We start from the raw sequence: 57,671 nt of genomic DNA, 5'->3' as shown, positions 1-57,671 counted from the left end.
TCGGATCGAGCCATCGGCGCAGCCACAGGAATGTCGTGTGCGGGTTCTCCTCCAGGAAGTCCACGAAGCCCTCCGCGAGGGCCCGCAGCGCCACTGCCAGCGGCGGCCCGCCCGCCGTCGCGGCCCGGCCCAGGTCCTCCACCAGCGGGGCGAGCGCCGCCCTCTCGGCCTCGTGCACCCGCTCGAAGCAGGCGTCGTACAGGGCGTCCTTCGCCGGAAAGTGATGGTGCAGGCTCGACACGTCGATGCCCACCCGGGACGCGATGTCGCGCAGCGAGGTCCCTTCCGGCCCCCGCGCGGCGAACAAGGCCGTCGCCTCCCGCAGGATGAGCTCACGCGTGGAGGGCCCCTTCCGCTCCGTGCGCCGGGGCCGGCCCGGCCCGCGCCGGGCGGGCCGCTCATCGGGTGTCTCGCTGCTCTTCCTCATCCGGCACAGTCTGGCTAGGATCCGCAGACCTCGCAATCAAGCACCTGAGGGATTAATGAACGCCGCCACAGGATCCGAAGCCCCTCCGCCCGGACACGGGGTCCCCACCGCCGCCGGGGACACCGGGGGCACCGGGGACGGCGCGGACGTGCCCCGTCCCGCGCTCCTGCGCTACGCCCTCGGCTCGGCCGGCATGGGCGTCTACGTGACCGTCCCCGGCCTGCTGCTCCTGTACTTCCTCACCGACACCCTCGGTGTGGCCCCCTGGCTGGCCGGACTGGCGCTGCTGCTGCCCAAGGCCGTGGACATCGTCCTCCACCCCTTCGTCGGCTCCCTCTCCGACCGGGAACGCGCCCGGCGGGGCAACAGGCTGCGGCTCCTGACGGCGGGCTGCGCGCTCGCCCCGGCGTTCGTCGCGCTCTTCGCGGTGCCGGCACCCGTGGCCGACCGGCCCTGGGCCGCCGCTCTCTGGGTCGCCGGCTGGTTCGTCGTCGCCAACGCCCTCTTCGCCGCCTACCAGGTGCCGTACCTGGCCACGCCCACCGACATGACGGTCGGCTACCACGGCCGGACCCGTGTGCTCTCCTTCCGCATGGTGGTCCTCACCGTGGGCATCCTGGTCGGCGGCGCACTCGCCCCGCTGCTGGCGGGAGAGGGCGACTCGGTCACCCGGTACACGGTGATGGCCCTCGTCCTCGGCGTCTTCACCGTGGCCTTCCAGATCGTCGGCGTCGGCGGCGTCCGCGACCTCCTGCCCACCGCGCCCCGGCCGGAGGCTCCGGGCCCGGACCCGGAGCGGACGGCACACGGGTCGGCCCTGGGCCAGGTACGGGACGTGCTGCGCGCCAACCCGTCCTTCCGCGTCCTGGTCCTCGGCTACCTCCTCGTCTCCACCACCACCCACCTCGTCCTCGCCGGCCTGCCGTACTACGCACGGCACGAACTGGGCCGCCCGGGCTTCACCACCGTCCTCATGGCGGCGTTCGTGGCACCCGCACTGCTCACCACCCCCCTGTGGTTCCGCCTCTCGCGGAGCTGGGGCAAACAGCGCTGCCTGCTGCTGTGCCAGGCCTTCTTCGCCGCCGGGGCGCTCGGCCTCGCCGCGGGCGACTCGGCCGGAATCGCGGTCCCCGTGCTGTGCACCCTGATCCTCGGCGTGTGCTTCGCGGGCCTCCAGCTCTTCCCGTTCTCGATGGTCCCCGACACCGTCCGCTCGGCGGGCAGCAGCGAGATCGAACGCACCGGCGCCTACACGGGAGTGTGGACCGCCACGGAATCGACGGGCGCCGCGGCGGGCCCCTACCTGTACTCGGCCGCCCTCGCCCTCGGCGGATACGCCGCAGCGCGGGCCGGTGAGGACGTCACCCAGACAGGCGCCGCCCACACCGCCATCCTCCTGGGCTTCACCCTCCTGCCCGCCCTCCTGATGGCAGCCGCCCTCGCCGTGCAGTCCCGCTACCGCCTCGACGCACGGATGACGCGGACCACCGGGTCCTGACGTGGTTCATCTCGTCACGGCAGGATCGCGATGCCGCTCGACCACTGCAGACCGAGCCGGTCCTGCGCCGCCATGTGCAGGAACTGGAATCCCTCCAGCTCCCGGGCCCGCCGCAACGGCCCGACGTCCAGCGGGCGCAGCCCCGCGGAGGTGACGAGACCCGAGACGGTCTGCTTCGCACCCTCGTCGTCGCCCGCGACGAAGACGTCCAGCGGCCGGCCGGCCACCTCACCGGCGGCCAGCGGCCCGGCGAAGGTGGTGTTGAACGCCTTGACCACCCGGGCGTCCGGCACGGCGGCGGCGATCTCCTCGGCGGCGGAGGTACCGGGGGCCACGACGAGCGAGTCGAACGTGGAGAAGTCCACGGGATTACAGATGTCGATCACGACCTTCCCCGCCAGCGCACCCGCCCACGCGGAGGCCACCTCCCGCCCGGCCGGATAGGGCAGCGCGAGCACCACCACGTCGGAAGCGGACACCGAGCCCGAGTCCACCGCCGCGACATCCGCCCCGGAGGCCTCCTGGCTCAGGGCCACGGCCAGCTCGTCCTTTGGGACGGCACCCGCGACTACTACTCCAACGGCTGCATCAAGCCGAAGCCGTCCGACATCAAGGACCTCTTCGCCAAGGCCAACCGGTACGGCTGGCCGAAGACGCTCTACATCGTGAAGTAGGCCGCGCGGGAGTCATCGGTGGCAGGCGGGAGTCCGCGCGTCAGCGCGGGCTCTCCACCAGCGTGAACCGTGCGCCCTCCGGGTCCGTCACCGTGGCGAGACGGCCGTGGTCGGAGTCGTGGGGCCGGGTGAGCACCTGACCGCCGAGGTGGACGACCCGGTCCACCGCGTCATCGGTGTCGGCCACCGTGAAGTACGTCGTCCAGTGCGGCCCCCGGTCGCGGGGCAGGGCGTCTCCCAGGCCGCGGACGGCCGCGACGGGGCGGCCGGCCAGGTGCAGGGTGACCCGGTCGACGTCGGCGGAAACCGTTCGCCGCTCGTCGTAACCGAACACGGTCTCGTAGAACTTGGCCACATGGGTCGACTCGTAGGTCGTCAGCTCGTTCCAGGCGGGGGTGCCGGGCACCCCGGTGACCGCGGTGCCGGTGTGCGCGGCAGGCTGCCAGATCCCGAAGACGGCGCCGCTCGGATCGGATCCGACCGCCAGGCGTCCGGCGTCGCCGGCGTCCAGCGGGCCCACCCCGATCGTGCCTCCGCACGAGCGCACCGCGTGGGCCGTCGCATCGACGTGGTCCGAGGCGAAGTAGGGCGTCCAGGCGATGGGCAGGTGGCGGTCGGGGGGGAGCACACCGATCCCGGCCACCGCATGCCCGTCCAGTAAGGCGCTCACGTACGGGCCCAGTTGCTCGGGACCAGGACGGAACTCCCAGCCGAACAGGGCCCCGTAGAACTCCTCGGTCGCCTCCAGTCCGTGGACCATGAGGCTCACCCAGCAGGGTGTGCCGGGTGGGTGCGGAGCGGGTGCCTCACCGTTCGGGCGGGCGTTCCCCCGTGCGTCGGTCATCGTCGCTGCCTTCCCGGCCGCCCGTGGCGCCGGCCGTGGTCTCCTCGCCCTGCGGGGGCGTGTCCCGTGCGCTCGGCGGATCGTTCCCGCGCCGATGCCGACACAGTATGTGCCCGGTACCGTACGCCTTGTGACCGGACCTGTCCGGCCGAGCAGAGTAGCCGGACCTGGACGACACGGCCACCCCGTACGCGAGGATGGGTGACCATGAACGCCATCATCTCCGCATCCGAACTCGCGAGTGAACTGACGGGTGGGCATCCGCCGGTGCTGCTCGATGTCCGCTGGCAGCTCAGCACGGCCCGGGCGGCCGGTGAACCGCCGTTCGACGGACGGGCCGCGTACCTGGCCGGGCACCTTCCCGGTGCCGTCTTCGTCGACCTGGACGCGGAGTTGGCGTCCGCGCCGGGTGGGCGCGGTCGTCATCCGCTGCCGGACCTCGCGGTGTTCGGCGCCGCGATGCGGCGGGCCGGTGTGTCGTCCGTGACGCCGGTCGTCGTGTACGACGGGGGCATGGGCTGGGGTGCCGCCCGCGCGTGGTGGCTGCTGCGCTGGACGGGTCACCCGGATGTGCGGGTCCTCGACGGCGGGCTGCCGGCCTGGGAGGGGCCGTTGGAGACCTCGGTGCCGGAGCCGGCCGCAGGGGACTTCGTGCCGGAGCCGGGGGAGGCCGGGCTGCTCGACGCCGACGGCGCGGCGGCGCTGGCGCGTTCGGGAGTGCTGCTGGACGCCCGGGCGGGGGAGCGGTACCGCGGGGAGGTGGAGCCGATCGACCGGGTCGGCGGGCACATTCCGGGCGCACTGTCGGCGCCCACCACGGAGAACGTGGGGACCGACGGCCGTTTCCTGCCGGCCGGGGAACTGAACGCGCGGTTCGAGGGCCTGGGCGTGCCGGAGGGCTCGAGGGTCGGCGTGTACTGCGGCTCTGGTGTCTCCGGCGCGCACGAGGTGCTCGCGCTGGCGGTCGCGGGTATCCCCGCGGAGCTGTACGTCGGTTCCTGGTCGGAGTGGTCCTCGGACCCGGAGCGGCCCGTCGCGGTGGGCCCGGACCCGCAGTAGCCGGGTGGGGAATGCTGAGGGGGCGTCCGCCGCGCGGCGGACGCCCCCTCGGGCCATCGGCTTCGCGTCAACCGGCCGAGGACGCGGACGACCCGAAAGGTTTACTCCTGCTTCTTCCGTCGCGTCCCGAACACGATCTCGTCCCAGCTCGGCACCGCCGCGCGGCGGCCCGGCCGGACGCCGTCCGCCTCGGCCTGACGGTCGGTCGAGCCGATGAGACGGTCCCGGTGGCTGCCGACGGAACGCGGCATGAGGACGTCCGCGTAGGCGGAACCGGCGGAGGCCGCGGGAGCCGGCGGCTCCTCCGCCTCGGGCTCGGACTCCGGCTCCTCGGGAGCGGTCTCGGACGTACGCTCCGGAACCACCAGGTCGCCCCGGAAGCTCGGCACCGCCTCCAGGAGGCTGGTCAGCGAGTCCCGTTCGCTCGAGGCGGTGGCTGCCGTGGACTCCTCGGAGGGCTCGGACACCGGCGCGGGCAGGCTCGGCCGCTCGCGGTCGCCGGGGCGGTCCAGCGGACGGTCGCGCGGCAGCCGCGCGATACGCGGGACGAACGGGAAGCTGGGCTCGGGCGCGGCGAGGTCGTCGGACTCACCGATCAGCGAGCGGGCCTCGTCGTCGACGGCCTGGACGAGCCGCCGGGGCGGGTCGTACGTCCAGCTCGCCGAGTGCGGCTCACCCGCGACCACGTAGACCAGCAGCACTTCCCAGGTGCCGTCGTCGCGGCGCCAGGAGTCCCACTGGACGGTGTCCTTGTCCGCGCCGCGCAGCAGCAACCGCTCCTGTACGGCCTCGCCGAGCGGCGGGCCGGAGTTCTCACCGGGCCGGCGGACGGGGGTCTTCCGGGCACGCTCGGCCATGAACGCGCGCTCTGCCAGGACCGGGCCCTCGAAACGGCGTACGCGGTCCACGGGGATGCCGGCCATCTGCGCGACCTCTTCCGCGGTCGCGCCGGCCCTTATGCGTGCCTGGATGTCACGGGGGCGGAGATGGCTCTCCACCTCGATCTCGATCTGGCCGAGACGCGGACGGTCGCCGCGCACCGCGGCGCGGAGCCGCTCGTCGATCGGAAGCGTGTACTCCGTGCTGTCCGCAGCCTTCAGCACCAGCCGTGTGCCGTCATTCGAGACGGCCACGACACGCAGTTCGGGCATGGGGACCTCCCGGGTGGTGCCTGCCGACGTCACGTGCGTCGCTGCTTCCGCTAGTCGAGTGTGGCCTGCCCGGGTGCAGCCTGCCACAACCTTGCCGAGTTGCCCGGCGTGTCGGGCGCGGGCCCTGGAACGCCGTTATGGCACGGTTACCTATTCGCAACGCTAAGTGACCAACCGCGTCACCGTGTGCAACTAGCCCCCTCCCGGCGGTCCTCAAAGGTCCCGAGCACCCTGACGGGAGACCGGACCCAGGGCTCGCAACAGTACTCCATTTGGGCCACGTGCGTGGATTGGCGCGCCGCCCACGGCATCCTCTATGTCCCCAGGATCCTCCGCAAGTAGTCGTTCCTGAAACGGCGTTCCGGATCGAGGCGGTCCCGGAGAGCGGTGAATTCCTCGAAGCGCGGATACACCCGGGAGAAGTATTCGGCGTCCCGAGTGTGGATCTTCCCCCAGTGCGGCCGGCCCCCGTGGGCGGTGAAAATGCGCTCGGCGGCGCTGAAGTACCCCTGATAGGGGGTGCCCTTGAACATGTGGACGGCGATGTACGCGCTGTCGCGGCCGGACGCCGTGGACAGGGTGATGTCGTCGGCCGGCGCGGTGCGCACCTCGACCGGGAAGCTGACCCGCAGCCGCGAGCGGTCGAGCATCGCCTTCAACTCCCGCAGGGTCTCCACCAGGGCCTCGCGCGAAACGGCGTACTCCATCTCCACGAAGCGCACGCGGCGCGGCGAGGTGAACACCTTGTACGGGATGTCGGTGTAGGTCCGCGCGGAGAGGGCCTTGCTGGAGATCTGCGCGATGGCCGGGATGCTCGCGGGCAGCGCGCGGCCGACCCAGTTGGCCGCCTGGAAGACCCCGTTGGAGAGGAATTCGTCCTCGAACCAGCCCCTGAGCTGCGGCACCGGCCGCTCCGGACCCGCGCTGCGGTTGTTCCGCTTGGTGTTGGTGTTGCCGGTGTGCGGAAACCAGTAGAACTCGAAGTGCTCGTTCTCGGCATGCAATTGGTCGAACTCGGCACAGACCCGATCGAAGGGCATCGGCTCCTCGCGGGCCGTGAGGAGGAAGACCGGCTCCACCGCGAACGTGACCGCGGTGATGACGCCGAGGGCGCCGAGGCCGATCCGCGCGGCCGCGAAGACGTCCGGGTTCTCCTTCTCGGAGCAGGTGAGCACCGAACCGTCGGCGGTGACCAGTTCCAGTCCGCGGATCTGCGCGGCGATGGAGGCGGAGTCGCGGCCCGTGCCGTGCGTGCCGGTGCTGGTGGCCCCGGAGACCGTCTGCTCCATGATGTCGCCCATGTTGGCCAGCGACAGGCCCTCCCGCGCGAGGGCCACATTGAGCCTCTTGAGCGGAGTGCCCGCCTCGACCGTGACCGTCCCGGCCGCGCGGTCGATGTCCCGTATGCCCGTCAACAGGTGAGGGCGGATCAGCACCCCGTCGGTGGCGGCTATGGACGTGAAGGAGTGCCCGCTGCCGACCGCCTTGACCGGCAGGCCGTCCTCGGCGGCCCGGCGCACGGCGGTGGCCAGCTCGTCCACGGAGGCGGGCGCGACCTCCCGCGCGGGGCGGGCGGAGACGGTGCCTCCCCAGTTACGCCATGTGCCGTTCCTCGCGCTCGCTGTGCTGCCCAACGGAGCCTCCCCGACCCGGAGCCGGCCGCTTGAGCCGGCGGTACCCGAGGAAACCGACCGCGACCGCGACGGCCCCGGACACCGCCGGAACCCCGTACCCGGCACGCGCCCCGGCCGCGTCGATCACCCAGCCGGCCACGGAGGAGCCGGCCGCGACCCCGACCGCGAGCCCTGTGCTCACCCAGGTCATGCCCTCGGTGAGCTGCGCGCGTGGTACGTGCTCTTCGATGAGGGACATCGTCGTGATCATCGTCGGAGCGATGGACAGACCCGCAACGAAGAGCGCCACGGCCAGAAACGGCAAGTTCCCGACCAGTAGGAGTGGGATCATACTCACGGCCATGGCACAAACGCCCAGCAGCCAACGACGTTCCGGAGCTCCCGCGAAGTGCAGCAGCCCGAACACCGCGCCCGCCACGCACGAGCCCAGCGCGTACACGGCGAGCACCACACTGGCGGCCGTCTTCTGTCCCCGCTCCTCGGCGAAGGCCACGGTGACCACGTCCACGGCGCCGAAGATCGCTCCCGTCGCCACGAACGTCGCGACCAGGACCTGAAGTCCTCCGGAACGCAGCGCCGAACCGCCGCCCCTGTGCTCGCGCGGATGCGGCGCGGGCTCGGTGGCGCGCTGCGAGGTCAGCCAGAAGACACCGGCTGCCAGGAAACACGCCGCGAGCAGCGGACCGGCCTCCGGGAACCACGCCGTGGACAGTCCGATGGAGACGATCGGCCCGAAGACGAAGCAGATCTCGTCCACCACGGACTCGAAGGAGTACGCGGTGTGCAGCTTCGGAGTTCCCCGGTACAGGGCGGCCCAGCGGGCCCGGATCATCGCGCCGACGCTCGGCACACAGCCGATGCCGACACACGCGACGAACAGCACCCACTCCGGCCACGCGTAGTGCGCGGCGAAGAGCAGCACCGCCGCCGCGGTCAGCGAGACCAGGGTCGCCGGGCGCAGCACCCGCCGCTGCCCGTGCCGGTCCACCAGGCGCGAGACCTGCGGGCCCGCCACCGCCGCCGAGAGCGCGATCGTGGCCGACAGGGCCCCGGCCAGCCCGTACCGCCCGGTCAGCTCGGAAACCATCGTCACCACGCCGATGCCCATCATCGACAGCGGCATCCGGCCGAGGAACCCCGCGGCGGAGAAGGCCTTGCTGCCGGGTGCGGCGAACAGGGCGCGATAAGGGCTGGGCACGGGGTCTCCGGAGGTCTCAGTAAGGTGCGACCGCAGTCGGTACAGATTACTGGCGCGGTCACCCCCATGCACCAGGGGCGACCGGGGTGCGGCCGGCGACACCCCCGCCGTGTCCCGGCTGCCGGTGTCGGGTGGCAGGATCGAGACATGCCAGACGTGCTCGATGCCAGTCCCTACGACGCCCTGCTCCTGCTCTCGTTCGGCGGCCCGGAAGGCCCGGACGAGGTGGTCCCGTTCCTGGAGAACGTGACCCGCGGGCGCGGTATCCCCAAGGAACGCCTCAAGGAAGTCGGGCAGCACTACTTCCTCTTCGGCGGGGTCAGCCCCATCAACGACCAGAACCGCGCCCTGCTGGACGCGCTGCGGAAGGACTTCGCCGGGCACGGCCTGGACCTGCCGGTCTACTGGGGCAACCGCAACTGGGCGCCCTACCTCACCGACACCCTGCGCGAGATGGTCCAGGACGGCCGCCGCCGCATCCTGGTCCTCGCCACCAGCGCCTACGCCTCCTACTCCGGCTGCCGCCAGTACCGCGAGAACCTCGCCGACGCCCTCGCGACCCTGGAGGCGGAGGGCCTGGAACTGCCGAAGACCGACAAGCTGCGGCACTACTTCAACCACCCCGGCTTCGTCGAACCCATGATCGACGGAGTGATCCGCTCGCTCGCCGACCTCCCCGAGGACGTCCGGGACGGCGCGCACATCGCCTTCTGCACCCACTCCATCCCGAACACCGCCGCGGACACCTCCGGACCCGTCGAGGGCCACGGCGACGGCGGGGCGTACGTCGCCCAGCACCTGGACGTGGCCCGGCTGATCGCCGACGCCGTCCGGGAGCGCACCGGCGTCGACCACCCCTGGCAGCTCGTCTACCAGTCCCGCTCGGGTGCGCCGCACATCCCCTGGCTGGAGCCCGACATCTGCGATCACCTCGAGGAGCGGCACGCCGCCGGGGCCCCGGCCGTGGTGATGGCGCCCATCGGATTCGTCTCCGACCACATGGAGGTCCTCTACGACCTCGACACGGAGGCCACGGCCAAGGCGGAGGAGCTCGGGCTGCCGGTGCGCCGCTCGGCGACGGTCGGCGACGACCCGCGGTTCGCCGCCGCGATCCGCGAGCTGATCACGGAGCGCGCGGAGACCGAACGCGGACAGGACGTCACACCGTGCGCCCTGGGCGCCCTCGGCGCGAGCCACGATCTCTGCCCGGCGGGCTGCTGTCCGGCCCGCGCCCCGCGTCCCGCCGCGGCGGGCGTCGACAGTCCCTACGCATGAGGAGCCCCGTGACCGATCCCCTGCACGCGGAACTGCTGGAACTGGCCCGGGAAGCGGCCCGCCGCGCGGGTGAGCTGCTGCGGGACGGCCGGCCTGCCGACCTAGCGGTCGCCGCGACCAAGTCCAGCCCGATCGACGTCGTCACCGAGATGGACATCGCGGCGGAGAAGCTGATCACCACGCTGATCGCCGAGCGTCGCCCCAAGGACGGCTTCCTCGGCGAGGAGGGTGCCTCCACCGAGGGCAGCAGCGGCATCCGCTGGGTGATCGACCCCCTCGACGGCACCGTGAACTACCTGTACGGCCTGCCCACCTGGGCCGTGTCCATCGCCGCCGAGCTGGACGGCGAGACCGTCGCCGGGGCCGTGGTGGCCCCCATGCGCGGTGAGGCATACCACGCGGTCCGTGGCGGCGGCGCGCGTGCCACCGGTGCGTGGGAGGGCGAGCGCGAGCTGAGCTGCCGTCCCTCGCCGCCCCTGGACCAGGCCCTGGTCTCGACCGGCTTCAACTACGTCACCGAGGTCCGTGCCCACCAGGCCGACGTGGCGCAGCGGATGATCCCGCTCCTGCGGGACATCCGGCGCGGTGGATCGGCGGCGATCGACCTCTGTGACGTCGCCGCGGGCCGCCTCGACGGCTACTACGAGCGCGGACTGCACCCCTGGGACCTTGCCGCCGGTGACCTCATCGCCCGGGAAGCGGGCGCGCTCACCGGTGGACGCCCCGGAGACGGCCCCTCCCGCGAGCTGACCGTCGCGGCCTCTCCGGGCGTCTTCGGGCCCCTCCAGCGGCTCCTGGAGGACCTGGGCGCCTGGCACGACTGACGGGACCGGTCCGCCCGGGCGTCCGTTCCTCAACCGGGTCCCCCCGTCCTCGGCCTCCGCCCTGCGTCCGTCCCCTTGCCGGGCCGGTGCCGGGCGCCCACGTGTGTCCGTGGGGTGCGGGCGGGCGCCCGGGCGGGGCCGGACCGGTGCCGCGGGCACGGAGCGTGGTCCGCGGAACCTGCCCTGGACGGCCTCGCCCGGCGCGGGTGGAACGACACGAACGGGCCCCGGCGCTGGATTCGCCGGGGCCCGCCCACATACGAGCTGATTCAGACGCTGTACGCGCTGACCTCCACGCCGTGCTCGGCAGCGAGGCGGCGCAGGTCCTCGAGTTCGCCCTGCTCCACGTCGACGAGGAAGTCGTCGCCCTCGTCGCGTGCCCGCGTCAGGTCGGACTCGGTCGCCCTTATGCGCTGCAGAAGTCCTGCGGTGAATGCGTCCATGCTGCGCCCCCTCGTCCTGGGTCGGTGGGTCGGTGGCACGGGGGTGTGCCGTTCGGAAGGGACGATCACGTCCGAAGCGGATGCCCAGCGCCACCCGGCCGGGCGACGACGGTGCCGGACATCCACGCCCGCTCCGCGGAAGCGGACTGCGTCGCACCGCATGGTGGTGCGGTACATGCGGAGCGTGATCGTGGGATGTAAAACCCGTCCTCCCCAAGCTCCCTTCCGCGGAAACCTAACCGCGCGTGAAAATCTCGTATTCCCGCCCCGTTCGCCCGGACGTTCCCCGGTCCCGGGCGGGCCGTCGGCCTCCGTCCGTTCCCCGGCTTACGGCCGACTTACGGCCGAAAAGGGCAGGATGGAGGCAACACACCCACCAGCACCCCACCCGCGTACGCCCTTCGGCGCCGAGCGGGCGCGGGACATGAGGAAGGACAAGCGACGTGCGCGTACTCGTCGTCGAGGACGAGCAGCTGCTCGCCGATGCGGTGGCCACCGGACTGCGCCGGGAGGCCATGGCCGTCGACGTCGTGTACGACGGTGCGGCCGCCCTGGAACGCATCGGCGTCAACGACTACGACGTGGTCGTCCTCGACCGCGACCTCCCGCTCGTGCACGGCGACGACGTCTGCCGCAGGATCGTCGAACTCGGCATGCCCACGCGCGTGCTGATGCTCACCGCGTCCGGCGACGTCAGCGACCGGGTCGAGGGCCTGGAGATCGGCGCCGACGACTATCTGCCCAAGCCCTTCGCGTTCAGCGAGCTCATCGCGCGCGTGCGTGCCCTCGGACGGCGTACGAGCATGCCTCTGCCGCCCGTACTGGAGCGCGCCGGGATCAAGCTCGACCCCAACCGCCGCGAGGTCTTCCGGGACGGCAGGGAGGTCCAGCTGGCGCCGAAGGAGTTCGCCGTGCTGGAGGTACTCATGCGCAGCGAGGGGGCGGTGGTCTCCGCGGAGCAGCTCCTGGAGAAGGCGTGGGACGAGAACACGGACCCGTTCACCAACGTGGTGCGCGTGACCGTGATGACCCTGCGTCGCAAGCTGGGCGAGCCGCCGGTCATCGTGACCGTGCCCGGCTCGGGTTACCGGATCTGATCCCCGTGGCCGCCACCCCCACGCCGGCGTCCCCGCAGGCCCCGCCGAAGCCCACCTGGGACCCCCGCAGACCGGTACCGCCCTTCCCCTGGCTGCGCCCGACCATCCGGATACGGCTGACCCTGCTCTACGGCGGCATGTTCCTGATCGCCGGGATCATGCTGCTGTCGATCATCTACCTGCTCGCCGCCAACGCGCTCAATGTGGGCAGCGACCTGCCCTTCCGGATCCTCTCGGGAGAGGTGTCCAGCGACCTCTGCAACCTGCGCAGCTCCCGGCTGCCCGCGGACGACCTCAACCGTGCGCTGAACGAATGCGTCAACGAGCAGCGCCAGCACGCCCTGGACGATCTGCTCAGCCGCTCGCTGCTCGCCCTGCTCGGTCTCGCGATCATCGCTTTCGCCTTCGGCTACGCCATGGCCGGACGCGTCCTGTCGCCGCTGGGCCGGATCACCCGCACCGCCCGCGCGGTGGCGGGCTCGGACCTGTCCCGCCGCATTGAGCTGGACGGCCCGGACGACGAGCTGAAGGAGCTGGCCGACACCTTCGACGACATGCTGGAGCGGCTCCAGCGGGCGTTCACCGCACAGCAGCGCTTCGTGGGCAACGCCTCGCACGAGCTGCGCACCCCGCTGGCGATCAACCGCACGCTGCTCGAGGTGCATCTCTCCGACCCGGGTGCGCCGGTGGAGCTCCAGCAGCTGGGCAAGACGCTGCTGGCCACCAACGAGCGCAGCGAACAGCTCGTCGAGGGTCTGCTGCTGCTCGCCCGCAGCGACAACCAGATCGTCGAGCGGGGGCCCGTGGACCTCGCGGAGGTCGCGGGCCGGGCCATCGACCAGGTGCATGCCGAGGCGGAGGCCAAGCACGTGGTGATCCGCGGCACCCGCGAGCCCGCGGTCGTCCGGGGCAACGGTGTGCTGCTGGAGCGGATCGCCCTGAACCTGGTGCAGAACGCCGTGCGCTACAACGTGCCCGAGGAGGGCTGGGTCGAGGTCACCACCGAGATCCAGCACGGTCAGGCGGTGCTGGTGGTGTCCAACACGGGCCCCGTCGTGCCGGCGTACGAGATCGACAACCTGTTCGAGCCGTTCCGCCGGCTGCGCACCGAGCGCACCGGCAGCGACAAGGGCGTCGGACTCGGGCTGTCCATTGTGCGGTCGGTCGCCCGGGCGCACGGCGGACACATCTACGCACAGCCGCGGGAGGGAGGCGGGCTCGTGATGCGCGTCACCCTGCCGATCTGACATCATGCCCCCGACCCCACGGAGTGTTCGCTTTGCGCGGAATTTCCGGGGCGGACCTCCGGGATTCGCGTGTGTGATCGATCACAGGGGTGTTCTCCCGACCATCCACTCTCCGTGATCATGTATGGCAGTGAAAGGTCGGGAAAGTCCCAGTTTTCAGGGGCCCTGATCACGGGAAGTACACGGTGAGGCGCCTTTGATGTGCGGCGTAGGGACCGTGTACGGTCCCCATCGCCATCCATGCCGATCACTCATGAGGAGTCCGGTTGGGTGTCGATTGAGTAACAGACCTTGATGTGAGGCAAAATCTCCGCCTCAGGTCGGGCACAAGTCCGGCCTCTCACGCGTTACGTGCGCTGGAGACACCGCATACACCCAGAGGGGGAGAGCGACATGGCAACCGACTATGACACTCCACGCAAGACCGACGACGACGTCGACTCGGACAGCCTTGAAGAACTGAAGGCCCGGCGGAACGACAAGTCGGCCTCGGCCGTGGACGTCGACGAGTTCGAGGCCGCCGAAGGCCTGGAGCTGCCCGGGGCGGACCTCTCGAACGAGGAGTTGGCCGTCCGGGTTCTGCCGAAGCAGCAGGACGAGTTCACCTGCATGAGCTGCTTCCTGGTGCACCACCGCAGCCAGCTGGCCCGCGAGAAGAACGGCCAGCCGATCTGCCGCGACTGCGACTGAGGCGGGGTCGGCCGTGACTGGCTCGACCCCTTCGCGGAAGCGCCGCTTCTTCGGGAAGGGAGCGGACAAAGGGTCCCAGCGGGGACCGCAGCACGACACGCGTGACCCAGAGCGAGGCTCAACCGGTACCGGGGCGGCCTCGCTCGAAGCAGCATCCGGCCGGGGTGACCTCCCGGCATCCCTGGAGGTCACCGCGCCCGCGGCGCACAGGAGGGCCGCCGTGATCCGTGAGAGGGCCCGGGAGGGCGCCCGTAAGGGCGGTGCCCGCGCCCGTGCGGGTCTGGCGCAGCTGGCGGACCGGATCATCGAGATCGCCCCGCGTGTGCCCGTACGGGACCTCGAGACGCTGCGCCGGCACTTCCCCGGCCTCGGCCCCGAGGAGCTCGCGGACAAGCTCGTGGCCGGTGCCGCGAAGGCCACGGCGACGGTCGGGGCCGGAGTCGGTGCGGCCGCGATGATGCCCGTACCGCCCGCGATGCCGGCGGAACTGGCCGCCGAGATCACCGGCGTCGCCGCGATCGAACTCAAGCTGATCGCCGAACTCCACGAGGTCTACGGCGTACGGCCGCCGGGCGGCCTCGCCCAGCGCAGCACCGTGTATCTCAACTCCTGGTCGGAGGAGCGCGGTGTCCAGGCCACCAAGCCCTCCACCGTGAGCGCGGCCCTGAACAGCCGCATGAAGCGCGAACTGCGCCAGCGGATCATGAAGCGCACGGTCCGCAACCTGCCGAACCTGATGCCGTTCCTGGTCGGCGCCGCCGTGGGTGCCGTCATGAACCGCCGGGACACCAGAAAGCTCGCCACACGCATCCGGGACGACCTGCGCGGAATCCAGGTGCCCTGGGACGCGCTGCCGGAGCTGCCCGGCCTGGAGCACCCGGAGAACGCCCTCCCCGAGGACGCCCTCAAGGAACTCGGCGGTCACCCCGGGAAGAGTGACGGGCACCAGACCCCGTGAGAGCCGCCTCCGGGCCGTGACGGCCGCCCCGGTCGGATTCTCCTTGCCCGCCCCGCTCTCCGTACGTCCCTGGGGCCTCTCCGGCGGATCGGGCCGGAGCGAGACCGACGGCAGGGTGCGGCACAGCTGGGCGGGAGCGGCGGGAGGCCCCACGCGACGGCGGGGCAGAAGCCGGGCCGTGAGGCGTGCGGCCACCGATGACAACGCCACTGCGGGGCACCCCACGCGTCCTCCGAGCAGCGGAGGAAGGCCCTGCCGACCCAGCGACCCCGCACACGACCGCGCCGGGCAGAGTCCCTACGTGGCGTCCGCCGCGTCCTTCGCCGCCCGCAGCGCCTGCGCCAGGCGCTCCGGTTCGCGCGTCGAGAGGAAGACGTAGGGAGTCGGGTCCTCGGGGTCGGTGATGTCCACGCGCAGCGCACCGGGGATGTACGCCCGCAGCAGCATGAAGCAGCGCGGGTCGGCCTTGTGGGTACGCCGGGCCCGGGCCTCCTCGGCGTCCAGGATCTCCGCCTCGCCCAGTGCCGACACCGGGATCTTCGCCTCGCCCGCGATCAGATGACCGCCGACGACCCGGATGCGCACCGAGCCGTACGAGCTGGTCACGACCGCCGCGGCGGCGGTGCCGCCGGCCAGGCCGCCGAGCATCGGCAGCGTGCCGAACGGCAGCAGGATCAGCGCCATGGAGACCCCCGCCAGGAAGGAGAGCAGCCACCAGGAGCGGGGGGCGGTGAGGCGTTCCTCGTACGGGGCGGCGGAGAGCTGCATGAGGACAAGCTTGGCACGGGGCCGGGCGAGCACCTCAATCAGGGGCGGCCCGGGAGGAGCGCCGGCCGGGCAGGGCGGTGGCGGGTGGACCGGGGCGGCCCGTGCGAGGTGTGGCCCCGCAGGGCGGCGGGCGGCGGGGGATCGGGAAGGCGGGGCAACGCGCAGTCGGGGCAGGGCGGCGCCGGGTGGCGGGCGGATCGGAGCGGCCCGTGCGGGGTACGGCCGGGCAGGGCGGTGGTGGGTGACGGGTGGGCGGGTAAGGTCTGCGCCTGTGAGTGGTACTTCCGCAGCCCTTCAGCCCCCCGCCGACGCCGTGAAACCGGTGCGTCATCCGGACGCCCCCGCCCCCGGTGAGCTCCTCGGCGCCCACTACGGCCAGTGCTTCGGCTGTGGTGACGAGCAGCCCCACGGGCTGCACCTCCAGGCCCGCGCCGGCGAAGGCGTGTCGATCACCGCCGAGTTCACGGTGCAGGCCGCCCACCAGGGCGCCCCGGGACTCGCGCACGGCGGGGTGCTCGCCTCCGCCCTGGACGAGACGCTCGGCTCCCTCAACTGGCTGCTGCGCACCATCGCGGTGACCGGCAGGCTGGAGACGGACTTCGTCCGGCCCGTGCCGGTCGACACCGTGCTGTACCTGGAGGCCGAGGTGACGGCGGTGGCGGGACGGAAGATCTACTGCACCGCCACCGGACGCATCGCAGGCCCCGAGGGCCCCGTCGCGGTCCGCGCCGACGCCCTGTTCATCGAGGTCAAGGTCGACCACTTCATCGACCACGGCCGCGAGGAGGAGATCCAGGCGGCCATGAGCGACCCCGACCAGGTCCGCCGCGCGCGTGCCTTCGAGGTGAACCCGTGAGCGAGGCCCGTCATGGCGCCCTCGAGGTTCTGATCAGGCGCGTCGACCCCGACGTACCGCTCCCGGCGTACGAGCACCCGGGCGACGCGGGGGCCGATCTGCGGACCACGGAGGCGTGTGAACTGGCCCCCGGTGAGCGGGCCGTGCTGCCGACCGGGGTGTCTGTGGCGCTGCCCGAGGGGTACGCGGCCTTCGTGCACCCGCGATCCGGTCTTGCCGCCCGCTGCGGCGTCGCCCTGGTGAATGCCCCGGGGACGGTTGATGCCGGGTACCGTGGGGAGATCAAGGTGATCGTGGTGAATCTCGACCCGCGCGAGACCGTGCGGTTCGAGCGCTTCGACCGGATTGCCCAACTGGTCGTGCAGCAGGTCGAGAGGGTCCGCTTCGTGTCGGTCGCGGAGCTTCCCCCGTCGACCCGGGCCGAGGGGGGCTTCGGTTCCACCGGCGGCCATGCCGCGGTGGGAGAAGGTAAGAGCGGCACAAGCGTTCAGGCCGCCATGGGCGGTACAGCGGGTGGGAATCGATACGCTTCGGTCGTATCCGACCGGGAAGGACAGTGACGTGTTCGGACGTCGCAAGAAGAAGGATGCCGCCGACGGTGCGGCCGGCGAGGCCGAGCAGGTCGTCGACGGTGTCGACGCTGAGGCGGACGGCGAGAGGGCCGAGAGGCTGAGGCTCGAGCCGGCGCCGCGGCCCGACGGGCCCTGGGACAGCACCGAGGTCCGTGAGCCCGGAGAGGGCCGGGTCGACCTGGGCGGTCTGTTCGTGCCCGGTGTCGACGGCATGGAGCTGCGGGTGGAGGTCGCGGGCGACGCGATCGTCGCGGCCACCGTCGTGCTGCGCGACAGCGCCGTCCAGCTGCAGGCCTTCGCCGCACCCAAGCGTGAGGGCATCTGGGGCGAGGTGCGCGAGGAGATCGCGTCCGGCATCACCCAGCAGGGCGGCATCATCGACGAGGTCGAAGGTCCGCTGGGCTGGGAGCTGCGCGCCCAGGTGCCGGTGCAGCTGCCGGACGGCACCGGCGGCTACCAGGTCGTGCGGTTCGTCGGTGTGGACGGCCCCCGCTGGTTCCTGCGCGGGGTGATTTCGGGGCAGGGCGCGGTGCAGCCGGGTGCCGCCGGGCTGCTCGAGCAGATCTTCCGGGACACGGTCGTCGTACGTGGAGAGGGCCCGATGGCGCCGCGCGACCCGATCGTCCTCCAGCTGCCGAACGACGCCCAGATGGTTCCCGAGAACGTGCAGCAGGAGGAGGGTGGCTCGCGCTTCGCCGGCGGTATGGGCCAGCTCCAGCGCGGACCGGAGATCACCGAGGTCCGCTAGGGCCGTCGGCGACAGCAGCTTCGCAAGGGCCGCATCCCCTCGGGGGATGCGGCCCCTACCCGTGTGCGGCCCCTCGACGCCCTCTTGGTTGACGGACCTGCCGTCTCGGGAGCTGGGAACTGACGATGATGGAGGCCACCGTCGGCATCTCCCTCCTCCTGGAGGACCGCGCCCCCTACGACAGGGCCACCGCGACGTCCCGCACCCGCACCGCCACGTCGTCCGGCACCGGAGCCGCCGTAGTGCGGGGACCGCACCGCGCGGCGTTGCCTTCGAAGTCCCGCGTGGCGAACGCGTCGCCATCGAGGGACGCGCCCATCCGGCAGGGCCACGCCGCTGCACCGTGCCGGCGCCTCGACGGCCGATCGCCGGCGGGCCCACGTCGGTGTCCGCACCGCCGCCCTCGGCGTCCCGCCGCGACCGCGCCGAGCCGACCCGAGCGCGCGCGAGGAGCGGGTCGACTGCTGCCGTCCCTCGTCGGGCTCGCCGACCGGACGCGGCACAGTGCGGACCCGCCGACCTGTCCGGTGGCCGACAGTGGAGGCGCCCCCGGACCGTTCAGGCACCGATCAGGCACCGTTCAGGCACCGGGGGAGGTGCGCCATCGCCCACGCCCCCGCCAACCGCTCCGCCCTCCTCATCCCTCCTCATCGCCGGCGAGCCGGCCGGCTGGACGCCGAAACCGGACACGCCGTCATGGAGCCTCGCCGCGCGGTTGTCCGGGGCGGGCCGGCATCCCCACCCCTCGCCCCTCGACGTCATCCCGCTCGGCCTCGCCCGCCGTGCCCTGGAGCCGAGCGGCCGCGAGACCGTCGAGCACTGACCCGTGTGGGGCCCGGCGCCCGGCCGGATGACACGGCACTGGACAATGTGGCCATGGGACGCGGCAAGCTTCGGATCCACCTCGGCGCGGCACCGGGAGTCGGCAAGACGTACGCGATGCTCTCCGAGGCGCACCGGCGCGCGGAGCGCGGCACCGACTGTGTGATCGCCTTCACTCAGCCGCACGGCCGGCCCCGCACCGAGGCGCTGCTGACCGGCCTGGAGCAGATCCCGTACGTGGAGGCGGAGCACCGGGCAGCGGTCATCGCCGAGATGGACCTCGACGCCGTCCTCGCACGCCGTCCCCAGGTGGCCCTGGTCGACGAGCTCGCCCACACCAACGCGCCCGGCTCGCGCAACGCCAAGCGCTGGCAGGACGTGGAGGAACTGCTGGCCGCCGGGATCGACGTGCTCTCCACCGTCAACATCCAGCACCTGGAGTCGCTGGGCGACGTCGTGGAGTCGATCACCGGGGTACGGGAGCGGGAGACCGTACCGGACGAGGTGGTGCGGCGGGCGGACCAGATCGAGCTGGTCGACATGACACCCGAGGCGCTGCGCCGCCGTATGGCGCACGGCAACATCCACCAGCCCGACAAGGTCGACGCCGCCCTGTCGAACTACTTCCGCCCCGGCAACCTCACCGCGCTCAGGGAACTGGCGCTGCTGTGGGTGGCCGACCGGGTCGACGCCCATCTCCAGCGCTACCGCAGCGAGCACGAGGTCTCCGCGATCTGGGGTTCGCGCGAGCGTATCGTCGTCGGCCTGACCGGCGGGCCCGAGGGCCGCACCCTGATCCGGCGGGCCGCGCGACTGGCGGAGAAGGGCGCCGGCGGCGAGCTGCTCGCTGTCCACATCTCCCGCAGCGGCGGACTCACCGGCCCCTCGCCCAGGGAACTGGCCGAGCAGCGTACCCTCGCCGAGGACCTCGGCGGCAGCTTCCACCATGTCGTCGGCGACGACATTCCGGCCGCCCTGCTCGCCTTCGCCCGCGGCGCCAACGCCACCCAGCTCGTCCTCGGCTCCTCGCGCCGCAGGACCTGGCAGTACGCCTTCGGCCCCGGCGTCGGCGCTACCGTGGCCCGGGACTCGGGACCCGACCTGGACGTCCACATCGTCACCCACGAAGAGGTCGCCAAGGGCCGCGGGCTGCCCGGCACCCGGGGCGCGCGGCTCGGACGCTCCCGGCTGGCCTGGGGCTGGGCGGTCGGCGCGGTCGGCCCGGCGGCGCTGGCGATGCTGCTCAGCGCAGTGGACCTGGGCCTGGCCAACGACATGCTGCTGTTCCTGACGCTGACGGTCGCCGCCGCCCTGCTCGGCGGGCTGTGGCCGGCCCTGGCGTCGGCGGCGGCCGGCTCCGTGCTGCTCAACTACTTCTACACCCCGCCGCTGTACACCTGGAGCATCGCTAACCCGAAGAACATCATCGCCATCGTGATCTTCGTCGCGGTCGGTGCGTCGGTGGCGTCCGTGGTCGATCTCGCGGCCCGGCGCACCCATCAGGCGGCCCGGCTGCGCGCCGAGTCGGAGATCCTCTCCTTCCTCGCCGGCAACGTGCTGCGCGGTGAGACCGGCCTGGAGGACCTGCTGGAGCGGGTCCGGGAGACCTTCGGCATGGAGTCGGCCGCCCTGCTCGAACGCGCGGGCGGGGTCGAGCCGTGGACCTGCGCGGGCCGCGCGGGCCGCGGACGGCCGGTCGGGCGGCCCGAGGACGCGGACGTGGAGGTGCAGGTCGGCGATCACATGGCGCTGGCGCTGACCGGCCGGGTGCTGCCCGCCGACGACCGCAGGGTGCTGGGCGCCTTCGCCGCGCAGGCCGCCGTCGTCCTGGACCGCCGCCGGCTGTGCGAACAGGCCGACCGGGCCCTCGCCCTCGCCGAGGGCAACCGCATCCGCACCGCCCTCCTGGCCGCCGTCAGCCATGACCTGCGCACCCCGCTGGCCGGAATCAAGGCGGCCGTCTCCTCACTGCGCTCCGAGGACGTCGACTGGTCGCCCGAGGACCGGGCCGAACTGCTGGAGGGCATCGAGGACGGCGCCGACCGCCTGGACCACCTGGTGGGCAACCTGCTCGACATGTCCCGGCTGCACACCGGCACGGTCACCCCCCTGATCCGCGAGATCGACCTGGACGAGGTGGCGCCCATGGCGCTCGGCGGGGTGCCCCAGGGCAGCGTCGCCCTGGAGATCCCCGAGGCCCTGCCCATGGTCGCCGTCGATCCGGGGCTGCTGGAGCGGACGATGGCCAACGTGATCGAGAACGCCGTCAAGTACAGTCCCCCCGGCCGAGCCGTCCTGGTGGCCGCCAGCGCCCTCGCCGACCGGGTCGAGGTGCGGGTCGTCGACCGCGGCCCCGGCGTTCCCGACGAGGCCAAGGACCGCATCTTCGAACCCTTCCAGCGGCACGGTGACGCCCCGCGCGGAGCCGGTGTCGGCCTCGGCCTGGCGGTCGCCCGGGGCTTCGCCGAGGCCATGGGCGGAACCCTGAACGCCGAGGACACCCCCGGTGGCGGCCTCACCATGGCGCTCACCCTGCCCGCCGCGGGAGTGTGCCGCGGACCCGCGCCGGCCGTGCGGACCGCGCAGCCGGCAGAACCGGAAAGGCAGCCCTCATGACCCGTGTCCTGGTGGTCGACGACGACCCGGCCATCGTGCGCGCCCTCGTGATCAACCTCAAGGCACGCTCCTACGAGGTCGACTCCGCCCACGACGGCGCCGCAGCGCTCCGCACGGCCGCCGCGCACCGCCCCGACGTGGTTGTCCTCGACCTGGGCCTGCCCGACATGGACGGCGTCGAGGTGATCAGGCGGCTGCGCGGCTGGACCCGCGTGCCGGTCCTGGTGCTCTCCGCGCGGCACGCCTCCGAAGAGAAGGTCCAGGCACTGGACGCGGGGGCCGACGACTACGTCACCAAGCCCTTCGGCATGGACGAACTGCTGGCCCGGCTGCGCGCCGCCGTACGCCGCGCGGAGCCCGTCGGCGCCGGAGGGGACATGGTCGTCGAGACCGCCGGGTTCACCGTCGACCTGGCCGCCAAGAAGGTCAGCCGCGACGGCGGGGACGTACGGCTGACGCCCACCGAATGGCACCTGCTGGAGGTGCTGGTGCGGGCCGGCGGCCGGCTGGTGGCGCAGAAGCAGCTGCTGCGGGAGGTGTGGGGACCGTCGTACGGGACGGAGACCAACTACCTCCGCGTGTACATGGCGCAGCTACGGAGGAAACTGGAGGCGGATCCGTCACATCCGCGGCACCTCATCACCGAGCCGGGCATGGGGTACCGCTTCGAGAAGTGACGCTCGGGGGTGTCCCGCTCCGGATGCTCCCCGGCGCCCGGTTCGGACCGGGGGAGCAGGGGGTACGTAACCGTCAGTGCACCCCGGTACGCTTCAGATATGAGTGCTGTTCCTCGTTCCGAGAAGCCGGCAGGCCGGTTCCGGCGCATGCTCGACCGGCTCTCCTCGTCTCAGGAGGACCTGGAGTCCGAGGAGCTGCGTGAGGACGCCGAGACCGCCGGCTGTACGCGGATAGGCGACTGCCGCGACCGGCAGATCGTCACCGTTACTGGTACCTTGCGCACGGTCACGTTGCGGCCGCGTGCGGGAGTCCCGGCCCTGGAGGCCGAACTGTTCGACGGCTCCGCCGCGCTGGACGTGGTGTGGCTCGGCCGGCGCTCCATCGTCGGGATCGAGCCGGGGCGCAAGCTGATCGCATCGGGCCGGATCTCGATGAGCCGGGGCCGCCGGGTGCTGTTCAATCCGAAATACGAACTGAGACCCCTCGGACGGGAGTAGCCGGTGACGTCGCTCGACAAGCCGACAACCGAAGACACATCCGCGGACGATGCCCGGGCCGTGACGGAGGCCGCCCTGTTCGAGGCGTTCGGCGGGGTGCGGGGCATGGTCGAGACGGTGCTGCCCGGGCTCCTCTTCGTCAGCATCTACACGGTCAACAAGGACCTGCACATGTCGGCGATCGCGGCGCTCGCCGTGGCGCTGGTGATGGTCGTGGTCCGACTGGTGCGCAAGGACACCGTCAAGCACGCCTTCAGCGGCGTCTTCGGCGTGGCCTTCGGTGTGGTCTTCGCGATGATGACCGGCAACGCCAAGGACTTCTACCTGCCGGGCATGCTCTACACGGTGGGCCTGGCGCTGGCGTACATCGTGACGGCGATGGCGGGTGTCCCGCTGATCGGTCTCATGCTGGGCCCCGTCTTCCGGGAGAACCTCTCCTGGCGGACCCGCAACCCCGGACGCAAGAAGGCGTACACCAAGGCCAGCTGGGCCTGGGGGCTGATCCTGCTCGGCAAGAGCGCGATCCTCTTCCCGCTGTACTGGTGGGCGGACACGACCCAGCTGGGCTGGGTGCTGGTCGCGCTGAAGATCCCGCCGTTCCTGCTCGCCGTGTATCTGACCTGGGTGTTCCTGGCGAAGGCGCCGCCGCCGATCGACGTGTTCGCCGAGATGGAGGCTCAGGAGCGCGCGGAGGAGGAGGAGCGAAAGGCCGCCGCCGCGGAGGAGAACGGCGAGACGACGACGGCCGGCCGCCACCGCCGCGAGTCCTAGTCCGTACGGAGAGTGGGGGCGCCCGGAGTTCTCCGGGCGCCCCCACTCTCTTGCTCCTTGCGCACCGAGGGGCTACTTCCCCCGCGCACCGAGTTCTACGACTCCTTGCGGACCGAGAGCAGGTCCTCCAGCTGTTCCTCGCGGGCCTGGGCGGCCACGAAGAGGAGCTCGTCGCCCGCCTCCAGTGAGTCCTCCCGTGTCGGCGTCAGCACGCGCGTGCCGCGGATGATGGTCACCAGCGAGGTGTCCTGCGGCCACTGGACGTCCCCGACCTGGGTGCCGGCCAGCGCCGACTCCTCCGGCAGGGTCAGCTCCACCAGGTTGGCGTCACCGTGGCTGAAGCGCAGCAGCCGGACCAGGTCGCCGACGCTGACCGCCTCCTCCACCAGGGCCGACATCAGACGCGGGGTGGAGACGGCGACGTCCACGCCCCAGGACTCGTTGAACAGCCACTCGTTCTTCGGGTTGTTCACCCGTGCGACGACCCGCGGGACGCCGTACTCGGTCTTCGCGAGCAGCGAGACGACCAGGTTGACCTTGTCGTCGCCGGTCGCGGCGATGACGACGTTGCAGCGCTGGAGCGCCGCCTCGTCCAGGGAGGTGATCTCGCAGGCGTCGGCCAGCAGCCACTCGGCCTGCGGCACACGCTCCACCGAGATGGCGGTCGGTGCCTTGTCGATCAGCAGGACCTCGTGGCCGTTCTCCAGCAGCTCGCCCGCGATCGAGCGGCCGACGGCGCCGGCTCCGGCGATGGCGACCCTCATCAGTGACCGCCCTCCTCTTCGGGACCCTTGGCGAACGCCGCCTCGACCCGGTCGATCTCATCGGTGCGCATCATCACGTGCACCAGGTCCCCCTCCTGCAGCACCGTCTGCGAACCGGGCAGGATCGCCTCGCCGAGCCGGGTCAGGAAGGCCACCCGCACGCCCGTCTCGTCTTGCAGTCTGCTGATCCGGTGCCCCACCCAGGCCGTGGAGGTGTGCACCTCGGCGAGCTGCACGCCGCCGGTGGGGTCGCGCCACAGAGGCTCGGCACCCGAGGGGAGCAGCCGGCGCAGCATCTGGTCGGCCGTCCAGCGCACGGTCGCCACGGTGGGAATGCCCAGCCGCTGGTAGACCTCCGCGCGGCGCGGATCGTAGATGCGTGCGGCGACGTTCTCGATGCCGAACATCTCCCGCGCCACCCGGGCGGCGATGATGTTGGAGTTGTCGCCGCTGGAGACGGCGGCGAAGGCGCCCGCGTCCTCGATGCCGGCTTCCCGCAGGGTGTCCTGGTCGAAGCCGATGCCGGTGACCCGGCGGCCGCCGAACGAGGAGCCCAGACGACGGAAGGCGGTGGGATCCCGGTCGATCACGGCGACCGTGTGCCCCTGTTCCTCCATGTTCTGAGCCAGGGCGGAGCCCACCCTTCCACAGCCCATGATGACAATATGCATCGCGTCACACCGCGCTTCCTGCAGGCCCGTCGACCTTCATGACCTTCGTGCTCATGTCTCTCTTTCGGCTCGCCAGGCAACACATCGCGGCCTGAACCGGGCCGCCAGGCAACATCATGCCGGGGGATCGCGATCCTGACGCTCTCCGGGGGCCGGCCGCCGCGTCCGCGTGCCCGGTCCAACGTATCCGCATCACGGCGGAACGTCCGGTGCCCGGGACATGGGGAGAACCGGCCATGACAGCTGAGATCGACGGCCACGTCCCGGGCGGCGCGCGTGGGTCCCCCGGACGGCCGAGACGCTCAGCGGCGCGTGATGCTGCGCACGCTCGCCACGGTGACGATGCCGAGGCCGACGAGCGCGGCCGCGGCGCCGATCAGTTCTGCGGTCGTGTGCATGGAACCTCCACGTGGCGTGGCGACTGCGGCCGGGCTAGTCATATAAGCATGGAAGTCTTTCGACCTGCGGAATCCGCCCTCCGACCCTCCGGTGATCTCACCCGGAGAGCAGAGGCCGTATGGATCCCGTAGGGAAGTGGGGTGGCGGTCGGGCCGCCTCCTGTGCGACGGCTTACGCTCCTCTCTTGTGTCCAAACTGACCGACGTGCCCAAACGGATCCTCATCGGGCGCGCACTGCGCAGCGACCGGCTCGGGGAGACGCTTCTGCCGAAGCGTGTCGCACTCCCCGTCTTCGCGTCCGACCCGCTGTCCTCCGTGGCGTACGCCCCCGGCGAGGTGCTGCTGGTCCTGTCCGTCGCGGGCCTGTCGGCGTACCACTTCAGTCCCTGGATCGCCGTAGCGGTCGTCGTGCTGATGTTCACCGTGGTCGCCTCCTACCGCCAGAACGTCCGTGAGTACCCGAGCGGCGGTGGCGACTACGAGATCGCCACCACCAACCTCGGTCCCAAGGCCGGCCTGACCGTCGCCGGCGCCCTGCTCGTCGACTACGTCCTCACCGTCGCCGTGTCGATCTCCGCCGGTGTCGAGAACCTGGGCTCGGCGATCCCGTTCGTCGTCGAGAACAAGGTGGCGTGCGCGATCGGCGTGATCGTGCTGCTGACGCTGATGAACCTGCGGGGGGTCAGGGAATCGGGCACACTCTTCGCGATCCCCACGTACGTCTTCGTCACGGGCGTCTTCCTCATGATCGCGTGGGGGAGCTTCCGCGCGGTCGTGCTCGGTGACGACATGCGGGCACCGACCGCGGACTTCGAGATCAAACCCGAGCACCCCGGCCTCGCCGGCTTCGCCCTCCTCTTCCTGCTCCTGCGCGCCTTCTCCTCCGGCTGCGCCGCCCTCACCGGCGTCGAGGCGATCTCCAACGGCGTCCCGGCCTTCCGCAAGCCGAAGTCGCGCAACGCGGCGACCACGCTCGCCATGATGGGCCTGCTCGCCGTCACCATGTTCTGCGGCATCATCGCGCTGGCCATCGCCACCGAGGTCCGCATGGCCGAGAACCCGGCCGAGGACCTGATCCACGACGGCGCCCCGCTCGGCCCGGACTACGTCCAGGACCCGGTCATCTCCCAGGTCGCCGAGGCCGTCTTCGGCCACGGCAGCCTCCTGTTCATGATCCTCGCCGCCGCCACCGCGCTGGTGCTGTTCCTCGCCGCGAACACCGCCTACAACGGCTTCCCGCTGCTCGGCTCGATCCTCGCCCAGGACCGCTACCTCCCCCGCCAGCTCCACACACGCGGCGACCGCCTCGCCTTCTCCAACGGCATCGTGCTGCTCGCGGGCGCCGCGATCCTGCTGGTGTGGATCTACGGCGCCGACTCCACGCGCCTGATCCAGCTCTACATCGTCGGTGTGTTCGTGTCCTTCACACTCAGCCAGACCGGCATGGTCCGGCACTGGAACCGCCTGCTGGCCGCCGAGAGGGGCCAGGCGCAGCGCCGCCGCATGATCCGCTCCCGGGCCGTCAACGCCTTCGGCGCCTTCTTCACCGGCCTGGTCCTGGTCGTCGTACTCGTCACCAAGTTCACCCATGGCGCCTGGGTCGCGCTGCTCGGGATGTGCATCTTCTTCGCGATCATGACGGCGATCCGTAAGCACTACGACCGGGTCGCCGAGGAGATCGCGGCCCCGGACACCCCGGGCGACGACAGCGTACGGCCGTCCCGGGTCCACTCCGTCGTCCTGATCTCCAAGATCCACCGCCCCGCCCTGCGTGCGCTCGCCTACGCCAGGCTGATGCGCTCCGACACCCTGGAGGCGCTCACCGTCAACGTGGATGCGGCCGAGACGAAGGCGCTGCGCGCGGAGTGGGAACGGCGTGGCATGGACGTACCGCTCAAGGTGCTCGACTCGCCGTACCGGGAAGTCACCCGGCCCGTCATCGAATACGTCAAGAGCCTGCGCAACGAGGCACCGCGCGACGTGGTGTCCGTGATCATCCCCGAGTACGTGGTCGGCCACTGGTACGAGCATCTGCTGCACAACCAGAGCGCGCTGCGGCTGAAGGGCCGGCTGCTGTTCACGCCGGGCGTGATGGTGACCTCGGTGCCCTACCAGCTGGAATCCTCCGAGGTCGCCAAGAAGCGGGCGCGCAGGCGCCAGGACTGGGCCGCCCCCGGCTCGGTGCGCCGCGGTCCGGCGGAGCGGGGAAAGGACTCCTCCACACACACGTAGACTGGTGGGCTGTTGTCACGGGCCGCACGGCCCGTCCGCCCGTTCCCGATGTTGTGGAGTCACCCCGCCATGCAGGCAGAACCGAGGAAATCACTGGTGGGGGAGGAGTACGAGGTCGAGATCGGCCCCGTCGCCCACGGCGGCCACTGCATCGCCCGTACCTCCGAGGGGCAGGTCCTCTTCGTCCGGCACGCCCTGCCCGGCGAGCGAGTCGTCGCGCAGGTCACCGAGGGTGAGGAGGGTGCCCGTTTCCTGCGCGCGGACGCGGTGCGGGTGCTGGACCCCTCCAAGGACCGCATCGAGGCGCCCTGCCCGTTCGCGGGCCCCGGCCGCTGCGGCGGCTGCGACTGGCAGCACGCCAAGCCCGGCGCCCAGCGGCGCCTCAAGGGCGAGGTCGTCGCCGAGCAGCTGCGGCACCTCGCCGGACTCACCCCCGAGGAGGCCGGCTGGGACGGCACCGTGATGCCGGCCGAGGGCGACAAGGTCCCCGCCGGTCAGGTCCCGGCATGGCGCACGCGGGTGCAGTACGCCGTCACCGCCGACGGCCGCGCGGGACTGCGCCGGCACCGCTCGCACGAGGTCGAGCCGATCGACCACTGCATGATCGCCGCGGAGGGTGTCAGCGAGCTGGGCATCGAGAAGCGGGACTGGACGGGCATGGACTCCGTCGAGGCGATCGCCGCGACCGGCTCCCAGGACCGCCAGGTCGTCCTCACCCCCAAGCCCGGCGCACGCCTTCCCCTGGTCGAACTCGACCGCCCCGTCTCGGTCATGCGCATCGACGAGCGCTCCGGCCAGCTCCACCGCGTCCACGGCCGCCCCTTCGTCCGCGAACGCGCCGACGGCCGCACCCACAGGGTCGCGGGCGGCGGCTTCTGGCAGGTCCACCCGCAGGCCGCCGACACCCTCGTCACCGCAGTCATGCAGGGCCTGCTGCCACGCAAGGGCGACATGGCCCTCGACCTCTACTGCGGCGTCGGCCTCTTCGCGGGCGCGCTGGCCGACCGGGTCGGCGAGGCGGGCGCGGTCCTCGGTATCGAGTCCGGCAAGCGCGCGGCCGAGGACGCCCGCCACAACCTCACGGACTTCCCCCGCGTCCGCATCGAACAGGGCAAGGTCGAGTCGGTCCTGCCCCGCACCGGCATCACGGAGGTCGACCTCGTCGTCCTCGACCCGCCCCGGGCCGGCGCCGGCCGCAAGACGGTGGAACACCTGTCGTCCCTGGGCGCCCGCCGCATCGCCTACGTCGCCTGCGACCCGGCGGCACTGGCACGGGACCTGGCGTACTTCCGGGACGGGGGGTACCGGGTGCGGACACTGCGGGTGTTCGACCTGTTTCCGATGACCCATCACGTGGAGTGTGTCGCGATCCTTGAACCGGCCGCAAAGGGCTCCGACCTGCAGTCTTTCTAGGCCGCTCACGCGCGGACGGATGCGCTTGACCTGTTTCCCCAAGTGCACGACGTCAGGTGCCTCGCACCCCTCCGAACGCCGTCCGACCTGGCGTTCCAAGGGGTGTGCGGGGAAGTGCCGCCGTTTCCCCCTTTCGGCGCACGAAGTGCGGCCGACCGTCCCGACGCTCAGTTGACGCTCGTTCTGACAGCTCGTCACTGAGCGGACGCCACGTGCAGCCGGCGCCCGATGGTGCCGTCGGCTTCGTCGGGGTTCCGCGCGAGGTCGCCGTCGAGTTCGCCCTGTCGGGATCGGCACGGGGACCAGCGGCGTGCCGCAGGCCGCTGCTCTGCGACACCGACGCACGACGAGGATTCCTGCAACGGCGACGACGGCCGGCGCGGCGAGGGCAGGCATCCGGCAGGGCTCCGATCGCTGAAGGGGCGCGGGCACCGCCGAGCATGGCCAGGACCTGACCCGCGCAGCACATCGCACACGCGTCGCCCACTGCCGTTCCGGTGCCGAGCAGGCCCCAGGGCAGGGACGGGCGGAGAAGGGGGAGTTCATGCCCACTGATCACGACGATCGTCGGTACCGTCGCCTGTCCGGACCTGGCTACGCTGGTCCCGCGGGGCATGTGGCCGACCTCCACAGCCGGCTTGGGCCCCACTCGGTCACTGCCCATCAGGAGGACGTCATTTCCAGCATCAAGATCATCTTGGCCGACGACGAGGCGATGATCCGCGGCGGGATTCGCGCCATCCTGGCCAGCGACCCCAGAATCAGCGTGGTCGCCGAGGCGGCGAATGGGCGTGAGGCCGTTGCTCTGACCCTTGAGCACCGGCCCGACGTCACCCTCATGGACATCAGAATGCCGGTCATGGACGGGCTCGCCGCCACCGCCGAGATCAGGCGTCAGGCCCCCGAGACCTCCGTGCTGGTACTGACCACGTTCTCCGAGGACGAGTACGTGAGCCGTGCGCTGACCAGCGGTGCGAGCGGATTCATGCTCAAGTCCGCGGATCCGTACGAGTTGCTGACCGGAGTGCGGGCCGCCGCGGTCGGGGCAGCCTATCTGTCGGCGGAGGTGGCCAAGCGCGTGCTGACGGAGCTGGGCCGTGCCAACGAGGAGCAGCGCGCCTCCCGTAGTACGCCGTCGATCGCGCAGGTGAACGCGTTGACCGAGCGCGAGCGGCAGGTGCTCGCACTGCTCGGCAGCGGACTGTCCAATGCCGAGATCGGGCAGCGGCTCCACGTCGTGGAGGGGACCGTCAAGAGTTACGTGAGTGCCATCTTCTCGGGACTCGGGGTACGCAACCGGGTCCAGGCGGCGATCGTCGCGCACGAGGCCGGGCTGGTCGAGGAGATGGCCGGCGACCCGGGCCTGTAGCCGGCCGCCCGTACGCGGAGTCCGGCACGAGAAGGGGGCGTCGCGCTCCGGACGGGGGATTACCGGTGCGCGACGCCCCTGTACGTCCCGGCTGCCGCCGGGACGGGCTGTGACGAGGTCAGGCGTCCCGCTTCCGCAGGACCATGTACCCACCGCACTGGGTCGCGGCGGCCCACAGCAGGAGGAAGAGGAGCCCCGCTCCCGCGCCGTAGGGCGAGGTGTCGCCGTTCATGAAGACGGTGCCGGCCGTGTTGGGCATCCGGTCGGCCACGAAGACCAGCGGGTCGATGTCGGAGGCCTGCAGGATGATCGGCAGGACGGACAGGCCCACGAAGACCAGGCTGAGGGCACCGGCGGCACTGCGCACCGCCACGGAGACGGCCACGGTGATCACGCTGGTCATCGCCAGGTACACGCCGATGCGCAGTGCGCAGCCGAACAGCTCAGCCATGCCGCCCGACTCCACTTCGCTGCTCAGCGTCACGGAGACCACGCCGATGCCGATCAGGCCCAGGACGAAGCCCACGACCAGGCTCACGCTGCTCACGACCAGCGTCTTGGCCGCCAGAAGATGGCCGCGGTTGGGGACCGCTTGCAGCGCCGTGCGAATGCTCCCGGAGCTGTATTCGACGGTGACCACCAGCATCGCCAGCGCGATGACGGCGAACTGGGTGACGTAGACCGTCGAGACGGCGATCTCGGTCACGGGAACGGCCTGTCCCGCGGGGCTGTTGTTCGACATCGTGGCACCGATGATCGGCGCGGTCAGCCCGGTCAGCAGGAGGCCGCCGAGCAGGCACCACCACGTGGACCTGACCGACCAGAGTTTGATCCACTCGGCCGCCACGGCCCCCGGGAGACTCCCGCCGGAGGCGCGTACCGGCCGGCTGGGGGCCGCGGTGGGCATGGATGCAGTCATGACGCGAATTCCTGTATCTGTCGGCTTGGGGAGCGAGGGGCGGGTACGAGGCCGGGCCGGGCGCGGGTCACCCACCGTAGGTCGCCGGGCGGGACGTGGAGGAACCGAACTCCACGCTGTCCGCGGTCAGTTCCATGTAGGCCTGCTCCAGTGAGGCATCGACCGTGTGCACCTCGTGCAGCCGCACGCCCATGTCGTACGCGAGGTCGGAGACCTGCTCGACGGCCATGCCCCTGATCATCAGCTCGTTGGGGCTCTTCCAGCGGACCGGTACCGACCACTCGAAGAGCTGGTCGTGGAACTTCTGGAGCTGGGCGACCTCGGGGCCGCGTACCCGCACGGCGCTGAGGGAGCTGCGTTCGATGAGCTCCTGGACCGAGGTCTCGGCGATCAGCTTGCCCTTGCCGATGATCACCAGGTGATCGGCCGTCACCTGCATCTCGTTCATCAGGTGGCTGGAGACGAAGACCGTTCGCCCTTCGGCGGCGAGCCCCCGCATCAGATCGCGGATCCAGCGGACGCCCTCGGGGTCCAGTCCGTTGACCGGTTCGTCGAACATGAGGACAGGAGGGTCACCGAGCAGCGCGCCCGCCACACCGAGGCGCTGGCTCATCCCGAGTGAGAACGACCCGGCCCGGCGCCCGGCCACCGAGGTGAGGCCGACGGACTCCAGGACCTCGTCGACTCGGCGCGCGGGGATGCCGTTGGTCCGGGCGAGCGCCCGCAGATGGGCGCGTGCGCTGCGCCCGGGGTGCACGGCCTTGGCGTCGAGCAGGGCGCCGACCTCCCGCAGCGGATACGCCAGCTCCTCGTAGCGCTTGCCGCCCACGAGGGCGTTGCCGGCGGTCGGGCGGTCAAGGCCCATGATCATGCGCATGGTCGTGGACTTGCCGGCACCGTTCGGGCCGAGGAAGCCGGTGACCCGGCCTGGGGCTACGGTCAGGGACAAGTTGTCCACAGCGGTGTGATCGGCGTACCGCTTCGTCAGCCCTTGAAGGGTGATCATGGTTGAGCTCTCCAGCCAGCCATTCCGAGTTTCTCCGTGTTGCCCCGAACGTACGGGCCGGTGAGGTGGGGACGACATCCCCCTGAGGAAGCCGTGCACCCCCACTTTGGTAAGGAGTTCGGGTCCCGGAACGGTCAACCGTGGTCGATCGGTGCCCGCGACTCCGCGGTGATCACGCTTTTCTCCACCAGCTTCTTGTCGGCGAAGCAGAGCCGGTACACGTCCACGCGGACGAACAGGTCCTCGCTGGCGCGGTAGTACCGGCAGGAGGCGCCCGGCGGCTCGGGCCGGTACTCCGACGGCGGATCCTGCATCTCGTTGTCCGGCAGCAGCCGGTCGACCTTCTCCACGCTGTCGCCGACCGCCAGCTGTTCGTACCGGTGCGGCGGGAGCACCGACGACGTGGACAGATAGGCGTAGTAGCCGAGCATGGCGACCGCGACGCACACGAACAGCCCGGCGGGCAGGGAGACCGCGATGAGGAAACGCCTGCGAAGGTGGTTGGCGGCGTGGGTGAGCCCGTCGGAGGAGGGCGACTCCGGCGGAGCAACCGGCTGGTTTCCGGCCGGCCTCACCGCGTGGGAGTCGCGGGACAGCCGGGCCCGTACTTCGAACCCCCCGTCCGCCAGGGGGGCCGCGTGGAACTCACCGCCCACCAGCCGGGTGCGCTCGTCCAGGCCGATCAGACCGCGTCGCCCCTGGGGGCGGTCTCGCTGCGGAGCCCGACTGGGAGGACCGTTGCGTACGGTCACCCGCACATCCTCCGGCGTGTAGTCGAGGCGGACCGTCACTCGGGACTTGGGAGCGTGCTTGATGGTGTTGGTGAGCGACTCCTGCACCACGCGGTACAGGGCCTTGTCCGTCATGCTCGGCAGCTCGCCGACTTCGCCGGTGCGCTCCAGCGTGACGAGGACACCAGAGGCCCGCGCCCGCTCGACGAGGGCGTCGACATCCATGTGCCACGGGTCCATGGGCGCGGGGGTGTCTTCCTCGCGCAGTACACCGATGATGTCGCGTAGCCGCTGAAGGGCGCCTGCTGCGCCGGCCCGCAGCTCGGCCGCCGTCCGACGGGCGTTGTCGTCGAGGTTCGGCGCCACCTGGAGCGCTCCGGCACGCAGGGCGAGCAGACTCAGCTCGTGCCCCAGGGAGTCGTGCATGTCCTCGGCGATCCGGGTCCGTTCCCTGAGCCTGGCCTGCTCGACGCTGCTGCGCTGCTGCTGCTCCACCTGGCGGGCGTGCTCCCAGCCCGCGTGCTGCAGCTCGTGCCGCTGCCGGGAGTACCGTCCCAGCAGCCAAGGAAGCAGTCCGGCGAAGATGAGCCCGGTGACCAGCACCGCCCACATCGGGGCGGTCAGCCCGACCAGCGCGGTGGCCACCGATTCGGCGAGCACCACCAGCCCCAGTGTGCAGAGCACCGCCCGCGGACTCACCGGCAGCCGCCCCACCGTGTAGCTCATGATGAACACCGCGGGCAGGTACGGCGAGATGATGATGGCGCCGACGTCGTTGTATGCGAGCCCCACGGACCACCACAGTGCCGTGCAGAGCGAGAGGGACACCAGCGGCAGCGAGGAGTAGAGCGCCAGCGCGACGGTGATGACGACGGCACCGGCGAGGAGTTGCCACCCCCGGTACTCGCCCAGCTCCGTTCGCGGGGCGAAGACGAGAGCCGGAAGGTTCAGCGCCACCCAGGCGAGGACCGCCATCAACGGCCAGTACTTCGGCTTCCGCGGCCGCTCCGAGGCGGGATTGGCGCCCAGTAATGCAGCGAAGCGGGTAATGGTGGGTTTCACGGCCGCCACACTAGTCAGAGGGTTCCGGCGACGGTACTGACCCACCCCTTTTGGCCAGGATTATGCCGTGTTGTGTATTGCCTGACGTAAGACTCCCTACTTTGGTCAGGAATCCTGGACGGAGGCAGGACCACCGGTCGGAGGTTCTTGCTCTCGACTATCGGCGCATCGCAGAGTGGTCGAGCCCGTGACTGTTCAAAGAATCGCTGGAGGGGTCATGTCTCTGCCGCCCGACGTACCGGAATTCCATTTAGTCGCAGCCGAAGCGGTGCGCCGTTACTACCAACTCGTCGACCACGGCGACATCGACGGACTGATCGCCCTCTTCGCGCCCACCGCGGAGTACCGGAGGCCGGGGTACGAAACGCTCCGAGGCCATGCCGAACTGGAGCGCTTCTATCGCGAGGAACGAGTGATCGAAGAGGGCCGGCACACCGTCACCTCGCTGCTCGTGGCTGACGCCGACGTCGCTGTCGAGGGAAAGTTCCAGGGCACACTGCGGGACGGAACCGAGACGTCACTGGACTTCGCCGACTTCTTCACGCTGACACCCGACGGAACGTTTGCCCGTCGGAAGACCTTCTTCTATGCGCCCATGGTCTGAATGCTGAATCAGGGGGAATTCCATGACCGAGTTCGGAGAATCCTTCACCGCCCATATGGTCACGTCCCACTGGACGGCCGAGGGCGGCTGGTCGCCCCTGCGACTGGAACCGCACGCACCGATACCGATGCCGCCCACGATGGTCGGACTGCACTACGGCCAGGTGGTCTTCGAAGGGCTCAAGGCCCACCGCCAGATCGATGGCTCCCTGGGGCTTTTCCGGGCACCGGAGCACGCGGCCCGGCTGTCGGATTCCGCACGCAGACTCTCCATCCCGCCGCTCGCGGAGCCCATGTTCCTCGAAGCGGTACACCTGCTGGCGGCCGCGGACCAGGACGCCCTGCCCCATGAGCCCGGACTCAGCCTCTACTTGCGCCCGCTGCTCTTCGCCAGCGATCCAAGCCTGGCGCTCCGGCCCGCCCGGACGTACACCTTCCTCCTCACCGCCTTCGTCACCGGAGGCTTCTTCGCCGACGGACCGGAACCGGTACCGGTGTGGGTGAGTCCGCACCACACCAGGGCCGCCCCCGGTGGCACGGGAGACGTCAAGTTCGCGGGCAACTACGCCCCCACGTACCTCGCCCAGGAGCAGGCCCGGCAGGCGGGCTGCCGCCAGGTGGTATGGCTGGACTCGTCCGAGCGGCGCTGGGTCGAGGAGCTGGGCGGCATGAACATCTTCTTCGTGCGCGGGACGGGCCCGGGAGCCCAGGTGGTGACGCCGCCGCTCGGCGGCACCCTGTTGCCCGGAGTGACCCGGGACGCGCTGCTGACGCTCGCGGCTCGGCTCGGCTACCAGCCGCGGGAGGAACGCGTGGCGGTCGACGAGTGGCAGGAGGAGTGCGCGGCGGGCACCATCAGCGAGACGTTCGCCTCCGGTACGGCGGCGGTGGTCACACCTGTCGGCAGCGTGCGGTACGGGGACGCCGAGTGGAAGGTGGGATCCGGCGGCGCGGGCCCCGTCACGCTGGCGCTGCGCGAGGCCCTGATCGCTGTGCAGACGGGGCGCATGCCGTCCCCGGAGGGCTGGGTCCGGCCGGTGGCGCCCCTGCCTGTGGGCTGACGCGGAACGGGGCGGCCACCACGGGTGGGTGGTGGCCGCCCCGCGTGCGCCGCCGGTCAGAGCCGCTTGGGCCAGCCGGGGTCGTCGCCCTCGTCGAGGATGCGGTTGTTCTCGTCCACGAAGACCACGCGCGGTTTGACGTCCCGGGCCTCCTCGTCGGCGACGAGGCCGTAGCCGATGATGATGACGAGGTCTCCCTCGTGGACAAGGCGTGCCGCGGCACCGTTGATCTTGACGGTCCCCGAACCCCGCTCGCCCTCGATGACGTACGTCTCCAGGCGCGCACCGTTGTTGATGTCGACGATGTGCACCTGCTCGTTCGGCAGCAGGTCGGCGGCTTCCATGAGATCGGGGTCGAGGGTGAGCGAACCCACGTAGTGCAGGTCGGCCTGGGTCACCGTGGCGCGGTGGATCTTGGACTTGAGCATGTTCCGAAACACTGAGGGCGTTCCTCTTTCGTGACAGCCGGGGTGGACGGCCGGAGCGGGTCAGCCGGACATGGCGACCAGGACGCGCCGGTCGCCGGTGAAGGGGCGCCGGCCGTGGCCGACGGCGACGTTGTCCACGACCATCAGGTCGCCCTTGCGCCAGTCGACGTCGACGGCGGCTTCCAGACCGCGGTCGCGCACCTGCAGCACGTACTCGGCCGGAATGGGGCTGCCGTCGGCGAAGGCGACCGACTGCGGCAGTTCCTCGGGTGCCATGATCTGGGCGAGTTCGAGGGCCACCTCATCGCCGAGCGCCGCCGGGTGGAACTGGTCGGACTGGTTGAACCAGACCTCCGTGCCGGTGACGGGATGCTTGATCGTGGCCGGCCGGACGTGGCTGATGATCCGCAGCCCGCCGTCGGGCTGCCACGACCACTCCGCCTCGCCGCCGTCCAGGAAGGCGGCCACCTCGTCCCGGTCCTCGGTCTCGAACGCCTGCTGCCAGCTCCTGCCGAGTCCCAGCCCGCCGTGCAGGTTCTGTATGTAGCGCAGCCCGCCCGAGAACGCCTCCCGGACCTCCGCGTCCAGCGAGTCGAGCCACAGCTCGCCGTCCACGACCGGGGTGGCACCGCCGGTCGCCGCCGCGGTGGCGCAGTAGAAGAAGAGCCGGGAGGGCCACTCGTGGCTGTACGACAGCTCGTTGTGCATGGAGATCGTCTCCTCCGGCGGGTACTCCGTGGAGGTGTAGACGTTGGCGCCCACCTTGGTGCGCGGAGAGGTGCCGTGCCGGTAGGCGAGGCGGTTGGGCAGCAACAGGTCCATCACCGGGTCGAGTTCCTGCTCGGTGACATGGAACCCACGGAAGACCACGACCTTCTCCCGAGTCAGCAGGCCGGCGAAGTCCGGCTGCCCCGTCACGTACTCGATGAGTCCTCGCGCACTGGCCTCGACGCCGTCGGGCGTGACTTCGAGCGGCTTCCAACTGTCAGCTGTGTTCACTGTGCCCATCTCTACTTCCAGTCATGGTCAAAGACTTCTGGTTCCCGGTGGAGGCCACCAGCGCCGGCCGCAGCCGCTCGATCCGCCTCAGCCGGCCCACGAGAGGCTCCCCGACACGAACGAGGAGGACGAGCACCACCGGGGCGATCACCACGCCGAGCAGGAAGCCCGCGACCACGTCGTGCAGGAAGTGCACGCCGAGGAAGACCCGGGAGTACGCCGTCAGCAGCGCGATCGGCACCGCCAGCAGTGCGGCGGTCCGCCAGACCAGGAACAGGGCGGCGAGTGAAGCCGCCACGATCACCGCGTGGTTGCTCGGGAACGACCAGTCCCCGGGCTCCGGGCATGCCGCGATCGTCCGCACGTCGGGAACGGTCCGGCAGGGCCGGTCCTCGCGGACCCATCCCTTGAGCAGCTCGCTGAACAGGTAGGTGACCGCCATGGCGACCGGGGCGAAAAGAGCCAGTGTCATGGCCTTGTCGTCGCTCTTCCGGGCAAGCCAGAAAGCCGCCACGAACAGGGCGAGGAAAACGAGGATTCCCGCTTCCGTGCCGACTTCCGCCAGCCTGTGCACCCAGGAGGGAGAATCGTGTCCGAACGAAGCGATATCGCGGTAGGTGTCCGCTCCGGGAGTGACTTCGCCGTCTGTTGTCACCCGCTCGCTCAACAGCCATCCGGCCGTGAGTAACGCCAGAACGCCGAGGACCGCGGGCCAGAACCACTTCTTCACGCTTCGCTCCATCCTTCCGGGGCGTGACTCCTCCGCCCCGGAAAGAAAATACGGGAAGCGTTCGGTGAATCATATTGGACGAAGGTGCCCGCTTCACCCTGACGAAAGTCAGGGTGAAGCGAAACCTCCGTGACGTCCACCGGCTAGGAGGCGGCCTCCGCCTCCATCGCCCGGATCAGGCTCTTCGGCCGCATGTCGGTCCAGTTCTCGTTGATGTAGTCCATGCAGGTCTGCCGGTCCGTCTCCGGGACCGCCACGTCCCAGCCGGCCGGGACCTCGACGAAGGACGGCCACAGCGAATGCTGGCCCTCTTCGTTCACCAATACCAGGTACGTGCCGTCGGCGTCCTCGAACGGGTTCGTCACCGTTCAACTCCCTTACTGAATTCGTTCGGCTTTCGTGCAGTCACAGACGGGTGGCGAGAATTCTCGCTATGCGGGCGACCGTCGAGGGGTCCGACATCATCTCCTCATGCTCCGCATCAACATCATAGTTTTCGAACTCGCCTTCTGTATAGGGCTTCCAGGGATTGAGGCCCCGCCGTGCTCGGGCTTCCTCGGAGGCTCGGGCGGAAAAGAACAGGACATCGCCGCGGAAATGACCAGGGGTGTGCTTGCGCATCAGACGCACATTGTTGACGTAGACGTCCTTCACCGCGAGGATCTGCCCCTCGTCGAGGTACGCGAGCGACTTGTTCTCGTGCCCGAGGAATTCGCGGTAGCGCTCGATCGGGAAGCTGCCCTCCGTCAGCTCGTCCGCGTCGAAGGAAAAGCCGATGGCCCGCAGGTTCCGGCCCACGATCTCCGCCTCGGTCTCCTCGGGTTCCGCCGGATCACGCCGGGCCGGCGGGAAGGCGTCCAGCAGCGTGAGCAACTCCACGTCCTCACCCGCCCGCTGTAGCTGCTCGGCCATGGCATGCGCGACGTGGCCGCCGAACGACCATCCCAAGAGCCGGTACGGGCCGTGCGGGCGCACCTCACGCACGTGGCGCACGTACACGGCCGCCATCTCCTCGATGGAGCCCGGGAGGGCGTCATCGCCGGCCCACGCGCCGTGCGCCTGCAGGGCGTACACCGGGATGTCCGTGTCCAGATGACTCAGCAGACCGGCGTAGCACCAGCCCAGCCCCGCGGCCGGGTGCACACAGAACAGCGGTGCCCTGTCACCCCGTTCACGCAGAGGCAGCAGGACGGCGAACGAGTCCCGCTGCTCACCGCGCTCGATCTCCGCGGCCAGCCCCGCGACCGTCGGCTCGTCGAAGAGGCTGCGCACCGATAGTTCCACCCCCAGGGCGGAGTTGATCCGGGCGAGCAGCCGCGCCGCCAGCATCGAGTGACCGCCCAGGGCGAAGAAGTCGTCGTCCACGCCCAACTGGGCGACCCCGAGGACTTCGCGGAACAGTTCGTACAGGGTCTCCTCGACCGGACCGTGCGGTCCCCTGCCCGCTGAGCCGAGGTGCTCCGGTGCCGGCAGGGCCCTGCGGTCCAGCTTGCCGTTGGGCGTCAGGGGGAGCGCGTCCAGCGTCAGGAACGCCGACGGGACCATGTAGTCGGGCAGCGACGCCTGGAGGTGGGAGCGGAGCGCCGGGGCCAGCGCGGCACCGGCCCGCGAGCGGCCGGGCTCGTTCGACCAGCGGCGCGGGTCGCTCACCTCCACAGGCGCGTACACACCGGTGAACGCCTCGGCGCCGACCTGCCGTTCGTCGACGAGAACGACGTCCAGCCCGCCGTCTTCGCCAGTGGCCGACCACGTCACGAAAGTCCGGTACCCGAACTCCTGCCCCAGCGCGTGGAACTCCGCCGGGACCGGGGCGCCGACGCCGGGGGCGAGCCGCGCGTTCGGCACGCCGGTGACCCGCAGCGACGGGGTGCGGGAAGACCTCAGGCGCTCGGCCAGCCCGTCGAGGCCGCCCGCCTCCCGGAGCCAGTCCAGCCGCGGCGCGTCGGCGAGCGAGACCGGCTCGCCCGCGCCCCGAGCGGGATCCGGCGCGGGGCGGAGCACCACGTCGTAGCGGTAGCGCGTCAGCTCGTTGTCGTACGTACCCCGCTTGACCTGGAGGTCGGCGCAGTAGGCGGCGATTCCCGACTCAGGCAGGGCGTCGAAGAAGGCGGGCGCCACCAGGAGCTCCTTCTCCAGCGCGACGCTCCGGTCGACAGCCCGGGCCAGCTCCGCCGGGTCGGCGCCTTCGCTCGACCGGGCCAGCTCCACGGAGTGGTGGAACGCGCGGAGCAGCTCGGCATTCCGCACGTCACCGATGTAGATGCTGCCGCCCGGCGCGAGGAGTCCCGTCACCTTGCGCAGTACGTCGGCCAGGTACCCCGCGCTCGGGAAGTACTGGATGACCGAGTTGAGCACGATCGTATCGAAAGAACCCTCCGGCAGCCCGTCGGTGACGTGCGCCGGCTGCGTCCTCAGCCGCACCCGCTCGGCCAGCCCGGGGACCCGGTCGACCTGGGAGCGCAGCTTCCCGATCACTGCCGACGACACGTCGGTGCCCCAGTACTCCGCGCACTGAGGGGCGACCTTGGCCAGGATGAGACCCGTACCGACACCGATCTCCAGTACGCGCCGCGGGCGCAGCGCCAGGATGTCCTCGACCGCTGCCGACCGCCATTCCTCCATCTCCTCCAGCGGGATCGGCTCGCCGGTGTAACTGCTCCTCCAGATGCCGAAGTCCTCCCCGAAGGCGTCGGACGCCGACTCACGGTAGAAGGAGTCATAGGTTGCCTCCCACGCGGCGACCTGTTCCTCCTCCAGGGACCCGTCCCGCTCCACGGCCCCGGCGCGCGGTACCACGTAGCCGACCAGCCGGGTGTCGCCGGGACGGTCCTCCCGCAGCAGGACGACGGCCTGCTCCACGGCCTCGTGGGACGACAGGGCCGCCTCCACCTCGCCGAGCTCGATGCGGTACCCGCGCATCTTCACCTGGTGGTCGACCCGGCCCACGAACTCCAGCTCCCCGGACGCGCGCCAGCGTACGAGGTCACCCGTGCGGTACATGCGGTCACCCGGCGCCCCGAACGGGTCAGCCACGAACCGCTCGGACGTCAGGCCGGGGCGGCGATGGTAGCCCCGCGCCACGCCCTCGCCCGCGATGTAGAGCTCCCCGGCGACCCCGCCGGGCACCGGCTTCAGCGCGGCGTCCAGCACGTACACCTGGGTGTTGTCCAACGGGACACCGATCGGGGGCGCCGCGCAGTTGTGCTCGTCGACCGGCGCCGCCGTGGACCAGATGGTGGTCTCCGTAGGGCCGTACATGTTGGTCAGCTCGCCACCGAGCGCGGTCAGCCGCTGGGCCAGGGCCCCCGGCAGCGCCTCGCCGCCCACCAGCTTCCGCAGTGGCCCGACGCCATCCGGGTGCCCCGCGGCCAGCATCTGCCAGGTCGTCGGTGTGGCCTGCATGACGGTGGCGCCGGAGCCGGTGATGAGCCGGGCGAGCCTGGCCGGGTCCTTGGCGGTGTCCTGACCGGCCAGCACCAGCCGGGCCCCGGTGAGAAGGGGCGCGTACAGCTCCAGGTTGGAGATGTCGAAGCCGATGGTGGTGACCGCCAGCAGCCGGTCCCCGGTGTCCAGCCGCAGCCGGCGCTGCGTCGCCCGCAGCAGGTTGACCACATTGCGGTGGGTCACCATGACGCCCTTGGGACGGCCGGTCGACCCCGAGGTGTAGATGACGTACGCACGGTGCTCCGGCGCAGCCGCGGGCGGCGCGGCGGCCGGCTGGTCGGCGATCGCCGCGGCCGTCTCCGGCTCGTCCAGTACCAGCGGCTCCAGGCCCGAGGCCTCGCCCGCCGCACGAGCCGTGGTCTCGGAGGCGGCGGAGGCGATCAGGACCGCGGCCCGCGAGTCCTCGATCATGTAGGAGAGACGATCGAGCGGGTAGTCCGGGTCCAGGGGCACATACGCGGCACCCGCCTTGAGGACGGCCAGCAGGACGGCGACCATCTCGGCCGTACGCGGCAGGCACACGGCCACCAGGCTCTCCGGGCCGACTCCGCCGTCGCGCAGCAGCCCGGCCAGCCGGTCGGCCCGCTCGTTCAGTTCCCGGTAGGTGAGCCGGGTGTCCTCGTACTCCACCGCCACGAGGTCCGGCGTCCGGACCGCCTGCTCCTGGAAGAGCTCCGCGAGCGTGGCGTCCGGCACCTCCCGCGCGGTGTCGTTCCAGTCACGCAGCATTCGCCGCGACTCGGCCGCTTCGACGACGTCCACCTGCGCCAGCCGGGTGTCGGGAGCGTCGGCCAGCGTCCGCAGCACCTGAAGGAAGCGCCGTGTGACGGCCTCCGCGGTCCCGCGGTCGAACAGGTCCGCGCTGTACTCCAGGACCGCGTTCAGCCCGGCCGGCGTTCCCTCGTCGTCGAAGGCGTCGGCGAACGCGAACATCAGGTCGAACTTGGAGATCGCCGTCCCGACGCGCTGCCCGGTGACGGTGACCCCCGGCAGCCGCTGCACGGACGTACGGGCCGTCTGCTGATCGTTGTTGTTGAACGCCAGCATCACCTGGAACAGCGGGTGCCGGGCCATGGAGCGCTGCGGATTGATGACCTCCACCAGGCGCTCGAACGGGACGTCCTGGTGCGCGTAGGCGTCCAGGGCGGTCTCCCGCACCCTGCCGATCAGCTCCTTGAAGGTGGGGTTGCCGGAGAGGTCGGTGCGCAGCACGAGCGTGTTCACGAAGAACCCGACGAGGTCTTCCAGCGCGTCGTCGGTACGGCCCGCGACAGGGGTGCCGACCGGGATGTCGGTCCCCGCGCCCAGCCGGTGCAGCAGGGTGGTCAGCGCCGCCTGCACCACCATGAAGACCGTGGCGTGGTTCTCCCGGGCCACCGCCGCCAGCCGCTCGTACAGCTCCGGCGGAATCTCGAAGCCGACGTGCTCACCGGTGTACGTCGCCATCTGCGGGCGCGGCCGGTCGGTGGGCAGGGGCAGCTCGTCCGGGATCCCTTCGAGCTTCTCGCGCCAGTGGGCGAGTTGCCGGCCCATCGGGCTGTCCGGGTCGCTCTCGGAGCCGAGCAACTCGCGCTGCCACAGGGTGTAGTCCACGTACTGGACGGCGAGCTCCTGCCACCCGGGCTCCTGCCCGGTGGAGCGCGCGGCGTACGCGGCCGCGATGTCGCGGGCCAGCGGACCCATCGACCAGCCGTCCGCACTGATGTGGTGGACGAGGATCAGCAGGACGTGCTCCTGCGGACCGAGGGCGAACAGCCACGTCCGGAAGGGGATCTCCGCGGACAGGTCGAACCGGTGCCCCGCGGCCTCCCGCAGCCGCTCCTGCAGTCCGGCCTCGTCCGTCTCCACGACGGACAGCTCCGCCCGGACCTCCGCGGCCGGCAGGACGCGCTGGTACGGACCCTGGGCGTCCTCGGCGAGCACGGTGCGCAGGCTCTCGTGGCGCGCCACCACATCGTCGAGCGCGGCCTGGAGCGCCTCGCGGTCCAGCGGCCCCCGAAAGCGGCGGGCCACCGGGATGTTGTACGGGGCGCTCCTGCCCTCGAAGCGGTCCAGGAACCACAGGCGCTGCTGGGCGAAGGACAGGGGCGGCCGCTCGGGCCGAGGCACAGGTGCCAGCGCACGGTGCTCCCCGCCCGCCCCGTCGAGGGCCTTGAGAAGCCCCGCCACGGTGGGGTTCTCGAACACCTGGCGGATGACGAGCCTGGTGTGCAGCAGGCTCTGGATCCGGCTCACCAGCCGGATGGCGAGCAGTGAATGCCCGCCCAGCGCGAAGAAGTCGTCGTCCGGGGCGACGTCGGGAACGCCGAGCAGACCCGAGAAGATGCCACGGAGGATCTCCTCCCGAGGGTCCTGGGAGGCACGCGGCGTACGGCCGTCCTCCCACTGCGGTTGCAGCGGGGTGAAGTCGGGTTCCGGGAGGGCTGTTCGGTCGAGTTTGCCGTTGGGGGTGAGGGGGAGTTCGTCCAGCGGTACGAAGGCCGAAGGCACCATGTACTCGGGGAGGGTGTCTGCCATGTGCTTGCGCAGTTCGTGGGCCTCGGCGGTGCCTACCAGGTAGGCGACGAGTCGTTTGTCGCCGGGTCGGTCCTCGCGGACGATGGCCGCGCATCGTTCGACGGAGGGGTGGGTGGTGAGGACGGTTTCGATTTCGCCGAGTTCGATGCGGTGGCCGCGGAGTTTGATCTGGTGGTCGGTGCGGCCTTGGTATTCGAGTTGGCCGTGGGTGTTCCAGCGGGCGAGGTCGCCGGTGCGGTACATGCGGGTGCCGGGTGTGCCGTGGGGGTTGGCGATGAAGCGTTCGGCGGTGAGGGCGGGGTTGTTGTGGTAGCCGCGGGCGAGGCCGGGGCCTGAGATGTAGAGCTCGCCGGTGGTGCCGGGGGGTACCGGGTTGAGCTGGTTGTCGAGGATGTAGGTGTGGGTGTTCCAGTAGGGGGTGCCGATGGGGATGGTGCCGGGGGGTGTGGGGGTGTCGGGGTGGATGGCGTGTTCGGTGGCGGTGACCGTCGTCTCGGTGGGCCCGTAGGCGTTGATGACCCGGACGTGAGGATGGTCGGCGCGCCAGCGGTCGAGTGCGTCGGAGTGCAGCGGCTCGCCGGCGATGAGGAGGGTGCCGTCGTCGGTGAGGGCGTCGGGGATGGTGTTGAGGAGGGGGAGGTGTGAGGGGGTGAGCTTGAGGAGGGTGGCCGTGGGGCCTTCGGCGGTGAGGTTTTCGTCCAGGTCGGCGATGTGGATGGTGCCGCCGGTGGCGAGGGGGGTCCACAGGGCGGTGACGGTCATGTCGAAGGAGACCGAGGAGTGCAGGAGGCTGATGCCTTGGGCGTCGGGGTAGACGTGGGTGGCCCGGGCGAGATAGGCGGCCAGGGAGCGGTGTTCGATGACGGCGCCCTTGGGGCGGCCGGTGGAGCCGGAGGTGTAGATGAGGTAGGCGGGCCAGGACAGTGACACCGGGGGCAGGTTGTCCGCGGGAATGTTCTCCGTTGTGGCCTGTGCCAGCCAGGTTTCGTCGATGACGAGGGCGGGTGTGGAGTCGTTGAGGATGTAGGCGATGCGGTCGGCGGGGTAGTTGGGGTCCACCGGTACGTATGCGGCGCCTGTCTTGAGCACGGCGAGCAGCACGCACACGAGCTCGGCCGAGCGCGGCAGGACGACCGCGATCCGGGTCTCCGGTCCGGCGCCCAGTCGGGTCAACAGGTGTGCCAGCTGGTTGGCGCGTGTGTTGACCCGGGCGTAGGTGTGATGGGTGCCTTGGTGGATCAGGGCGGTGGCATCGGGCGTCCGAGCCGCCTGCTCCTCGAACAACTGCGGCAACGCCTCGACGGTCACCTCGCGCGCCGTGTCGATCCACTCACCGAGCACCAGCTCACGCTCGGCATCGGAGAGCAGGTCGAGCTCGCCGATCCGGCGGTCCGGGTCGGCGGCGACCGCTTCCAGGACCCGGACCAGCCGGTCCGCCACCGCCTGCGCCGACCCACGATCGAACAGACCGGTCTGGTAGTCGAGACGGAACTTCAGCGTCGCACCCGGCTGCGCGATCAGGCTCATCGGGAAGTGGTTGCCGCCCCGGGTCTCGGCGCTCACGAGGCGTACGTCGTGCCGGGGCGTCCGCCCGGCCCCGCGGCCGGCCTCCGCGGCTGCCGCCTCCAGCGGGTAGTTCTCGTACACCACCGCCGTGTCGAAGAGCTCACCCTGGCCGACCAGCTGCTGGATGCTGGTCAGCCCCAGGTGGTGGTGGTCCAGCAGCGCGGTCTGCTGCCGCTGCAGGCGCGCGAGCATCGCGCCGAGGGACTCCTCGGGGCGGATGACCAGGCGCAGCGGCAGCGTGTTGATGAAGAGCCCCACCATGCTCTCGATCCCGGTCACTTCCGGGGACCGGCCCGAGACGATGATGCCGAAGACCACGTCGTCCCGGTTGAGCTGCCGGGACAGGACCAGTCCCCAGGCGCCCTGGACCACCGAGTTCACCGTCACGCCCATCCGGCGTGCCTGCTCGGAGAGGCGCTCGCTGAGCTCCTTCGACAGCCCGAAGGCCAGCTGTCCGGGCAGCTCCTGTGAGCGCTCGGCACCGGGCGCCACCAGGGTGGGCCCGTCGAGCCCGGCCAGTGCCTCCTGCCAGGCCAGCTCCGCCGCGGCGCGGTCGCGTCCCGCGAGCCATCCGAGGTAGTCCCGGTACGGCCGTATCTTCGGCAGCACCGAAAAGTCGCCGCCGTTCAGGTACAGGGTGAACAGATCGCGCAACAGCACCGGCCGCGACCAGCCGTCCCACAGGATGTGGTGGTTGGTCAGCACGAAACGGTGACGGCCGGGGCCGAACCGGATCAGATTGAACCGCACCAGCGGCGGCTTGGCCACGTCGAAACGGCGGGCGCGGTCGGCCGCGAGGATACGGGAGGCCTCCCGCTCCCGCTCCTCCTCCCGCAGGTCGCCCAGATCCGTCTCCGTCCAGTCGAGCGGCACTTCGCGCAGCACCACCTGGGCCGGCCGGCTCAGTCCCTCGTGGCGGAAGATCGCCCGCAGGTTCGGGTGCCGGGCCAGCAGGGCCGTGGCAGCTGTGCGGAGGGCCTTGGCATCCAGGGCGCCTTCAAGGTCCAGGCTCATCTGGATGGTGTACACATCCAGAGCCTCGTCATCGAAGACGTTGTGGAACAGCAATCCCTCTTGCAACGGAGACAGCGGCAGTATGTCTTCCAACCCGGATCGCTTCATTCCGACGTCCTCCACTCAGCTTCCAGTAGATCGATGTCGCTCTGGCTCAGCCCCGCCCACGACACATCGGACGGTGTGAAGCCGCCCGCGTCCGCTTCTTCGACGTGCTGTGCCAGCGCGCGCAGCGCGGCGAACCACGCATCGGCCAGTTCCTGCACGGCGTCCTCGTCGAGGACACCGCCGGCCCAGGACCAGCTCGCCATGAGCTCGGCTCCGTGCTCGCCGTCACGCGTCATGGCGTTGACTTCCACGACATGCCGCAGCGGCATGCCCGCGTCCCGGCCTCCGCCGATGCCCGCGGCACCGGGAGCAGGCCCCCAGTCACCGGACTCACCCGCGGAGAAGCGGCCGAGATAGTTGAACTTGATCTGCGGCTGGGACAGCCGCGCCAGCACCGCCCCCGTCTTCGGGTTGAGATGGCGCAGCAGCCCGAAGCCCAGACCCCGGCCCGGGACCGCCCGCAGTTGCTCCTTGACCCGCTTCAGGGCGGTGTCCACGGCCGGGCCGCCGTCCCGCAGGACGTCGGGCCGGATCGTGCCCGGGTCGAGCCGCACCGGATAGCTGCTGGTGAACCAACCGACGGTGCGCGACAGGTCCGCTCCCGGTACGGCGTCCTCGTCGCGGCCGTGCGACTCCAGCTCCAGCAGCACGCCGCTGCCCGGCTCGTCGCGGTGACGGGAACGGGCAGCGCGCCAGGCGGCGACGCCGAGGGCGAAACCGGTCAGCAGCACGTCGTTGATCTCCGCGTGGTAGGCCGCGGGCACGGTGGTGAGGAGCGCTTCCGTCACCTCGGGCGGAAGGGAAACGATCAGATGACCGGCCGATCCGGCCACGTCCTCACGGGGATCGAGCTCACGGCTCCCCAGCGGTGTCTCGTCGTGGCGGAGGATCTCGGTCCAGCTGCCGAGTTCCGCGACGGTCTCCGGCTCGACGGCGACGGCACGGAGGCGGTGAGCCCACTGCCGGAGCGAGGTGCCGACCGGATCGAGCGCGACCGGCCGGCCCGCCACGACATCACGCCACGCCTCGGCGAGGTCCGGGGCGATGATCCGCATCGACACGCCGTCCACCACCAGGTGGTGGAGGACCAGCAGCAGCCTGCCCGGGAGGTCTCGGCCCCGGTCGAACCACACGGCCTGCACCATCACACCCGAGCGCGGAGCCAGCCGCCCGCGCGCCTGGATGCCGTGCTCGGTCATGAGCCTGCCGAGGGCGTCGTCGTCGAGCCCCTCGGCCGGCACGTGGGTCAGGCATGCCCCGGCCGAGACGGCCCCCGGTTCTCCGATCTCCAGCGACCAGCCGGCGTCGCCGTCCTCCAGCCGCATGCGGAGAGCCGCGTGATGGTCCAGCACCGCCTGGAGCGATGCCACGAGCGAGTCACGGGTCACCGTCGACGGCACCTGGAGAAGCGTCGACTGGTTGAACTCGTCCAGCGGACCGCCGCGTTCGGCGAGCTGGTGCATGATCGGCGTGAGGGGGACGTCTCCTGCGTCCGCACCCGGCTTCTCCTGGACGATGCCCTCCGTGCCGGTGGCCGCCATCGCGAGCTCCGCGACCGTCTTGCGCTCGAAGACATCGCGCGGAGAGATCTTCAGGCCCGCGCGGCGGGCGGCGCTGACGAGCTGGATGGACATGATGCTGTCGCCGCCGAGATCGAAGAAGCTGTCGTCGACGCCGACCCCCGGAACGCCGAGCACCTCGGAGAACAGCCCGCACAGGATCTCCTCCCGTGCCGAGTTCGGACCCCTGCCTCCGGCCAGCGGGGTGAAGTCGGGCACCGGAAGGGCCGCCCGGTCCAGCTTGCCGTTGGGGGTGAGCGGGAGCTCGTCCAGCGTGACGAACGCCGACGGCACCATGTACTCGGGGAGGGCGCCCGCCACGTGCTCGCGCAGCTCGGACACCTCCGCGGTACCCACGACATAGGCGACCAGCCGCTTCTCGCCCGGTCGGTCTTCGCGGAGGATGACCGCGGTGTGCCGGACGGCGGGGTGGTCCCGCAGGACGATCTCGATCTCGGCGGGTTCGATGCGGTGGCCGCGGAGTTTGATCTGGTGGTCGGTGCGGCCTTGGTGCTGGAGTCGGCCGTCGTGGGTCCAGCGGGCGAGGTCGCCGGTGCGGTACATCCGTGTGCCGGACATGCCGAAGGGATCGGCGACGAAGCGTTCGGCGGTCAGGCTGGGCCGGTCGTGGTAGCCGCGGGCGAGGCCGGGGCCTGAGATGTAGAGCTCGCCGGTGGCGCCGGGGGGCACCGGGTTGAGGTGGCTGTCGAGGACGTAGACGTGGGTGTTCCAGTACGGGGTGCCGATCGGGACGGTGCCGGGGGGTGTGGGGGCATGGGGCGGGAGGGTGTGTTCGGTGGCGGTGACCGTGGTCTCGGTGGGTCCGTAGGCGTTGACGACCCGGACGCCCGGGTGCTGGGCGCGCCAGCGGTCGAGGACGTCGCCACGGAGGGGTTCGCCGGCGATGACGAGCGTGCCGTCGTCGGCGAGGGCGTTGGGGACGGTGTCGAGGAGCGGGAGATGTGAAGGGGTCAGCTTGAGGAGCGTGACGGCGGGCCCCGTGAGGTCTTCGTCGAGGTCGGCGATTTTGAGGGTGCCGCCGGTGGTGAGCGGGGTCCACAAGGCCGTGACCGTCATGTCGAAGGAGACCGAGGAGTGCAGGAGGGCGGTGCCTTGCGCGTCGGGGTAGGTGTGGGCGGCTCGGGCCAGGTAGGCGGCGAGCGAGCGGTGCTCGATGACGACGCCCTTGGGACGGCCGGTCGAGCCGGACGTGTAGATCAGGTAGGCCGGCCACGACAGCGACACCGGGGGAAGGTTCTCGACGGGGGTGTCGTCAGCGGCGTTCTCGGTGAGCCAGGTGTCGTCGAGGACGAGCGCCGGGGTGGAGTCCCGCAGGATGTGGTCGATGCGGTCGGCAGGGTAGTCGGGGTCGACGGGGACGTACGCCGCGCCCGCCTTGAGGACGGCGAGCAGGACGCACACCAGGTCGGCGGAGCGCGGCAGCAGCACCGCCACGCGTGTCTCCGGCCCGGCCCCCCGCCGGGTCAGCAGGTGCGCCAGCCGGTTGGCACGGGCGTTGACCTGAGCGTAGGTGTGGGTGACGCCCTCGTGGATCAGGGCGGTGGCGTCGGGGGTGCGGGCCACCTGGTCCTCGAAGAGCTGCGGCAGCGCCCGGAGGGTGACGTCGCGCGCCGTGTCGATCCACTCACCTAGGAGCAGTCGGCGTTCGGTGTCGGTGAGGATGTCAACATGTCCCACCCGTCGTTGGGGATCGGCCGAGACCATGTCCAGGACCCGCACCAGCCGGACCGCCACCGCCTCTGCCGTCCCACGGTCGAACAGATCGGTGCTGAACTCCACGACACCCGCGATGCCGTCGGGCCGGGCGTCGTCCCCGTAGTGCTCGACCATGCGGAACAGGAGGTCGAACTTGGCGTCACCGGTGGGCAGCGGGTGCTGCCGGCCGGTGAGCCCGGGGAGGCCCTCCACGGCCGCGACCGCCTCCTGCTGATCCACGTTGTTCCAGGTGAGCATCGTCTGGAAGAGGGGGTGACGGGACATCGAACGGGCCGGGTTGAGGACCTCGACGAGCCGTTCGAAGGGCACGTCCTGGTGGGCGTAGGCCGCGAGGTCGAACTCCCTCACCCGCTCGATGAGTTCGCCGAAGGTGGGGTCGCCGGAGAGGTCGGTGCGCAGCACCAGGGTGTTGACGAAGAAACCGACCAGGTCCTCGACGGCGTCGTCGGTACGTCCGGCGATCGGGGTGCCGATCGGCACGTCCTCACCGGCCCCCAGCCGGGACAGCAGCGTCGCCAGCGCAGCCTGCACCACCATGAACACACTCGCGCCGCTCTCCCGGGCCAGCGCGACGACGCGCGCGTGCAGCGCGGCGGGTATCGCGAAGCCGACCCGGTCGCCTTCCCTGGACGCCTGGGCGGGCCGCGGCCGGTCCGTCGGCAGGTCGAGCTCCTCGGGGAGTCCGCCCAGCGCTTTGTGCCAGAAGGCGAGCTGGCGGGCGATGGGGCTGTCCGGGTCGTCCTCGGAGCCCAGTGCCTCGCGCTGCCACAGCGTGTAGTCGGCGTACTGCACCGGAAGTGCGCTCCACTCCGGTGCCCGGCCGGCGCACCGGGCCGCGTACGCCGTGCTGAGGTCGCGCGCCAGCGGTCCCATGGACCAGCCGTCGCCGACGATGTGATGCACGAGGACCAGCAGTACGTACTCCCGCTCACCCAGCTCGAAGAGGTCGGCTCGGAAGGGGAGTTCGGCGGCCAGGTCGAAGGCGTAGCGTGTGGCTCCCGCCAGCTCCTCGTCCAGGTGAGCCGCGTCCGTACGGACGGTCCGCAGCTCGGGGCGGGCCGCCTCGGATGGCAGGACGACCTGGTGGGCGCCCTGTGCGTCCTCCGTGAAGACCGTACGCAGCACCTCATGCCGTACGACGACGTCGTGCAGTGCCGCCGTCAGGGCCGACCGGTCCAGTGTGCCGGTGAGACGGAGGGCCAGCGGCATGTTGTACGTGGCGCTCGGACCCTCCAGCCGGTTCAGGAACCACAGGCGCTGCTGCGCGTAGGAGAGCGGCACGCGCTCGGGGCGCTCCGCCCGGGACAGCGGGGCGCGGACACGGCCCGCCGACTCGTCGAGGACCGCGGAGAGCCGGGCCACCGTGGGGTGCTCGAACAACTGCCGCACGGACAGCTCCCGTCCGAGCGAGGAACGGATCCGTGCCGCGAGCCGGGTGGCCAGCAGCGAGTGCCCGCCGCACTCGAAGAAGTCGTCGTCGACGCCCACCTCGGGCACGCCGAGCACCTCGGCGAACAGCCCGCACAGGATCTCCTCCCGCGGCGAGCGCGGGCCCCGGCCCGCCGGGACCGCCGCGCTCTCCGGCGCGAGCAGCGCCTTGCGGTCCAGCTTGCCGTTCGGAGTCAGCGGCAGCGCGTCCAGCGTCACATACGCCGACGGCACCATGTACTCCGGCAGGCTGCGCGCCACGTGCTCACGCAACTCGCCCGCCTCCGCGGACCCGACCACATAGGCCACCAGCCGCTTGTCTCCCGGCCGGTCCTCGCGGACCACGACCGCGCAGCGCGCCACCGAGGCGTGGGCCGAGAGCACGCTCTCGATCTCGCCCGGCTCGATACGGAAACCCCGGACCTTGACCTGATGGTCGGCCCGCCCCAGGTACTCCAGGTCACCCCGCGCCGACCAGCGCACCAGATCACCGGTGCGGTACATACGCTCCCCCGGCGGTCCGAACGGGCAGGCGACGAAACGCTCCGCCGTCAGGCTGGGCCGGTCCAGGTAGCCGTGGGCCAGCCCGTCGCCGGCGATGTACAGCTCCCCGGTCACACCCGCCGGCACCGGCCGCAGATACGCGTCCAGCACATGGACGCGGGTGTTGGCGATCGGCCGTCCGACGGACCCGCGCCGGGCGCTGTCCTCGTCGACCGCGCCGGCCGTCGACCAGACCGTCGTCTCCGTGGGCCCGTACACGTTCGTCACCGAACGCGCGGCGGCCACCAGCCGCCGTGCGAGCTCCGCGGGCAGGGCCTCACCGCCGACCAGGACGTCCAGCCCGGCCGGCATGGCGGGATCCTCGTCGAGGACCGCGTGCCAGAGGCTGGGGGTCGCCTGCATGACCGACACCCCGGCGTCGCGCGCCAGCGCGGCCAGCGCCCGCGGGTCGCGGACTGTGTCCTGGTCGGCCAGCACGACACTCGCGCCGGCCAGCAGAGGCACGTACAGCTCAAGGGCCGCGATGTCGAAGCCGACCGTGGTCACCGCGAGCAGGCGGTCGTCCGGCCGCAGCGCAAGGCTCTCTCCGAACGAGCCCAGGAGGTTCACCAGCGCCGCGTGTCCGACGACCACGCCCTTCGGCCGGCCGGTCGAACCGGAGGTGTAGATCACATAGGCGGGGAGGGACGGCAGGACGGCCGGGAGGGCGGCCGTGCCGGGCTTGGTGCTGCCCGGCCCGGCGAGCCACGCCTCGTCGAGCACCAGCACGGGCCGGGCGTCCTCGACCATGTACGCCGTGCGCTCGGCCGGGAACCCCGGGTCGAGCGGCACGTACGCGGCACCCGACTTGAGCACCGCCAACAGCGCCACGACCAGATCCACCGACCTGGGCAGCGACACCGCCACCCGCCGGCCCGGACCGGCACCGTGCCCGGCCAGCAGGCGCGCCAGCCGGTCCGAACGGTTGCTCAGCTCCCGGTAGGAGAGCGATTCGGCCCCGCACACCACCGCGGGCGCATCCGGCCGCTCGGCCGCCCGCCGTTCGAACAGCTCCGGGAGCGTCGCGTCCGGCAGGCGCCGCGCGGCGCCGTCGCCGAACTCCCGCAGCACGGCGTGCTCCTCACCGGACAGGACGTCCACCTGCCGCACCGGTACGTCCGGATCGGCGAGCACCGCCTCCAGCACCCGGACGAGACGTTCCGCGATCAGCGTGGCCGACGCCCGGTCGTAGAGATCCGTGCTGAAGCCGAGAGCGCCGTGCAGACCGGCGTCGCCGCCCTCACGCTCCTCCAGTGCGAAGGACAGGTCGAACTTGGCCACCCCGTTCCCCGCCGGGTGGCCCGTGACCTCAAGCCCGGGGACCGGTTCGGGCGAACCGGCCGCCCCGCCCTGAAGGGCGCTGTCGTTCCAGGTGAGCATGGTCTGGAAGAGGGGGTGACGGGACATCGAGCGGGTGGGGTTGAGGACCTCGACGAGTCGTTCGAAGGGCACGTCCTGGTGGGCGTAGGCCGCCAGGTCGAACTCCCTCACTCGCCGGACGAGTTCGCGGAAGGTGGGGTCGCCGGAGAGGTCGGTGCGCAGCACCAGGGTGTTGACGAAGAAACCGACCAGGTCCTCGACGGCGTCGTCGGTACGCCCGGCGATCGGGGTGCCGATCGGCACGTCCTCACCGGCCCCCAGCCGGGACAGCAGCGTCGCCACCGCAGCCTGCACCACCATGAAGGGACTGGCCTGGCAGTCGCGGGCCACCTCGGTGAGCCGCGCGTGCAGCGCGGCCGGCACCTCGAACTCCACTGAGTCACCGGCATACGACGGCGCGGCCGGCCGCACCCGGTCCCTGGGCAGGTCCAGCTCCTCCGGCAGGCCGGTCAATGCCTCCTGCCAGAAGGCGAGCTGGCGCGCGACGGGGCTGTCCGGATCGTCCTCGGAGCCCAGCACCTCGCGCTGCCACAGAGTGAAGTCCGCGTACTGCACGGGCAGTTCGCTCCAGCCCGGTGCCGCACCCGTGGACCGGGCTGCGTAGGCGGCCGTCAGATCGCGAGACAACGGACCCATGGACCAGCCGTCACCGGCGATGTGGTGCACCACCAGCAGAAGCACGTGCTCGTCCTCCGCGAGTGCGAAGAGCCGCGCCCGGAAGGGGAGATCGGCCTCCAGGTCGAAGGTCTGCCGGGCAGCAGTGCGCAGTTCGGTCGGGAGCCGATCGGCGTCCGAGCGCACGACGTCCAGCACGGGCCGCGCCTCCTGAGCCGGGAGCACCCGCTGGAACGGGCCTTCCGCGTCCTCGCCGAACACGGTACGCAGCGACTCGTGCCGCGCCACGACGTCCCCGAGGGCGGCTTGCAGAGCGGTCCTGTCCAGATTTCCGGTCAGACGCAGCGCCGTGGGGATGTTGTACGTGGGGCTCGGGCCCTCGAAGCGGTCCAGGAACCACAGCCGCCGCTGCGCGAACGACAGCGGAACGCGTTCCGGCCGCACCCCCGTGCCGGTGAGCCGGGCGCGGACGCCCGGCCCGGTGGCGTCCAGCGCCGCACCGAGACCCGCCACTGTGGGCGCCTCGAACAGCGATCGCACGGACAGCTCGGTCCCCAGCACCGTACGCACCCGGTTGACGAGGCGCGTGGCCAGGAGCGAATGGCCTCCGAGCTCGAAGAAGTCGTCGTCGATCCCCACCCGGTGCACGCCCAGCACATCGGCGAAGAGCCCGCACAGGATCTCCTCACGCGGTGAACGAGGCCCGCGGCCCGCCGAGACGTACCCGGGCGCGGGGAGCGCGCGCCGGTCGAGCTTGCCGTTCGTGGTCAGCGGCAGTGCGTCCAGGGCGACGAACGCGGCCGGAACCATGTAGTCGGGCAGCGCGGCGGCCGCATGCGCGCGCAGCGCGCTCGCGTCGAAGGCGTCGGCCGGAACGACGTACGCCACCAGTCGCTGGTCGCCGGGCCGGTCCTCGCGGACCACGACCGCACAGCGCGCCACCGAGGGGTGGGCCGACAGGACCGCGTCGATCTCACCGGGCTCGATGCGGAAACCGCGCACCTTGACCTGGTCGTCCACGCGGCCCAGGTACTCCAGCTGCCCGTCGTGCGTCCAGCGGACCCGGTCGCCCGTGCGGTACATGCGCGTGCCCCGCTCCCCGTACGGGCAGGCGACGAAACGCTCCGCGGTCATCGCGGACTGGTTCAGATAGCCGCGGGCCAGCCCGGCACCCGCGATGTACAGCTCACCGCCCACACCGGGCGGCACCGGTCGCAGCCCGGCGTCCAGCACATAGGCGCGCACATTGGAGATGGGCCGGCCGATGGGCGCGTGCTCCGGCCAGGAGGCGACATCGCGCGGCAGCGTGTACGCCGTCACGACGTGCGTCTCCGTCGGGCCGTAGTGGTTGTGCAGGCGCCTGCCCGACCCGTCGGCGAAGAGGGCGCGGACCGGCTCGCCGAGCGTGAGCGCCTCACCCGCCTGCGCCACGTGCTCCAGTCGGGGCAGCGCGAGTCCCTCCTCGCGCGCCGCCTCTGCGAGCGCGTCGACGACCAGGTTCGGCGCGTACAGCTCGCGCACCCCGTGCCGCTCCAGCCACCGGACCAGCTGCTCGGGGCTGCGACGAACGTCCTCGGGGCAGGAGACCAGAGCATGACCCGACACCAGCGCCGAGAGGATCTCCTGCACCGACACGTCGAAGCCGACCGCGGTGAACTGCGCGGTGACCCCGCCCTCGGTGGCCGGGACCGCGCCCTGGTGCCAGGCGAGCAGATTGGTGACCGCGCCGGCCGGCATGACGACACCCTTGGGGCGGCCGGTCGATCCGGATGTGTAGATCACGTAGGCGGGGTGCTCCGGCGCGAGGGGCGCGAGCCGCTCCGCGTCCACGAGGTTGCCGTCACCCAGGTCGTCGGCGCCGTGGGCGGACGGCGCGGTGGCGAGCCAGTCCTCGTCGATCACCACGGCGGGCGCCGCGTCCTCGATGATGCGGGCGATCCGGTCGGCGGGCTGCGCGGGGTCCAGGGGCAGATAGGCCGCTCCGGTCTTGAGGACGGCGAGCATCGCCACGGCCAGCTCCGCCGAGCGAGGCAGCCGCACCGCGACGAAGTGCTCGGCACCGACGCCCTGTCCGGCCAGCAGCCGGGCGAGCCGGTTGGCCCGCGCGTTGAGCTCGGCGTAGCTCAGCGTCCGGTCGCCGTCGATGACGGCAGGGGCATCGGGCGTACGCGCCGTCTGAGCCTCGAAGAGCTCCGGCAGCGATACGGCGGGCACCGGCCGGAGCGTGTCGTTCCAGCCGGTGAGCAGCTCCCGGCGCTCGTCGGCCGTCAGCAGCTCGGCGTGACCGACGCGCTGCGCCGGGTCGTCCAGGAGCGTCCGCAGCAGGCGCACGAATCGCGCGGCGAGCGCCGCCGCGCTGTCCCGGTCGTACAGATCGGCGCTGTACTCCAGCACACCGTGCAGCCCGCCCGCACCGCCGTCCGCCGCCGGGCGTTCCACGAACCCGAACAGCAGGTCGAACTTGGCGATGCCCGTCTCCGAGGGCAGAGGCTTCACCGTCAGCCCGTCGAGGTACGCCGCAGCGTCGAACGTCTGGTGCTGATCCGCGGCGTTCCAGGTGAGCATGGTCTGGAACAGCGGGTGGCGGTTCATCGACCGCTCGGGGTTGAGGACCTCGACGAGCCGTTCGAAGGGCACGTCCTGGTGCGCGTAGGCGGCCAGGTCGGTCTCCCGGACGCGGGAGACCAGCTCCTGGAAGGCCGGGTTGCCGGAGAGATCGGTGCGCAGCACGAGCGTGTTGATGAAGAAGCCGACGAGGTCGTCGAGCGCGTCGTCGGTGCGCCCGGCGATGGGGGTGCCGAGCGGAATGTCGGTCCCCGCGCCCAGCCGGGACAGCAGGGTCGCCAGCGCGGCCTGCACCACCATGAACGGGCTCGCGTGCAAGCCCCGGGCCACCTCCACGACCCGCCGGTACACGTCCGCCGGAATCTCGAACGGAACCCGGCCACCCCGGTGAGAGGCGACCGCCGGCCGGGGCCGGTCGGTGGGCAGGGGCAGTTCCTGCGGGAGGTCGGCGAGTTGTCGCTTCCAGTGGTCGAGCTGTTTGCTGATGGTGCTGTCGGGGTCGTTCTCGGAGCCGAGGAGCTGGTGCTGCCACAGGGTGTAGTCGGCGTACTGGACGGGCAGTCCGGTCCAGTTGGGTGCGTGGCCGGCTGTGCGGGCCGCGTAGGCGGTGGTGAGGTCGCGGGCGAGCAGCGGCATGGACCAGCCGTCGCCGCTGATGTGGTGGACCAGCAGCAGGAGGACATGGTCCTGCCTGCCGACCTCGATGAGCGTGGCGCGGAAGGGTGTCTCGGTGGTCAGGTCGAACGTGTGCCGGGCGGCCTCCCGGAGGGCGGTGTCGAGTCCTGCCTCGTCGGTGGACACGCTGTGGAGGGTCGGGGTGGCCTCGGCCGCGGGGATGATGCGCTGGTAGGGGCCGTTGTCGTCCTCGTCGAAGAGGGTGCGCAGGGTTTCGTGGCGGGTGACGACGTCGGTGAGCGCCGCCTGCAGGGCGTCGCGGTCCAGCTGCCCGGTGAGGCGCAGGGAGACGGGCATGTTGTACGTCGGGCTGGGGCCCTCCAGCCGGTGCAGGAACCACAGACGCTGCTGCGCGTACGACACCGGAAGCCGCTCCGGACGCGGCAGCGTCCGTAGGCCCTCGCGCGCCCCTCCGGCGCTCTCCAGCAGCTTCAGCATCATGGAGACAGAGCGCGCTTCGAACGCCTGCCGGATGGTCAGCTCGAAGCCAAGGGCACTGCGTACCCGGCTGATCAGCCGGATCGCGAGCAGGGAGTGACCGCCGAGCTCGAAGAAGTCATCGTCCGGACCGACCTCCGGCAGACCCAGGACGTCCGCGTAGATCCCGCACAGGATCTCCTGGCGCGGGTCCTGCGGTGCCCGTGCCACGAGACGCGTCCCCGCGCCCCCCGGCACCTCCGTGTGGTGCTCGGGTGCGGGGAGGGCTCGGCGGTCGAGTTTGCCGTGGGTGGTGAGGGGGAGCTGGTCGAGGACGACGATGGTGGCGGGGACCATGTAGTCGGGGAG

The 57,671-nt window shown here is 71.2% G+C and carries 38 protein-coding genes and 1 pseudogene (1 of these 39 running past the window's edge); 20 read left to right on the top strand and 19 right to left on the bottom strand.

Going from position 1 to position 57,671, the window contains the following annotated elements; all coding sequences use genetic code 11:
- Nucleotides 1-427 carry the 5' portion of a TetR/AcrR family transcriptional regulator gene (locus ACZ5C2_RS23870; protein ID WP_468794386.1) on the bottom strand. The gene continues 323 nt to the left of window position 1, outside the view, so the window shows 427 of its 750 coding nt (coding positions 1-427); it begins with the start codon at nucleotides 425-427; its stop codon lies beyond the left edge, outside the window.
- A gap of 55 nt (nucleotides 428-482) precedes the next feature.
- On the opposite strand from ACZ5C2_RS23870, the gene ACZ5C2_RS23865 reads away from it, so the two are divergent.
- Nucleotides 483-1,925 (top strand): MFS transporter, encoded by a 1,443-nt coding sequence (locus tag ACZ5C2_RS23865; RefSeq protein ID WP_468794384.1) that lies wholly within the window; start codon nucleotides 483-485, stop codon nucleotides 1,923-1,925.
- A gap of 14 nt (nucleotides 1,926-1,939) precedes the next feature.
- Here the strand turns inward: ACZ5C2_RS23865 and ACZ5C2_RS23860 are convergent.
- Together ACZ5C2_RS23860 and ACZ5C2_RS23855 are read right to left on the bottom strand one after the other, a co-directional pair.
- Nucleotides 1,940-2,482, bottom strand: a pseudogene (locus ACZ5C2_RS23860) (NADPH-dependent F420 reductase); the annotation flags it as partial.
- Between the two features lie 157 nt (nucleotides 2,483-2,639).
- Entirely contained in the window at nucleotides 2,640-3,443 is an 804-nt protein-coding gene (locus ACZ5C2_RS23855) for a VOC family protein (protein WP_468794382.1), read from the bottom strand.
- Nucleotides 3,444-3,650: 207 nt separating this feature from the next.
- On the opposite strand from ACZ5C2_RS23855, the gene ACZ5C2_RS23850 reads away from it, so the two are divergent.
- Nucleotides 3,651-4,502 carry a sulfurtransferase gene (locus ACZ5C2_RS23850; protein WP_468794380.1) on the top strand — a complete coding sequence of 284 codons (852 nt, stop codon included), beginning with the start codon at nucleotides 3,651-3,653 and terminating at the stop codon, nucleotides 4,500-4,502.
- Between the two features lie 101 nt (nucleotides 4,503-4,603).
- On the opposite strand, the gene sepH is transcribed toward ACZ5C2_RS23850, so the two are convergent.
- The 3 genes from sepH to ACZ5C2_RS23835 all read right to left on the bottom strand — a co-directional run bounded on the left by sepH (nucleotide 4,604) and on the right by ACZ5C2_RS23835 (nucleotide 8,485).
- A complete protein-coding gene (sepH, locus tag ACZ5C2_RS23845) occupies nucleotides 4,604-5,653 on the bottom strand; it encodes a septation protein SepH (RefSeq protein ID WP_468794378.1) in 1,050 nt (349 codons plus the stop codon).
- A gap of 314 nt (nucleotides 5,654-5,967) precedes the next feature.
- Entirely contained in the window at nucleotides 5,968-7,287 is a 1,320-nt protein-coding gene (locus ACZ5C2_RS23840) for a D-arabinono-1,4-lactone oxidase (RefSeq protein ID WP_468794376.1), read from the bottom strand.
- The gene (locus ACZ5C2_RS23835) at nucleotides 7,247-8,485 is read right to left on the bottom strand and encodes an MFS transporter (protein WP_468794374.1); all 1,239 of its coding nucleotides are present in this window, start codon (nucleotides 8,483-8,485) and stop codon (nucleotides 7,247-7,249) included. The genes ACZ5C2_RS23840 and ACZ5C2_RS23835 overlap by 41 nt, the downstream gene beginning before the upstream one ends.
- 147 nt (nucleotides 8,486-8,632) lie before the next feature.
- Here ACZ5C2_RS23835 and ACZ5C2_RS23830 point away from each other — a divergent pair, with 147 nt between their 5' ends.
- Together ACZ5C2_RS23830 and ACZ5C2_RS23825 are read left to right on the top strand one after the other, a co-directional pair.
- Nucleotides 8,633-9,760, top strand: a complete 1,128-nt coding sequence (locus tag ACZ5C2_RS23830) for a ferrochelatase (RefSeq protein ID WP_468794372.1) — start codon at nucleotides 8,633-8,635, stop codon at nucleotides 9,758-9,760.
- 8 nt (nucleotides 9,761-9,768) lie between these two features.
- Complete coding sequence (locus tag ACZ5C2_RS23825) at nucleotides 9,769-10,584, top strand: inositol monophosphatase family protein (RefSeq protein ID WP_468794370.1); 816 nt, start codon at nucleotides 9,769-9,771, stop codon at nucleotides 10,582-10,584.
- Between the two features lie 269 nt (nucleotides 10,585-10,853).
- Here ACZ5C2_RS23825 and ACZ5C2_RS23820 read toward each other — a convergent pair whose 3' ends face one another.
- Nucleotides 10,854-11,027 (bottom strand): hypothetical protein, encoded by a 174-nt coding sequence (locus ACZ5C2_RS23820; RefSeq protein ID WP_468794368.1) that lies wholly within the window; start codon nucleotides 11,025-11,027, stop codon nucleotides 10,854-10,856.
- 443 nt (nucleotides 11,028-11,470) lie between these two features.
- On the opposite strand from ACZ5C2_RS23820, the gene ACZ5C2_RS23815 reads away from it, so the two are divergent.
- The 4 genes from ACZ5C2_RS23815 (at nucleotide 11,471) to ACZ5C2_RS23800 (ending at nucleotide 15,019) form a co-directional block, all read left to right on the top strand.
- Nucleotides 11,471-12,124: a response regulator transcription factor gene (locus ACZ5C2_RS23815; RefSeq protein WP_468794366.1), complete on the top strand. Its 654-nt coding sequence runs from the start codon at nucleotides 11,471-11,473 to the stop codon at nucleotides 12,122-12,124.
- Between the two features lie 5 nt (nucleotides 12,125-12,129).
- On the top strand, nucleotides 12,130-13,371 hold the full coding sequence (locus tag ACZ5C2_RS23810; protein WP_468794364.1) for a sensor histidine kinase: 1,242 nt from the start codon (nucleotides 12,130-12,132) through the stop codon (nucleotides 13,369-13,371).
- Between the two features lie 393 nt (nucleotides 13,372-13,764).
- Nucleotides 13,765-14,061, top strand: coding sequence for a DUF4193 domain-containing protein (locus ACZ5C2_RS23805; protein ID WP_003993510.1), 297 nt, complete (start codon nucleotides 13,765-13,767; stop codon nucleotides 14,059-14,061).
- Nucleotides 14,062-14,074: 13 nt separating this feature from the next.
- Entirely contained in the window at nucleotides 14,075-15,019 is a 945-nt protein-coding gene (locus ACZ5C2_RS23800; RefSeq protein WP_468794362.1) for a hypothetical protein, read from the top strand.
- Nucleotides 15,020-15,316: 297 nt separating this feature from the next.
- On the opposite strand, the gene ACZ5C2_RS23795 is transcribed toward ACZ5C2_RS23800, so the two are convergent.
- The gene (locus ACZ5C2_RS23795; RefSeq protein WP_468794360.1) at nucleotides 15,317-15,787 is read right to left on the bottom strand and encodes a DUF3093 domain-containing protein; all 471 of its coding nucleotides are present in this window, start codon (nucleotides 15,785-15,787) and stop codon (nucleotides 15,317-15,319) included.
- A 271-nt stretch (nucleotides 15,788-16,058) separates the two neighbouring features.
- Here ACZ5C2_RS23795 and ACZ5C2_RS23790 point away from each other — a divergent pair, with 271 nt between their 5' ends.
- The 7 genes from ACZ5C2_RS23790 (at nucleotide 16,059) to ACZ5C2_RS23760 (ending at nucleotide 23,347) form a co-directional block, all read left to right on the top strand.
- A complete protein-coding gene (locus tag ACZ5C2_RS23790; protein WP_468794358.1) occupies nucleotides 16,059-16,643 on the top strand; it encodes a PaaI family thioesterase in 585 nt (194 codons plus the stop codon).
- A complete protein-coding gene (dut, locus tag ACZ5C2_RS23785; protein WP_468794356.1) occupies nucleotides 16,640-17,203 on the top strand; it encodes a dUTP diphosphatase in 564 nt (187 codons plus the stop codon). The genes ACZ5C2_RS23790 and dut overlap by 4 nt, the downstream gene beginning before the upstream one ends.
- A 1-nt stretch (nucleotide 17,204) precedes the next feature.
- Nucleotides 17,205-17,963, top strand: coding sequence for a DUF3710 domain-containing protein (locus ACZ5C2_RS23780; RefSeq protein WP_468794354.1), 759 nt, complete (start codon nucleotides 17,205-17,207; stop codon nucleotides 17,961-17,963).
- 876 nt (nucleotides 17,964-18,839) lie between these two features.
- On the top strand, nucleotides 18,840-21,401 hold the full coding sequence (locus ACZ5C2_RS23775) for an ATP-binding protein (RefSeq protein ID WP_468794352.1): 2,562 nt from the start codon (nucleotides 18,840-18,842) through the stop codon (nucleotides 21,399-21,401).
- Entirely contained in the window at nucleotides 21,398-22,078 is a 681-nt protein-coding gene (locus ACZ5C2_RS23770) for a response regulator (protein ID WP_468794350.1), read from the top strand. The genes ACZ5C2_RS23775 and ACZ5C2_RS23770 overlap by 4 nt, the downstream gene beginning before the upstream one ends.
- A 99-nt stretch (nucleotides 22,079-22,177) precedes the next feature.
- The gene (locus tag ACZ5C2_RS23765) at nucleotides 22,178-22,576 is read left to right on the top strand and encodes an OB-fold nucleic acid binding domain-containing protein (protein WP_073930701.1); all 399 of its coding nucleotides are present in this window, start codon (nucleotides 22,178-22,180) and stop codon (nucleotides 22,574-22,576) included.
- Between the two features lie 3 nt (nucleotides 22,577-22,579).
- Entirely contained in the window at nucleotides 22,580-23,347 is a 768-nt protein-coding gene (locus ACZ5C2_RS23760) for a DUF3159 domain-containing protein (protein ID WP_468794348.1), read from the top strand.
- A gap of 95 nt (nucleotides 23,348-23,442) precedes the next feature.
- Here ACZ5C2_RS23760 and ACZ5C2_RS23755 read toward each other — a convergent pair whose 3' ends face one another.
- Both ACZ5C2_RS23755 and ACZ5C2_RS23750 read right to left on the bottom strand, forming a co-directional pair.
- Nucleotides 23,443-24,111, bottom strand: coding sequence for a potassium channel family protein (locus ACZ5C2_RS23755; RefSeq protein WP_006136376.1), 669 nt, complete (start codon nucleotides 24,109-24,111; stop codon nucleotides 23,443-23,445).
- A complete protein-coding gene (locus ACZ5C2_RS23750) occupies nucleotides 24,111-24,782 on the bottom strand; it encodes a potassium channel family protein (RefSeq protein ID WP_468794345.1) in 672 nt (223 codons plus the stop codon). The genes ACZ5C2_RS23755 and ACZ5C2_RS23750 overlap by 1 nt, the downstream gene beginning before the upstream one ends.
- Nucleotides 24,783-25,367: 585 nt before the next feature.
- Between ACZ5C2_RS23750 and ACZ5C2_RS23745 the strand changes: the two genes are divergently transcribed.
- From ACZ5C2_RS23745 to ACZ5C2_RS23735, 3 genes are all read left to right on the top strand, one after another.
- Complete coding sequence (locus ACZ5C2_RS23745) at nucleotides 25,368-27,413, top strand: APC family permease (protein WP_468794343.1); 2,046 nt, start codon at nucleotides 25,368-25,370, stop codon at nucleotides 27,411-27,413.
- Between the two features lie 69 nt (nucleotides 27,414-27,482).
- A complete protein-coding gene (locus ACZ5C2_RS23740) occupies nucleotides 27,483-28,826 on the top strand; it encodes a class I SAM-dependent RNA methyltransferase (protein WP_468794341.1) in 1,344 nt (447 codons plus the stop codon).
- Between the two features lie 715 nt (nucleotides 28,827-29,541).
- Nucleotides 29,542-30,195: a response regulator gene (locus tag ACZ5C2_RS23735; RefSeq protein ID WP_371230646.1), complete on the top strand. Its 654-nt coding sequence runs from the start codon at nucleotides 29,542-29,544 to the stop codon at nucleotides 30,193-30,195.
- Between the two features lie 118 nt (nucleotides 30,196-30,313).
- On the opposite strand, the gene ACZ5C2_RS23730 is transcribed toward ACZ5C2_RS23735, so the two are convergent.
- The 3 genes from ACZ5C2_RS23730 to ACZ5C2_RS23720 form a co-directional block, all read right to left on the bottom strand.
- Complete coding sequence (locus tag ACZ5C2_RS23730; protein ID WP_371230573.1) at nucleotides 30,314-31,114, bottom strand: ABC transporter permease; 801 nt, start codon at nucleotides 31,112-31,114, stop codon at nucleotides 30,314-30,316.
- A 67-nt stretch (nucleotides 31,115-31,181) separates the two neighbouring features.
- Nucleotides 31,182-32,120, bottom strand: coding sequence for an ABC transporter ATP-binding protein (locus ACZ5C2_RS23725; RefSeq protein ID WP_468794339.1), 939 nt, complete (start codon nucleotides 32,118-32,120; stop codon nucleotides 31,182-31,184).
- A gap of 134 nt (nucleotides 32,121-32,254) precedes the next feature.
- Nucleotides 32,255-33,913, bottom strand: a complete 1,659-nt coding sequence (locus ACZ5C2_RS23720) for a sensor histidine kinase (RefSeq protein ID WP_468794337.1) — start codon at nucleotides 33,911-33,913, stop codon at nucleotides 32,255-32,257.
- 217 nt (nucleotides 33,914-34,130) lie between these two features.
- On the opposite strand from ACZ5C2_RS23720, the gene ACZ5C2_RS23715 reads away from it, so the two are divergent.
- Nucleotides 34,131-34,517 (top strand): nuclear transport factor 2 family protein, encoded by a 387-nt coding sequence (locus tag ACZ5C2_RS23715; protein WP_371230567.1) that lies wholly within the window; start codon nucleotides 34,131-34,133, stop codon nucleotides 34,515-34,517.
- A 22-nt stretch (nucleotides 34,518-34,539) separates the two neighbouring features.
- Nucleotides 34,540-35,577 (top strand): branched-chain amino acid aminotransferase, encoded by a 1,038-nt coding sequence (locus ACZ5C2_RS23710; protein ID WP_371230565.1) that lies wholly within the window; start codon nucleotides 34,540-34,542, stop codon nucleotides 35,575-35,577.
- Between the two features lie 56 nt (nucleotides 35,578-35,633).
- Here ACZ5C2_RS23710 and panD read toward each other — a convergent pair whose 3' ends face one another.
- The 6 genes from panD to ACZ5C2_RS23680 all read right to left on the bottom strand — a co-directional run bounded on the left by panD (nucleotide 35,634) and on the right by ACZ5C2_RS23680 (nucleotide 57,659).
- Nucleotides 35,634-36,017 (bottom strand): aspartate 1-decarboxylase, encoded by a 384-nt coding sequence (gene panD / locus ACZ5C2_RS23705; RefSeq protein ID WP_371230563.1) that lies wholly within the window; start codon nucleotides 36,015-36,017, stop codon nucleotides 35,634-35,636.
- Between the two features lie 48 nt (nucleotides 36,018-36,065).
- Nucleotides 36,066-37,013, bottom strand: a complete 948-nt coding sequence (locus ACZ5C2_RS23700) for a TauD/TfdA family dioxygenase (RefSeq protein ID WP_371230561.1) — start codon at nucleotides 37,011-37,013, stop codon at nucleotides 36,066-36,068.
- Nucleotides 36,991-37,734: a phosphatase PAP2 family protein gene (locus tag ACZ5C2_RS23695; RefSeq protein ID WP_371230559.1), complete on the bottom strand. Its 744-nt coding sequence runs from the start codon at nucleotides 37,732-37,734 to the stop codon at nucleotides 36,991-36,993. The genes ACZ5C2_RS23700 and ACZ5C2_RS23695 overlap by 23 nt, the downstream gene beginning before the upstream one ends.
- Nucleotides 37,735-37,877: 143 nt before the next feature.
- Complete coding sequence (locus tag ACZ5C2_RS23690) at nucleotides 37,878-38,099, bottom strand: MbtH family protein (RefSeq protein WP_371230557.1); 222 nt, start codon at nucleotides 38,097-38,099, stop codon at nucleotides 37,878-37,880.
- Nucleotides 38,100-38,139: 40 nt separating this feature from the next.
- A complete protein-coding gene (locus ACZ5C2_RS23685; protein WP_468794331.1) occupies nucleotides 38,140-46,383 on the bottom strand; it encodes an amino acid adenylation domain-containing protein in 8,244 nt (2,747 codons plus the stop codon).
- On the bottom strand, nucleotides 46,380-57,659 hold the full coding sequence (locus tag ACZ5C2_RS23680) for an amino acid adenylation domain-containing protein (protein WP_468794328.1): 11,280 nt from the start codon (nucleotides 57,657-57,659) through the stop codon (nucleotides 46,380-46,382). The genes ACZ5C2_RS23685 and ACZ5C2_RS23680 overlap by 4 nt, the downstream gene beginning before the upstream one ends.
- Between the last annotated feature and the right edge of the window lie 12 nt (nucleotides 57,660-57,671).

It is taken from the genome of Streptomyces sp. NPDC031365 (genome assembly GCF_055569765.1).
Note: the sequence above shows the minus strand (reverse complement) of the source record. Positions and strands in the feature narration are given on the sequence as shown.

Bases quoted from the DNA above. Each gene is read 5' to 3' on its own strand.
- ACZ5C2_RS23865 (WP_468794384.1), top strand. From the start codon at position 483: ATGAACGCCGCCACAGGATCCGAAGCCCCTCCGCCCGGACACGGGGTC.
- ACZ5C2_RS23855 (WP_468794382.1), bottom strand. From the start codon at position 3,443: ATGACCGACGCACGGGGGAACGCCCGCCCGAACGGTGAGGCACCCGCT.
- ACZ5C2_RS23850 (WP_468794380.1), top strand. From the start codon at position 3,651: ATGAACGCCATCATCTCCGCATCCGAACTCGCGAGTGAACTGACGGGT.
- sepH (WP_468794378.1), bottom strand. From the start codon at position 5,653: ATGCCCGAACTGCGTGTCGTGGCCGTCTCGAATGACGGCACACGGCTG.
- ACZ5C2_RS23830 (WP_468794372.1), top strand. From the start codon at position 8,633: ATGCCAGACGTGCTCGATGCCAGTCCCTACGACGCCCTGCTCCTGCTC.
- ACZ5C2_RS23820 (WP_468794368.1), bottom strand. From the start codon at position 11,027: ATGGACGCATTCACCGCAGGACTTCTGCAGCGCATAAGGGCGACCGAG.
- ACZ5C2_RS23805 (WP_003993510.1), top strand. From the start codon at position 13,765: ATGGCAACCGACTATGACACTCCACGCAAGACCGACGACGACGTCGAC.
- ACZ5C2_RS23795 (WP_468794360.1), bottom strand. From the start codon at position 15,787: ATGCAGCTCTCCGCCGCCCCGTACGAGGAACGCCTCACCGCCCCCCGC.
- ACZ5C2_RS23775 (WP_468794352.1), top strand. From the start codon at position 18,840: ATGGGACGCGGCAAGCTTCGGATCCACCTCGGCGCGGCACCGGGAGTC.
- ACZ5C2_RS23770 (WP_468794350.1), top strand. From the start codon at position 21,398: ATGACCCGTGTCCTGGTGGTCGACGACGACCCGGCCATCGTGCGCGCC.
- ACZ5C2_RS23765 (WP_073930701.1), top strand. From the start codon at position 22,178: ATGAGTGCTGTTCCTCGTTCCGAGAAGCCGGCAGGCCGGTTCCGGCGC.
- ACZ5C2_RS23755 (WP_006136376.1), bottom strand. From the start codon at position 24,111: ATGAGGGTCGCCATCGCCGGAGCCGGCGCCGTCGGCCGCTCGATCGCG.
- ACZ5C2_RS23750 (WP_468794345.1), bottom strand. From the start codon at position 24,782: ATGCATATTGTCATCATGGGCTGTGGAAGGGTGGGCTCCGCCCTGGCT.
- ACZ5C2_RS23740 (WP_468794341.1), top strand. From the start codon at position 27,483: ATGCAGGCAGAACCGAGGAAATCACTGGTGGGGGAGGAGTACGAGGTC.
- ACZ5C2_RS23735 (WP_371230646.1), top strand. From the start codon at position 29,542: ATGATCCGCGGCGGGATTCGCGCCATCCTGGCCAGCGACCCCAGAATC.
- ACZ5C2_RS23730 (WP_371230573.1), bottom strand. From the start codon at position 31,114: ATGACTGCATCCATGCCCACCGCGGCCCCCAGCCGGCCGGTACGCGCC.
- ACZ5C2_RS23725 (WP_468794339.1), bottom strand. From the start codon at position 32,120: ATGATCACCCTTCAAGGGCTGACGAAGCGGTACGCCGATCACACCGCT.
- ACZ5C2_RS23715 (WP_371230567.1), top strand. From the start codon at position 34,131: ATGTCTCTGCCGCCCGACGTACCGGAATTCCATTTAGTCGCAGCCGAA.
- ACZ5C2_RS23710 (WP_371230565.1), top strand. From the start codon at position 34,540: ATGACCGAGTTCGGAGAATCCTTCACCGCCCATATGGTCACGTCCCAC.
- ACZ5C2_RS23700 (WP_371230561.1), bottom strand. From the start codon at position 37,013: ATGGGCACAGTGAACACAGCTGACAGTTGGAAGCCGCTCGAAGTCACG.
- ACZ5C2_RS23685 (WP_468794331.1), bottom strand. From the start codon at position 46,383: ATGAAGCGATCCGGGTTGGAAGACATACTGCCGCTGTCTCCGTTGCAA.
- ACZ5C2_RS23680 (WP_468794328.1), bottom strand. From the start codon at position 57,659: ATGGTCCCCGCCACCATCGTCGTCCTCGACCAGCTCCCCCTCACCACC.